Here is a 57,671-nt window from a genome sequence, read left to right on the forward strand (position 1 = left end):
AAGTTGCGTGATGAAGGAAAAACTATAATTTTAGCTAGTCATAGCACAGAGGATATTGATACACTTTGTGACACAGTATGTGAAATGGACCAAGGCAAACTTGAAGTTCTCAGGTGAATTATGAATTTAGAAAATGGATATGTAACTTTTCGGTGGAGAGATTATAAAAACCATAATAAGGAAAAAAATAAGAACTTTATCATTTAGATATAAAACCCTAGATGTATCAACACATTACACTGATTTTTTGAAGTTTTATGAGTTAGAACTTTTTAGTATTAGTTCTAAGTCAGAATGTTTTGATAAATTATATTTTGGTAAATTGTCTTAACGTATGTTTTCCGCGTTTTGCGAGCACTACCCCTATTAACAGTTTTTTCATTTCCTATTTATTTTTTAATACTCTTATAAACCACTCTTAACTATTAATTATAAGAAAATTATTTATGGTGTTATTTTTAAGCTCAAATATGGTAGAAATTTCTTTTGATTTTAAGTTATAATAATAAAGCTTTTTAGGTTTATAAACGCCTCCTTGTTCATCGAGAAGAGTCCCATCATTTGATTTAGATCCTATAAAATAAAAGCCATAATCATTTAAAGAAAATTTTACTTGTTGTACAGAATAGTAACCTAGGTCCGTAAAAGATATGTTATAAAACGTATTCTTTTTAATGTCTTTTACACGTATTGTAGTTAGGTATTTGTGTTCTTTAATGTTAACCATTTCACTTGTAATAGCCAATGCCAAGTTATATTTTGCTGAAAAAGCTATGTCCTCTACTGGTTTATTTATTAAATCAATTTCCTTAACTTTTTTACCTTTAAAATCTAATTGAACTAAATTATAAGCAGTAGTATATTTAATAAAATTTTGTGTTTCATTAGACTTTCTCATATTCTGGAATTGTTGTTTTAACGAATATAATGCTACTAACAAGGTATTGTTGCTTGGAGAATAGTCAAATCTTTGAACTGAGATATCATTCTCATCTTTATTCCATGTTTGAACAATATTAGTTTTAATATTATATGTAGCAATTTGCACATTACTATGACCGTTTTGTATAACTCTCATGTATATAGTAGATTCTTTTGTATTAATATCTATAAAATCTACATTAACTATATTATTATGTAATTTATTGGTTATTTGTTTTTCTTCCATTGTTCTTAAATCTAATTTGTATAATTGCGTATATCCTTTGTCGTCTTTTTTAGTGTAATACAATGAATTATCACTTGACGAAAATAATCCTGTTGGATATGAAGTCTTTTTATATTTATATAATTCATTAAATTTCTTTGTACTTAAATCATATTTTCCATATGTAACTTCATATTTAGTATCTGTTAATACTAGTAAAAAATTGTCCCTATATTTAGTAACTGGTATTTTATTATGTAACATTAAAAAAGCTACAATTACTATATGAACTATACCCACTTAAGTAGATACGAAACTAAAAAGTAGTGTAGACTAACTTAAGGAGGTTTTGTTATGGGCAAAAGAATTATTTATTTACCTAAAGTAGTTGAGAAACTTAAAGAAAAAGAAGACGTTAATGAAGACTTTCTGAAACATGTTTCTCCACTTGGATGGGAACATATCAATTTTATTGGTCAATAAAATTTTGATGATAATTCTGATTATGATTTAGTAGATAACATGAGACCTTTGAAAGTAATTTTAACATTACTCCGATAATGGGTATAATATTCCTAAAAGTTACGTCAAATTGATAAATTAATGCGTCATATAAAGTATTAATAAACACATGTAAGTGGTAATTTAGTAATTTTAAAAAATGTCTTGTTTTCTATTTTAAAGCATTATATGATGTTTATAGACATCGATGTACTTTATAAAGAAAGGAAGAATTATGAATATAGAAATTGAAAAAACTTCATTTTATAGAATTGCTTATATAAGGCAGGTTGGATCTTATGGGCAGAATAATATTAAAGTAATGGAAAATTTAAAGAAATGGGCTAAGTCTAATGGACTGCTTAATGAGCAATCTATCATACTAGGAATTGCCCATGATAACCCTAAAATAGTAGAACCTGAAAATTGTCGTTATGACACAGGTCTCGTTATTTCAAATGATTATTGCATTAGTGATGATTATATTAGTGATGGTAACATTCTTGGCGGAAAATATGCAGTTTTTAAAATAAGACATACAGCTGAAGAAGTTCAAAAAGCGTGGCTTGCAATTTTTCCGGAATTATTAAAGAAAGGGTATCAACTGGATGAGGCAAGACCTATTCTTGAAAGGTATAAAACTGAAATGGTTAAAAATCATTTTTGTGAAATTTGTGTACCAATTAACTAAAGTTTAGTTTTAATAAATTATAGTTTATAGAATTTAATAAAATACGTAAGTCTTACGCATTAGTTGCGTCCCATTCTTCATACTTTACATCATAACAGCCACAAAATAGTAGTTCCGTTTTTGATTTATAGTTCATCAAAAATGGAGAATACTGTCTTATGGCTGTTTTTTTCAAGAATTGTTTCAATACCCCATATATTAAAATGTACCATATAGAGTAGACAATTTAAAAAAGTCACTCTATGGGGCATTTTTATGGATTATAATGAAAGAAATATGATAAACCGTTCTCCTAATTTGTTAAATAGAGAATTCAAGCAATATATACCTGGTAAGGTGCTTCTTACAGACATAACTTACTTATTCTACGGAAATAGCAAGAAGGCATATTTATCAACAATTAAGGATAGCTCTACTAATGAAATATTAGCATATAATGTATCTGATAGTTTGAAGTTAGCTATAGTTACAGATACTATACTTAAGTTGAAAAAGAGTAGAAGAATTAAATTAACTGACGATGCATTTATTCATTCAGACCAGGGAGTACATTATACAAGTCCAATCTTTCAAAAGTTAGTAAAGGAGTGTGGTCTAGGACAGTCTATGTCAAGACGTGGAAACTGTTGGGATAATGCCCCACAGGAATCATTCTTTGGACATTTTAAAGATGAAGCATACATAAAGTCATGTGAAACTTTAGAAGAATTAAAACACGAAATTAAGCAATATATGCTCTACTATAATAACTACCGATATCAGTGGAATTTAAAAAGGATGACTCCTGTTCAATACAGAAATCATCTCCTTAATGTTGTATAGTCTTTTTTAAATTGTCCTTGACAAAGGGTACACTTTATATTTAATAACTGTTTTATTATATCAGGGTCTTGGAAATAAATGTCTTAACGTGGTAAATTTACGCTTTGCGGTTACTACCCCAGTTTATCAAAATAAACTAATCTGATCATTTGAATTTTTATCTTCGTATGAATTCAAGTAGGAAAAAACATTATCTACTCCCACTAAAATACTATGTTTTTTACATTCGTAATACAAAATTTTCATAAGTTTACTGTGGTTATCGCTGTGACACTCATAAGAATTACCAAACGTTTTAATATACTTTTGCTTCATATAGGGGAAACACTCATCTAATTTTTCATAAAAATATTCTCTATTTCCCTCACGCAACGTTAAACCAATTCCAAAACACATAATCCCATAAACCTTTGCTTCAATACAGTAATCTAATAGTCTTTGGAAATTTTCTTCGCTGTCATTTATGAATGGCAAAAATGGTGATAACCAAACCACCGTAGGAATTCCATTTTCACTCATTATTTTCAAAGTTTCAAAACGCTCTTTTGTAGTTGAAACGTTAGGTTCTATGGCGCTACACAAATTTTCATCAGATGTAGTTAAAGTCATCTGCACAACACATTTTGATTTTTTATTTATACTTTTAAGCAAATCTAAGTCACGTAAAATTCTATTTGATTTAGTTAATATAGAAAGTCCAAAGCCGTACTTATCTATGATTTCAAGGCATTTGCGAGTATACAAAAGTTCTTCTTCTACGTGAATATATGGGTCACTCATAGCACCTGTACCAACCATACATTTTTTTCGTTTGCGTTTTAATGTCTCTTCAAGCATTTGGGGTGCATTTCTCTTAATCTCAATATCACAAAAATCATGTTTCATATTGTAACAGCTACTTCTACTATCACAATAAATGCACCCATGACTGCAACCTCTATATATATTCATTCCGTTTTTAGGCGAAAGAATAGATTTGTATTCTTGGTAGTGCATTAAACCACTCCTAAATCTCTTAATCAAATAATTCCTTACAAACCCTTTTCAGTTAATATCTTTTCAAACTTTTTCTCTGACAGTATTTCGTTTGTCAGAAATTCGCCATTGTAAAACAGACTATATGTGTTAAACGGAGCAGGAGCATTTTGTGCTTGCTCCGTTGTTTCTAAGAGGATACTCTTGAACGGAATTCCTTTTTGCTTTGCCACATTTTCAATAAGTGGAACATACTTAACTGTAAAAGGACATTGATTTGAGTAATACAAAACAAATCCTTGCTCTATAATTTGTGGTGTTTTCACATGAGGTTTGAACTGGGGCTTTGATATATTTTCTTTAAAAGGTAAATATAAAAGTTCATAAAATGGTTGTGATGTATCAGCAAGAAGAAATCCTTTGTATCTCAAATACTTAGGATCGGAAAGGAAAGGCATTTTCTTTTTTGAGGAAAGAACAACAAGTCCTAATTTCCCTTTTTCTTTGCTATCTTTGATGCATTCCTCCAAAAGCAGATTAGAATTACCCAGACCTTTGAGTTGTCCTGATACCCAAAAGCAGTTGATAAACATGTAACCATCAGCATCAATAGGTGACCACGCTTTTTCAGATGGAATATACTCAACAAAGCATTTCCCCCGCACATCGCATTTTTTAAAAACAAGACCGTCATCAAAACGCTCTGAAATCCACTGCTTCTTAGAAGATACTTGACAATCCTTGTTGTTTGAAATAGCACAGCAAATATGTTCCTTTTCCAGATTATCCTTTGTTAATGTTATAATCTCCATATTATCACACTCCTTTCACACCCACTAAATTGGATTTTATTTTAATGCAATGTAAATATCAATGTCTGCATTCTCCCAATCACTGTTATGATATTCCTCGAAATCTCCAGTAAAACTTCTGAAATATTATCAATTGTCAGGTGTCTAAAAGCTATATCTTAAACTTAAGAACTATTTCATTAAGCTTCTGAGCAAGTTCTGCTTGGCTTTGCGCCGTTAATGCCACTTGTTCTATTGCGTTTGTAGTTTCAATCATACTCACTTTTATTGTTTCTGCTTCTTCACTTGAGTTTTGTGATGTCTGTGCCATACTTTGAACAGCTTCACTTACTTGACCAATCGTAGCTGTGATTTCCTCAGACATAGCCGCAATTTCATCCGACACCTTACTTACAAAATCTGAATCATTATAATACTGATTACCTGTTTCCCCATAAGCATCAAATTCTGCTTGTACATCTGTATTAACAAACTTTAGTATGTCACTCCCTGTATCAATACTGCTTTTAAATGCCTGCTGAACTTTGACAATAGTATCTTGAATACCTGTTACTGCCTGGGCTGATTGTTCAGCAAGCTTTCTTACTTCGTCTGCTACTACAGCAAACCCCTTGCCTTGTTCTCCCGCTCTGGCTGCTTCTATTGCAGCATTCAATGCAAGCAAATTGGTTTGCTCGGCTATACTTCCTATGGTATCTGCCATAACTTTTATACTATCTACTACTTTTCCATCTTCAATTGCTTTTAACATCTTATTTTGTTTATCAACATATATTTTTTTAGTTTGCTCTAAAGCTTTTTGACTATTATTCTTAACTCCTGTAGCCCTTTCTTTAGACTGATTTGCATTATTACTCCCGTCCATAGCTTTTGAAGATAATATATTAATACTTGAATCTACCTCTTCAACAGATGCACTTATTTCCTCAGAGGCTGCACTGGACTCTTGAATATCCAAAGCGATAGTCCCTACTGCTTTATCAATAATTACAACTTTAGAAGATAGTTCTTCAACAGTTGCTGAGAGTTCCTCTGAAGATGCACTTAAATCCTGTGAATTTTCCATAATTACTTTTACCAAATTACTTATATTTTTCTGTGCAGTATTTAAGGCTACCCCAGTTTGTCCAAATTCATCCTTTCTTGTAATACCAATAAGATCAGAAAAATCATAAGATGATATTCTGTTTGCTAAGTCTTTTATTTTATTTAACGGACCAATCATATTCTTAGTTAATATGTAAGCCATAACAATTATAAACAAAAATGCTATAGTTGTATAAGTTATGGTCGTATTCCTAACTTCCTTAAATTGAGATATGTTATTTAAATTAGCCTGCTGTGCTGATTTTATGTTCATAGCAATTAATTCATCTAATTTTTCAAAAACAGAAATTCTTATTCCCTCATCCTCTGTGTTGTAGATTTTAAGTGCTTCATCATATTTGCCGGCTTTTGCACCTTCAATCATCTTAGTATTTAATTCATTATATTTTGCTAATTCATTTTTAAAATCATCAGAAGTTTTTGTCATTTCTTTTGCTACGTCATCATCTAATTCCTCTGGTAGACTATTATATTCCTGCATTGTTTTTCTAATTCCATTTGTTAAATCATTATTAATTTTTATGTGGTCATCTAATTTCGACTTATCTTTTTCTAAAATAATTCTAAGCATTTCAGCGCTACCATACTCTAAACTATTTTTTATTTCTCCCAAATTCTTAATAGACATTAGATTAGCACTATATATAGACTCAGAACCATTATTTATCTTTGATGCGCCTACTATCCCATTTGCTCCTATTAAAATAATTAAAATACAAATCACTGAAAATACTGATATAAGTTTTTTTCTTACGCTTAAGTTTATAAAAAATTTCATTTTAGCATTTACCTTCTTTCGTTATAATATGTTCCTTACGACACAAAATTTTTATTTAACTTTCTGTAATCTATCAGTATCTATAACAATTTCTGAGCCATCAGTAACTAGTTCAATAAGTAATGGTTGTGTTCTATTGTGTAGCAAGTCCTTTATGTTATCAACTTCCTCATTTGAGGTTATCTGTATAGCTTCTACTCCCATGGCTTCTGCAATAGAAGCTATACTTTTTTTAGCAAATTTAACTTTGCCTTTGCAACTTCTACCATATAGTACATTTAATCCATTATTAACAAGCCCTAACATTGAATTATTTACAACAAAGTAGATAATAGGTATATTATATTCTTTAGCTGTTAGTATTTCCATTCCATTCATGTAAAACCCACCATCACCTACCATTACAGCATATGTTCTATCAGGACTCGCTAAGTACGAACCTACAACTCCCCCTACACCGGTTCCCATACATGCGTAATTTATACTTGTTTGAAAATCCATTGTCTCTTTTATTGGCATATACTTAAATAAATAATTAAAAAAGTCCCCCATATCACTTACGAAACAAGTATCCGCAGGTAGTAAGTCTGATATTTTTTCAGCAAATAGTCTTAAAGACATACCTGTATGGTTCTTTACATAAGGCTTATTCATCAAAGGTTTAATGAATGGATTTTCCTTTACTGATACATTGTTACTAATTAAAGTTACCGCTTGTTTTAGGTCGTAACAAACAGAAATATCTTCTTTATATACTTTATTAAACTCCGTTACATCCCAGTCTATTCTTATAACTTTTCTATCTTTAACGAGAATATCCTTGTAATCCCTTGTTGCGGCTTGTCCTAAAGATGAACCAAGGATTAATAGACAGCCAAATTGTTCTTTCTCTACATACTCCACAGCTCCATCTGCTGAGCAAAATCCATAATTTCCAATATAATAAGGGAAGTTTGTGTGCACAACTCCTTTACCATTGGGTGTAGACATTACAGGCCATTTAAGTTTTTCGCTTAATGCTTTTATTTCTTTACTAATACCTCTTGAACCTCTACCAACTAAGATTAATCCCTTTTGAGTATTATTAATTTCATTAATAGCTTCTTTTAAACTTTTTTCATCAAACTGCATTGGTTCAATAACTATTTTATTAGTAGGAAGAATTCCTTTAAATTCATTATTTTGAATATCAAAAGGAATTGATAATGCAACGGGGCCATATGGTGGTGTCATGGCTATTGTAATTGCTTTTTCAATCTCTTCAATAACTTCATCCTCATTTAGAATATTTTTCGAGTATTTTGTTAAGCTACTAAGCAATTTTATATTATCAAATTCTTGCAAAGCACCTTTGCCCATGAAAGACCTTTTTATATCCCCATTTATAACAAGCATAGGAAGTTTATTTCTTTGTGCGTCTGCAATTCCATTGATGGCATTGTTTACACCTACACCACCTGCCAACATACATACCCCTAATTTATTTGATAAATCAGAATATTTTGTAGCGCAGTAAGCAGCTCCTGCTTCATTCTTTGTTATTATAAATTCTATATCACTGTCATTTAAAGCATCCAGTATACCAGCAAATGTTGCAGATGGTATTCCAAATACGCACTTCACTTCATTAAGTGTAAGTGTCTTTATTATTGCGTCAGCTATTCTCATATGCTATATCCTCCATCACTTTCAATTAGTTTCTTTTATAAATTAGGCTATGTTAGACAATATTGAGCTTTAATTCTATGTTCCATTCATTACATAAAATTAAACTCATATTTCCAATCTATTCTATCATATGAATAATTTATACATTTTCATACTAATTGTAACATAATTTTCAAATATTATGCATTAGATTTTTTGAAAATAATTAGGTTTATCAATGGTTACGTTATCATAGGAACTATATGCATTCCTATGGCAATCAACAAAATAAGAATATCAAATTAGGTACTCTAATTATTTTGAATTTAATATTATAATTTGAGCTTCTAAAAAAATAGGATGTTGATTAAAATTACTTATACAGAATATTTATGTTAAATATGTAGAAAATAATAACATGAATATGTTTTAGGACTTGGTTAATGAAAAGTATGAAACGAAATAACTTTTTTTTAAAAAATACTTGAAATGCAATTTCAATTATGCTAATATAAGCTCATAAGATGAAACCGTACACAAAAGAAAAATGATCAGTAATAAAGGAGGAAATATGGATATATTAAACTTAAAAAAACTAACAACAGAAAGTAGAAATGAAAATACCATGGACATAGATAAGATTTCAACCTTAGAAATGGTAAAAAAAATAAATAACGAAGATAAAAAGGTAGCAGAAGCCGTGGAAAAGGAACTTCCTAAAATAGTAGAAGCCATAGATTGTATAGTTGAAAGAATGTATAAAGGAGGGAGATTAATTTATATAGGTGCAGGAACTTCTGGAAGACTTGGAATTTTAGATGCATCGGAATGTCCACCTACATATGGAATTTCTGAAGAACTAGTACAAGGGATTATAGCAGGTGGTAAACAAGCTATGTTTAGTGCAATGGAAGGAGCTGAGGATTCTAAGGAACTCGCAGTAAAAGATTTGAAAAATAAAAATATAACAGAGAATGATACAATAGTAGGACTTGCAGCATCAGGTAGAACTCCATATGTTATAGGAGGACTAGAGTATGCAAATGAAATAGGAGCATTATCCATTTCAGTTACTTGTAATGCTAATTCACAAGTTTCGAAGGCATCGAAAATATCAATAGAACCAGTAGTTGGAGCAGAAGTTGTGACAGGATCAACAAGATTAAAATCAGGAACAGCTCAAAAACTAGTATTAAATATGTTATCAACAGGAGTTATGATAAAGCTAGGTAAAGTATATGGCAACCTTATGGTAGATGTAAAATCAACAAATGAAAAACTAATTGAGAGAGCTAAGTTAATAATTTGCGAAGCAACAGGAATAGCTATTGAAGAAGCATCAGAAATATTAAATAAAACAGATTTTGATGTTAAGCTATCAATATTCATGATATTATCAAATCTTAGTAAAGAGGAAGCAAAAATCATATTAGACGAAAATAAAGGATATATAGCAAAAGCACTAAATAATATCTAAAATAGGGAGGAAATATTATGGTAAATAAAGATATAGCTAAAAATTTAGTGGAGCTAGTTGGAGGGAAAAATAATATAAAATCTGTTACAAACTGTATGACTCGATGCAGATTAGAACTTAAAGATTTTTCAAAAGCTAAAATAGATGAAATAAAAAAATCCGAAGGAGCCCTTGGAGTGGTTGAGTCCGAGGGACAATTACAAGTTATTTATGGACCAGGCAAGGTAAATAAGATAACTGAAGAAGTCACAAAAATACTTGGGGGAAATGTAGTTTTAGGGGAAGATGCAGTAGCAGAAACTAAAAGTAAATTAAAAGAAAAGAATGATACTAAGTTTAAAAACATACTAAAAAAACTAGGGAATATATTTATTCCCTTAATACCACTATTCGTAGCTTCTGGGCTTGTACTTGCGGTTAATAATATAGCAGGAGTATATTTTGGAGATGTATATAAAACCACAACTGCAGCTCAAATAATAGCTCTTATAGGCAATGGAGTATTCTCTATATTATCAATTTTAGTTGGTGTAAATGCAGCTAAAGAATTCGGTTCACAAATGCCAATGATGGGTGGAGTATTAGGTGGTATCCTTTCATCGCCAGCACTTGCAACGATAACTCTTTTTGGAACAGCATTAACTCCAGGACGTGGGGGAATTATTTCAGTAATATTAGTAGTAAGTTTAGCATGTTACATTGAAAAGGTTTGTAGGAAGTTTGTACCCGATGTATTGGATTTATTCGTTACACCACTCGTTACACTTACAATTTCAGTTTTAGTAGCATTATTTATACTCCAACCAATAGGGGGATTTATTTCAGATAGTATAGGCTTAGTCGTAGCTCAAACCATAGCATCAGATAATATGATAATATCAGTTATATCAGGAGCAATATCAGGAGGGTTATTCTTACCACTCGTTATGACAGGAATGCACCAAGCATTAACTCCAATACATGCAGATTTAATAGCTAATGTTGGATTTACAGTATTACTTCCTATATTAGCAACAGCTGGAATGGCACAAGTAGGAGCTACTATAGCAGTACTCCGAAAAACAAAAAATGAAAGATTAAGGAAAGTAGCTAAAAATGGATTAATACCAGGATTTTTAGGAATAGGAGAGCCATTAATATATGGAGTAACATTACCACTTGGAAAGCCATTTGTTGGGGCTTGTTTTGGAGCAGCACTAGGTGGAGCGGTTATGGCAATATTTAAGGTAGGAGCAGTTGCATTAGGTGTATCAGGATTACCACTCGCATTATTAATTGCAAATGGAAAAATGCCAGTATTCTTATTAGGTGTATTGGTATCCTATATAGGTGGATATTTCTTTACTAACATGTTAGGTTTTGAAGATCCAGTAGAATAGCAATTTATGATTTGAAGGAGGGATTTTTATGAGTTATGCTTTTTCTATTTATTTTGGACTAGACAATACAAAGGAAGAAAATATAAAATTATTAAATGATGCTCATAAACTTGGATTTACTAGAATATTTACCTCATTTCATATACCAGAGGCAAATTATAGCATTTTAAAGACTGAGGCACAAGAATTTTTCAAGTTGGCTAAAAACTATAATATGGATATAATAAGTGATATTTCTCCTAACACATTTAAGTTTTTAGACTTAAATGATATGGATTTGAAGGGACTATGTGATATGGGGGTTAAGACTATAAGAATAGATTTTGGATATACAGAAGAAGAAATATCTAAAATGAGCAAAAACACTTATGGAATTAAAATTCAACTAAATGCATCAACAATAACTAAAGATTTTTTTGAAAACCTAGATAGATATTCCCCTAACTATAAAAATGTTGATGCATTACATAATTTTTATCCAAGAGTGGGTACAGGTATTTCAGAAGAATGTATGAAAGAGAAAAATACTATTTTAAGTAAAAGAGGAATAGAAGCTTCTGCTTTTGTACAATCAAATAATAGAAAAAGAGGCCCATTATATGATGGCTTACCAAGTTTAGAAGATCATAGAGGTGTAGAGGTAAGAGAGGCTGCGAATCATTTGTTTGCATTAGGAAATAAATCTGTATTTATAGGTGATTCACTACCAAGCAAAAAAGAACTAGAAGATTTATCTGGATTAAATCCAGATGCAGTAGAGCTTTTTATAGAATTAAAAGAATATGATAATGTAACCCTAAAATTACTTACTGAAACTTACACCCAAAGAGAAGATGAGGCTAGAGATGCTATAAGAGCTAGTGAAAGTAGATTAGTTCTTAATGAAAACAAAATAAAGGCATTAAATACAGTGGATAAAAATTATGGAGATATTATTATAGATAACGAAAATTACATGAGGTATATGGGAGAATTACAAATATTAAAAACAAGTCAAAAGAGTGATTATAGGACAAATGTTGTAGCTTCTGTTTTACAAAAGCATATTTATCTATTAAAATATATAAAGGGTGGTAGAAAATTTTACTTTAATATAGTAAATAATTAGAGCTACCATCAAATGTAAATAGGGCGTGATATTATGAACGTATTACAATATATAAGGCAAAATTACGATAGTTTTACAGATAGTGAAAAATTAATAGCAGATTATTTATTAGAAACTAAGGAAAGTATCATATCAATGTCAGCTAAGGATATAGCCTATACTACTAAAACATCAGCTCCAACAGTTGTTAGGTTTGCTAAAAAAATAGGTTTTAATAGCTTAAATGAAATGAAGCTTAAGTTATCTATAAATTTAGATAAAATGGATCAGGATATAGAGTTTCAATACTTAGATAAAGATTTAGGAACAAAAAATATAATTCATGTAATAAAAAATTCAGTAGATTCTATCATGGAACAGACAGTTAGATTGTTAAAGGAAGAAGAACTAGATAATGCAATAGAATTACTTATAAATGCTAAAAATATATATATATTTAGTGTAGGAGTATCAGCTTTAGTAGGTCAAGATCTTTATTATAAGTTAAGCAGGATAAATAAGAGATGTATATCACATACAGATACACATTTGCAAATAACCTCATCTATATTAATGGAGCCAGGTGATGTAGCAATAGCAATATCCTACTCAGGGGAAACAAGGGAAGTTATTAAATGTGTAGAAAATGCAAAAAAAAGGAATGTTCCAGTAATAGCAATAACAAAGGCTAGTGTAAATAATAAGATAGCTGACATCTCAGATGTAGTATTACGTGTGCCAGCAGTAGAAAAATCTTTAAGGGAAGGTGCAATTAGCTCGAGAATATCACAGCTAGCACTAATAGACATGTTATTTATAGGAATGGTTAGAAATAATATAAAAGAAGTAGAAGAAATTTTAATTGAAACAAGAAAAGCAGTTAAAGAATTGTATAAATAGGGGAAGTTAAGTATATTGGTGTGAAAAACCTAGATGTTATCTAGTATGATTTAATATTATTTTTAATAGGTAGTTTTTTATTTTATTGCTTTGGGTATAAAAAAGTGTATTAAAATATATCATTTGATGACAACTTACTAACTAGAGTTTTTCTGTTTTTAACCATCATTACTTTTTCCCATTTCTTTATTCCACTTAAACCTTTAAGCTTTCTTACATGATGTACTTCAATAAATGCTTATGATATGTATATACCTATATATTTTACAATAAAGTTTTAAATAGTATAATACTATTGGTGCTAGACCTGTTTATTCTGGTGTAACGGGTAAATAATATAAAATTTTCAAAGGATATCATTTCTTGCCATTGAACTTTTAAAATAGGATGTGATATAAATTATTTCTTTTAAATCTATTATTACAGGTATTATAAATTTATTTAAATATTTCTTTTCATTTTTTATATCTCTAATGTTTATATTCTTTTTGCAAGATATTATGGGATTTAATGATGATATTGGATTTTCTTTTGCATTATTTACCCGTACATTACATATGCCATGACCGCCTGCTGGAATATGGCAATTATGAGGGCAAAGTTTGCAATAAACTACCTCTCCTTGTTTTTCATAAAACAAAGCTTCTTTTTCCATAATTACCACTCCTATTTATGCCTTATAACCTCAAACTTTTCTATAGAATATTTTTCATTTGGGGAAATTGATGCTTTATTTAATACTATACTTATCTGCTCCCCTATGGTCTTAACACCAGCAAGATCTGGTAATAGTAGTCCACTCTTTCTACCGCTTCTCACAATAACTCCATATTTTTTTGGATCTAGTTGTTCTTTTAAAGCTGCTATAGGCTCCGTTAAAACATCTACGGAAAACACAATATCCTCAAGTTCTCCCTCCGATACATGACTAAACCTTGGGTCCTCTTCTCCTGCTTCAATGGCATTTCGCATTATTTCACTTGCTACACTTTCTGTTACGGGAAAAATTGTACCTATGCAGCCCCTTAACTGTCCAAATTTTTTAAGAGACACAAATACCCCTCTTTTATTATTTATCATTTCCTCTGTTACATAGCTTGGTTGATCCATGAAATTACCCTCTATTAGATAATGAGTAAGACTTTCTCTGGCAAGCCTAACATAAACATCTTCGTTATTTACTCTTTCCTCATATTTTTTTCTTTTTTCATTAGTAATTTCTGATAATATATCTCTATCACTGTTTTTAAGGTCAAATTTCATTACTGCATAGCCCACCCCGAAGGTGCCTTCATAGGAAAGGAGTTCTCCCTTTATTTCATTACCTTCCATTGCTCCAAGCATTATATAATAAGACCTTAAGCCACATTCTCCAGCATTTTCAACCATTTCTGGATTTATATTAAATACCCCTGCTACATCACCTTTTGTTAATAGACTTATTATTTCGGCATCAAACACTTTTCCATAGGGATTATAATCATAAGGCCCTTCATCTTTAATATGATGTGAAAGATCACCACTTCCAATAAATACGGCATTTTCATTGCTCTCCTCTATTGCCTCTTTAATGAGTTTACCAAATTTATATAACTGTATAGGACTAAGCTGTTAATTTATTTACATCCTCTTTTTGTGCTACATACAAACTTGATATTGTTTGACCTAGAAATGGAAAAGTTGCATAGCCGGTTTGCTTAATATAAATTTTCCCATTTATCTCTTTTACGAATTATGGATAGAAATTTACGCTATCCCAGCCTAATCCGTAGCCCAATGTATTATCAGTATCTTCTGACCAAATACCTTTTAGATATTCCTTATTCTCCATTGCCTTTAGGGATTCCATTTGAATTTTTAGTGAAAGTTGTTGCAAAAGTACATAAATCTTCTGCACTTGAATAAATCCCACCAGCACCAAAGGCATTTACGTTTTCTACTGGTAAAGCACTAGAAATTCCATTATTATATGTCTTAGCTAATCTATCTCTATCAAAGGTTTCAGCAATCTTTGTAGTTCTTTTACTTTTCGCTTTATTCCGTGTTGTACACCAGTTAGAAGTCGGCACCCTTTCGGGTATGTCATTTGACATTATCTACACAGTTATTTCTTATTTCTGTTGGTTTACACCATAGTAGCTTTTGCTTTTTCTAACGTTCCTTTACCCTCTAAAGAGTTGTATCTTCCTTACGGTCGACCTACCATTTCCATGGACTCCATAGGGCTTATCAAGTTTGACTTCCATTAGTTGCGAATGGGTTAGGTCTAATCAATACACCGACAGATATTTGGGTAGTTGCATATGCACGTCCAAAGTTGCATTTTCCTATCTGTAATGCAATATCTAATCATATCCTATCTATTGCTGCCGTTAACGACGCTTAATCATAGACCTTACCATTCTTTCCCTTGCCCATGACCATCTTGGATATTAGATAATCAATTAGGCTTTTCCTCATGCAACCCACCCCAGAGTTACTTCTGACGCAGTTTCAGATGGGAATGTCTTTACTACTAAGACAGCAGATTACTCTGCACTAATATTATTACAAGAAGAAGCCACTTCTTGTCGCACTTAGGCATCCGGCTCCCCATATGAACCAACTATCACATAAAACATAACATTTATTCGCTGGTTGTGGTAAGGATTTTATAAACTCAATTGCCATTTGGATTTTACTCATGTTTTCTTTATCGTAGATTGCAATTTTGGAATCTTTTCAAAGTCTTTAACTATTTTTATTACTATCAAGAAATTTCAACATTAGGATATAATTCTTATTACAAATACATTTTTTAATATTAATTGTTTCTATAAGGGTAAATCTTTTTTTTGAAATGAAATCGAACCGACTGTATAAGTAATTACTGCTATACAAAGAAGAAGACATATCTTCCATATCCATGCATTCCCCCCCGAAGTGATACCCTCTACATCAAATAAAGATACTATTGTAAAATATTTAAAGCTATCAAATCCTTTAACACCAGACTCTGAGAACATTTTCAGCATATTAAACATCATAAATATTATACAAATTAATCCGCCTGAACTTGTAGCATTTTTGGAAAGATTAAATATTCCTGAAAACATAAAACAGATTCCGCCCAATGCAGCTACACATACAAATGCACCAAGATTTAGTTCAATAACTGTTTTTAATGCAATACTGTCTTGAATAACTACACTAGTAATGGTATGAACAAGTGTTGTAGATAAAAACATTACCGACAGCGAAAGAAGCATAAATATTATTTGTGTAGATGCTACAGTTGAACGTTTTGTCGGTGTTGAAAGTATATATGCCATTGAACCCTTGTCAACCTGTGCTGCAAGAAGTTTATTCGCTGTAACCATTACATAAATAGTAGGAAGTACTATACCAAGCATGCCGTAAAACATTGTATCAACCAATCCTGAACTAGCAATTCCTTTCATGGACGTAAGCTGTAAAAGAATTAAATCCATAATAACTGTCATAACAAGCCAAATTCCCCAATTTGATTTTATTGACTGCTTAAATAATGGTAAACTAAACATTTTTATTTCCCTCCTGTATCTTTATTTCCTTTTCAATAATTTGTGTATAATAGAATTCCAATGTATATGGAATATATTTGATATATCGTATGTTGTATTTTGCAAGTTCGGCAAACAGTTCATTTATGTTGCCATCATCTACAAACAGCATTAGATGTTTATAGTTATCATTCTTACGATGTATCTTAAATTTTTTGCTGTTTGCAAATTTCTCATATTCATTTGTATCCTCAAATCCAACCTTGTAGATCTTAGCCATGTCTGGATCACGCATTGACCTTTCTACAAAATTTATAAAATGGCCATTATGTATGAATGCAACAGCATCACATGTGGCTTCCAGTTCCTTAAAAATATGACTGCTCATGAATACTGTCTTACCTAAACGCTTATGTTCAAGTATAAGCTCAATGAGCATATCCCTCATAAGAGGATCAAGCCCAGTAGATGGTTCATCCAACAAAAGAATATCTGGTTTTGACATAAATGCTGCAACTAATGCAGTTTTTTGCTTCATCCCCTTACTCATTCTTCTAAGTTCTGCATCTGTATCAAGTTTAAACATATCTATAAGTTCATTAGTATATGTCATATCTTTTATACCAAGAAATTCTGCCTGGAGTTTTAAAAATGTAGTCCCAGTACCAACGTCAGGAAAATCAATTTCACCAGGAACATAACCTATAAACTTCTTAATCTCAAAAGCGTCTTTCCATGCATCCATGCCAAGTATGGAAACATTGCCCTTATCAGGCTTTACGAATCCCATCATACTACGAAGTGTAGTTGTTTTTCCACTACCGTTTGTTCCTACAAGCCCATATATCTGGCCTCTCTTAACGCTAAAATTAAAATCGAAGATTCCTCTTCCATTACCGTAATCCTTGGTAATGTGTTCAACTTTTATGATTTCTTCCACTTTTAACACCTCCAAACGTTTTATCATTCTTATAGAAATGCATAAAAAAATCTTCAAGACTTATAGAAGCCTCTGAAAACCCAGTAACATTGTATTTTGCAATCGTTTCTAGGAATTTATTTGTCATTGCATCTTCCATAACTATTACAACTTTATTAGATTTATCATTTTTATAAGTTATTTCAAATCCTTCATTTAAAAAATGATTATATTCATCCTTTGTTTTGAGAATGACATTAAATTCTTTCCTTAATCCATGTTTTACATCTATTGCATTAAGAATTGTTAATATCTTTCCTTCCTTTATAATGGCTATCCTGTCGCATAATTCTTCAATCTCACTAAATATATGACTAGAGAGAAGGATTGTTTTTCCTCTTTCCTTTTCATCATGAATAAAATTAATAAACTCTTCTTGCATAACTGGATCCAGACCACTTGTGGGTTCATCCAAAAGTAATACATCAGGATCACCCATAAAGGCTGCAATAACAGCCAGTTTCCTTTTTTCCCCTATACTCATAAGTTTCACATTTGGTGAAGGATCCATATGAAATCTGTCTATAAGATACTTAATTCTTTCATCATTATTTCCGTTTTTACGTAATCCCTGCATCATTTTTATGAACTGCCATCCTGTTTGTCCATCAGGAAGTGCAACTTCACCTGGAAGATAACCTACATGCTTCAATATTTCACTATACTTTTCACTGCAGTTCATTCCTAATATTTCTGCGGTTCCACTTTGCGGTTTTGAAAATCCCATAAGCTGTCTCATCGTTGTAGATTTTCCTGCACCATTTGGTCCAAGAAAACCTAAGGTCTCACCCTTTGAGACTTTAAAACTAACATCATATATTCCTCTTCCATGACCATAATCCTTAGTCAAATGACTTACTTCTATATATTCCAAATTTATTTTCTCCTTTCCTGAAGGGTCATGCCGTTCATGCCCGCTAATTTTTATTATTCCAACAGCTTGCTTTTTTTTACATTCTTTATAGATCACATCATAATAAAGCAATCTCAACATTCCACAATGAGGTTTGATGCCCAATTCATGATATGGATTTGGAAAACAAATCCTCGTGACAATTCTTTCAAAATGGCAACATTTTCTCCGTTCCTATAGTTTCTTTGTACATTATTTAGTTTGAGTCCAACATAGAATTCACTTCCTTTTGCGTTATATGCATTAGTTTACTAGATAAATATCAACTGAATATCAACAAAAATCACAATTTCTGTTGATATTCAGTTGATATTTTAGAGTCATTATTTTATGCTATACTTATATAAATGGAGGTGTTCATAATGGTCAGAATATTAGTTGTTGAAGATGATACAAACACAAGAAAACTGATGTGCGCAGTTTTAAAACAAAATGGATTTGAAACATTGCAAGCGAATGATGGTGTAGCCGCACTTGAAATTATGGATAAACAGCACGTTGATCTTGTTATTCTGGATTTAATGATGCCAAACATGGGCGGATACGAGCTGACAAGACAGCTTCGACTATCGTGGAAAAACCTGCCGATTTTAATGGTGACAGCAAGACAGTCTCCGAAGGACAAACGACAGGGTTTTATTGCTGGCACAGATGATTATATGATCAAACCCGTTGATGAGCGGGAAATGGTGCTGCGCATCAAAGCGCTACTCCGCAGGTCACAAATATCAAGTGATCATAAGCTCACTATCGGCGAAGCAGTGCTTGATTATGATACGCTTACCGTATCCCGTGAGCATGAAGTGTTTACACTGCCGCAAAAGGAATTTTACCTTTTATTCAAGCTGCTCTCATACCCAAACATGATATTTACCCGTTTACAGCTCATGGATGAGATATGGGGAATGGAATCCGAAACCGATGACCACACACTTAATGTGCATATTAACCGCTTAAGGGACAGGTTCAGGGATTGGACGGAGTTTGAAATTATAACGGTGCGCGGGATCGGATATAAAGCGGTTAAAAAGGTATGAAACACCAAAATGTAATCAAAAAAAAGTTGAACCTTACCACCTCACTAGTATTGTTTGTTTTTGCAGTCATGATATCAGCACTCATGTTGACTATATTCATTATGATGGTATTTCACCATATAGGTTTGCTTTCATTATCAAACACCGACAGTACGAACATACGCGGAGACAAGCTTTACGGATTTTTATTTGCACTAATCGGGTTCTGTATTTTTCTTGGAATAACAATCACCATTTTTTTTAGTAAAAAAGCGCTGGGTCCCATCCGCAAAGTGATTGACGCCACACACAAGATCGCCGAGGGTGATTTTAGCCCTCACCTGGATATCAAAGGCGTTGGCGAGTTGGAAGAATTATCACAGAGCTTCAATAAAATGATACATGATCTGTCATCCCTCGAAATGCTCCGCAGCGATTTTGTCAATAACTTTTCCCACGAATTCAAAACACCCATTGTATCCATCCGAGGTTTTGCCAAGTTGCTTAAAAACAGTAATCTCAGTGAGGAAGAAAAACAAGAATACCTTGATATTATTATTGCTGAATCTGAACGTCTGGCGGAACTTTCCACCAATGTTCTTAATCTGTCTAAATATGAATACGTTGAAATCATTTCAGATAAATCCCTATTTAGACTGGATGAGCAGATCAGAAGGTCAATTATTATGACAGAACCGAAGTGGTCTGTAAAAGAGATTTTTGTAAATGTAGAACTGGATAAAGTGATTTTTAACGGAAACGACGACTTAACACAGCAAATCTGGATTAATCTGTTGGATAATGCAGTCAAATTCTCTTATCAGGGAGGACTTATCAGTGTAAGTCTTTTAAATTCAACCGGTGGCATCCGGTTTTCCATTCAGGACAATGGAGCCGGTATGGATGAACAGACTAAAGCTCACATTTTCGATAAATTTTATCAGGGCGATACTTCTCACTCCAAAGCGGGAAATGGCCTGGGTCTTGCCATTGTAAAACGAATTGTAGAGCTGTTCGGCGGTACCATAGAAGTGCAGAGCGAACTTGGAAAAGGTAGCATATTTACCATTTTACTGCCGAATGAAAGAGTATAATATAGCTGATCATCTTGGAAATTATTTTCTCTTGTCATTGAGACCATTGGTTATATAGATAATGTTACAATAAATATTTTACTATACATTAAAAATAAAATAATTTTAAAGTAAATAATGTTCTATCATAGTAAGTTACTTTTACCTGATGTGCAATATTCTTAACTGTAAATTTTCTTCTTCATTATAGTATCCATATGATACTATAATGGGGTAGTGCTCGCAATTTGTGCAAAAGTCCCATTAAGAAAAAACAGTTACCATAAATTCAATAATTGAAATAGGTAACTGTTTTTTTATTAGATTGCTTTTAATGGTCTCATATTATTTACTAAATCATAATCATAATTATCATCAAAACTATACTGTCCAATAAAATTTATATGTTCCCATCCTAAAGGAGAAATATGCTTCATATATAATTCATTAACTTCTTCTGTTTCTTTTAGTTTCTCAATAACTTTAGATAAATATAATGTATTCCAAAGAGTTATTGAATTTATAATCATGCTGAGAGCAGTAGCTCTTTGTACTTGTCCTTGAATATCTTTATCATAAAGCATTCCGTGTTTTCCAAAAAATAAAGCTCTAGCCAAAGCATTTATTGCTTCACCTTTATTTAATCCCGTATTGATTTTTCTTCTGAAATTCTCATCCGAAAGATAATCTAATATGAAAATTGTTTTTTCTATCTTTCCAATTTCACTTAATGCCTTCGCTAAACCATTTTGTCTTGAATAGGAGCCTAATTTACTCATTATTAATGATGCTGATACTTTACCTTGTTTTATTGAATGGGCAAGTTTCAATATATCATCAAAATTCTCTTTTATAATATTAATATTTATCTTACCTTTTATAACTGATTGGATATTTTTAAACTCTTCTTTTTTTCAACATAATATAATTTGCAATCTGATATATCTCTAAGTCTTGGTGCAAATCTAAACCCAAGCAAATGAGTTAATCCTATAACTTTCTTTAGTTTCCTTATCTATACCCGCAGAGGCCGAGCCATTCAGTCTATTGAATGATTCTGTTAAAGTATTCTTGTTCATTAAATAAGCCAATGAACAGAATTTTGCTTCTTTATTTCTGCGAGCTACTTGTGCTATGCTTACAAGTTTTGTTCTCACTGTTATTCCAGTTCTAAACCTGGGCAGTGTTTCTCTTTTAAGCGATTTCATATGTTACTCTCCTTCCTTCCTCCGGAATTACCCGTTATCTTTAGTACTATGAGAGTATCCGACTTCCTACTAGCATTTGCGTTCCTTACTTCTTCAGTTTGTACTGCATACTTTTCATTTGAAAAGACCAAGTAGGATCTCCCCGAGTTTCCGTATATTCTCAATGTTTAGCTAGGTAGGGCCTCTGACTACGGATGCGTTTATTTGCACTCGCTTTAACGCACAAATAAATGTTGCTTTCCACGTACGTGAACGTTTCTGCCACATCATTGACCAACTTTTCGAAGCTCAATACCATTCACTGCTGGGTTACCATGAGAATAGGTAAAGCTCCGATATTTTTACCTCGGCTTTTTCCCCTCTCCCAAACTGTACGGGTAAACGTATCTTTGCCGTTTTTACCACGTGGTGTTTTATGGTGACAATGATATTCTTCAACAGACACAAAATCGCCCGACAAATAGCTTTTACCTTTGCAACTACTATATTTGCTAATTCTAAACTCACAATACTTACTGCTCTCATTTGACCACTTCGCATTTTCTACTAGATATTTTATATCTTCCAGTGAAACTCCAGGTTTATGATTTTTCTTTTCTCCATAATCATATGGGTTAGGCCTAGTTACTTTACCTCTAATAGCATGTGTTAGATTACTATCCCAATTAGCCCAACCTATCTGCACTATAGGAATTTTACTACTTCCATACAAATAGTATCCAGTTTTACCCCAACTATTATATTTTCCATTCATAAAGTTATCCTTAGATTCTTGATTAGTTGTAAATGTAGTTTTATCCTCCATTGTGTTATAAAATTTCTTGTAAATCCGCCATCCTAGCTTTCCAAAGCTTTCGTTAAATTCATTCATCCCTATAAAATAGTTATGTAACCCTATTATATAGATATTCCAAGCCATTATGTTTTCATATTTAGGTTCTTTCTTAATCCTACTCAACTTTTTTCTACATTCATTAACAATTATATCTGCTTTATCTTCTGGTAAGTCATTGACACAATGCATATTTCTAGTCTTATTATATTTATTATTCACTTTCCTTAAACTAAAGTTATATACTAGATATTTCATTTTATCATTATTCAAATCATATATTTTCGTCTTATTTTGATTGATTTTCAATTTCAAGTTCTTTGTTAAGTACCTATTTACGCTATATTTAAATTTTTCAGCGTGATATTTACTTTCACAAAGTATAAGTAAGTAAGTAAACCAAGGGAACTTCACCCTTAGTTTCTCTCAGAACCGTACGTGAACCTCTCAGCTCATACGGCTCCCATCATTCAGTCGTTGGTAATATTCCCATTTTCCAGTGTGCAAACAAATTTCTATCTCTTTTCGCAATACTTCCCAACCAATATTCTGCTCTTCGTTTATGTTTTCGTTTCTTATACTTTCTTCGAACCCATTTTACTAAAGCATTATTGATATATCTTAATACTGAATACATTTCCGTTTTATAGAAATGTGTATAATAGTTAATCCACCCCTGTATCTTTTTATTAAACATACTTGATATATCCCACAAGTCTTTATCTACCTTCAACTGTACTCTCCAACTTCTTACTTCTTTCCTAATTCTTTTCTTTGCATTATCTGCTATCGCTGGTAAGAAACTTGTAAAATACTTTCCATATTTACTTTTTGCGCCTCTAGGCTTAAATGTATACCCTAGGAAGTCAAATGATATATTTGGATAATCTCCCTTTCTATCATCATCTTTACAGTATACAATCTTTGTTTTATCAAGGTTCAGTTGCAATCCGTATTCTTCGAACCTTTCTTGCAACCGTCTTTGTAGATATTTAGCCTGTTTTAGGGATACACAGTGTGCTATTCCATCATCTGCGTATCTTGCCCACGGAATTGTTTTGAATTCTTTTGTTATAAAATCATCAAACACATAATGTAAAAACAGATTCGCAAGTACTGGACTTATGACACCCCCTTGCGGAGTTCCAGAGATTCTTGGCACTAGTTTTCCCGTTTCCATTTGAAATGGTGCAGTTAACCACCTTTGAATATATAGAATAATCCATTCTTCATTTGTATGTTTTTTTACCATTTTAATTAAAATGTCATGTTTGATATTATCAAATAGTCCCTTTATATCAAATTCAAGGACCCAATCTTTCCTCCAACACCTTTTTCTTGTAACATCAAGTGCCTGTATTGCAGATTTATTAGGTCTATATCCGTAGGAATCCTCATAAAACATAGTCTCTACTTCTGGTTCAAAGTATAGTTTAACTAGCATTTGTGCAATTCTATCCTCAACAGTCGGTATCCCTAGTAATCTAGTTCCTCCACTTTTCTTTGGAATTGCAACTGCTTTTACAGGTTGGGGAAAGTAACTTCCTGATGACATCCTATTCCAGATTTTATATAGATTATTTTTCAAGTTCTTTTCAAAATCTTCAATTGACTGTCCATCAACTCCATATGTTCCCTTGTTTGCTTTCACCTTTTCGTAAGCTGTAACTACAGCTCTTTTAGAAATATTAAACGGCTTTGTTTCCATCATAAGCTCCTCCTCCTTTTCAAAGTTGACTTATTTCTGAAACTGAATAACTTGAAGTCCTTTGCTCCACTTCCATTACAGAAGTTTCTTCACTACTACGACCCAATCTGCCCCTATGCTTGCATCGATACTCTTTTCTCACAGTTCTTCTGCTTGAAATACTCTCTTAACATCAAGCCGTAGGTTCCCACGTTCCATACAAATGCCCATACTAAAGTCATGCCACCTTTATGCCGCCCACCGCCTAGCCAGTAAACAGGTTTCCTCTAGGCTTATCCCAAGTTAACGACTACCCCCTGGTTTTGATGGAGTCTCTACGCTTTCGACATTTTCGTAAGTGATTCACATGCTCGTTCATCTCTTTAGTACATACTTGACAGATTTACCTCTGCCTTTTCCTTAACGCTAAGCACCATAACTTTTGATTACAGCACCTTAAGGTAGTTTGAAATCTCCACCTGCATGGCGATTTCGGAGGACCTTCCTCCATCATCTGTATAGCACAGCTATATTAATCAACTCTTGCGAGTTGATTACCACGCTTTCGTGGCGCACTATCGTCAGCATATCTTACATGAATACCAATTTTCAAATTAGTATATCTCATATTTCTTCTACAGTTACCATTACTATTAACAAACTTTTTCGTACTCTTATCATGCCAATCATCACCTTGGTCTCTTAACCAAACGTCAAATCTATGCAAATAAATATTAGATAGTAAAGGTCCTAATATACTTCCTTGTGCACTTCCTTTAGGGTCATATATCTTACACCCTTTTTCAAAGTATCCTTTTTTAATGAAACGATATATATAATTCAAAATCACTTTATCTTTAATACCGATACTCCATAACTCTCTATACATTACATCAGCATCTAATGTTCCAAAATAGTCTTCCATATCAACTGATAATACATAAGGCATAGTTGTGCATTGATTTTTAACTTTAGCTATTGCATTATGTGTAGATACTTGCTCCCTAAATCCAAATGAACTAGGAACAAATTTAGTTTCGCAGTACGGTTCTAGAACTAATTGTATACATTTCTCAACTAGTTTGTCCCACACACTGCAAATACCTATTGGTCTTCTCTTTCCATTCCCCTTAGGAATATACACACGTTTTACATAATCCATTTTCTTGTTATATAGTCTCTCTCTAACTATTACTGCTAGTTCACAAAAACATCGTTCCGTTAAAGTATCATAGTTTGAGCCATCAGGGCCTTTTGTCATACGACCTTTACTTTTCCCTAATTGTCTTACTGCTAACATAACATTCTCTTCCGAGCAAACTAATTCGTGCAGTTTACGCATATCTATTCTATTATTCTGGAAATTTTCAAATCTTTTTTTCATATCTACATAATAAATATTGTTTGTACTCATAGGAGTCTCCACCTCCTTTCTGTACGAATAGTCTCTTTCATCTAATTTGGCGAATTAGAATTTACAAAAATAATTTTATACACTAAAACGTCTAAGGCCCTTTCCTTTACCACATTTCTTAATATGATATCCAAGCGGTACTACGGCCCCTCTGTTAACCTATTAATATTCTTTCTTAGCTTACCCTTTCGGTGCAACTAGTCCTCAAACATTGCAGAATCGACTTATTAATCCTTATCCGTTAGGTCAATCACCTTTACCGATATATTCTCCTTAAATATTGCACTTAGAACTCCTCTTTACTCCGTTTTTCTCAGTTCTTACCTGGTTAGGTTTTACACCTAATCTATAACCACCATAAGGTTATCCTCCATCTGTACCCAGGTATATACATTGAAGTAGAAAAATTAATTCAACCTCCCATCTGAACTAGGGATAGGCATCATTGATTACGAAATTTAACAACAAGGAAATTATATTCATATGCAACAGTACCCGAAGTGTGACTTTACAGCCAGTGTCTCCGTCTTCACCTATGCTTCGCAACATTACATTACTGCAACGCTGGCAGGAGTATTAGTAAGCCTCAGTATCCATAAGATTATTGGCTCCTATGCCGGACTCGAAAATATCAGTTAACTAACAGAAACCATTTCTTAAGTAACTATTCTATCAGCCTAGAAAGCTTATCGTCACTACTACACAACGTTTTCGCTAACTAAAAAGGTCGCACACCCAGTCAATTCTACCTCGCTAACTTTCTGTCTACGCTTAAAATGTTACGTTACCGCAACATCTCTAAGACTCGATACAAAGCGATTTGCTAAATCTTAACTTGACAGGATTCCCACCTGCTATAATATACGCCCTGTCGCGACGCACCACGTATGTCAGCTGTACCCGAATATAAGGTAGTCCAATATCGGACTACCTTATTGTCACAATTAAAGAATATTATGGCTAACTAAAATCTAACTTACAATTTATACAGGCAAAACTTATTTTATTTTTGTCAAAATTAAAAGGATATAATACTAACAATAATAATAATATAATAAAAAGCGATATCAATATATTGTAAAACGATATCAATATATTGTAAAACGATAAATTATGTGTTAAAATCATTTTAGAATAAAGTTAGTGAGGTGCTTTAAATGAATGTTAAACATGGTTCAACCACTTTCTTAAAGGTAATTATTTTTCTGATTGGAATTGCGGTGCTTGCTTTGTGTCTCTTTTGGTTACCTAGGCTAGCCATTAGAGAACCAAAAGCACATCCAAGGGACTACTCGCTATATCCATTATTAGGATATGCTTATGGATGCTGTATTGCGTTTTCTGTTGCATTGTATCAAGATTTTAAACTATTAACCTATATTGAAAGGAACAATGCTTTCTCCGAGTTATCACTTAAATCTTTGAAGGTCATAAAGAAATGTGGTTTAACAACCATCTTCTTCATCGTGTTAGGGATAGTAACCTTAAAGGTAATTGCTAAAATCTCAGGAGATGACCCAGCAGGTCCTATATCATTAAGTCTAATGGCTATTTTAGTAACAAGTATCATCACCGCTATTGTGGACGTGCTTCAAAAACTATTAAAAAATCTTCTAAATACAAAACCAGAAAATGATTAACGTTTTGATAAAATTCAATTAGTGATGTTCTTTTTATGAAACAAGTTACGACACACTTTTTAAAGCTAGCTGCTATTTTTATAGGAATCCTAGTTCTTGCATTGTGCATATTTTTGGTGCCTGAGCTGGCTTTTTCGGTGATTTGACGGTCTGAGGTAGCACATTTTTAGGTGAATATACTCATATCAACATTATTGTCTAACAGAGCCTAAATTTTATATACAAATATATTATATAAAATTGAATATATTTCCTTAAAAAAATTATAACGTATGTATTTTTTTGTTAATACATGCGTTATTTCCATTAAATATTGTGCTATTTTAAGTGCTAAAGATCAGTAGAAAGTGAAGATAAACGAAGAAAAGTGTATGTGCTTACTGATGAGGGGAAAGAGGTATTAAACCTGGAGATTGCTAGAATGAGGCATTTAATAAATATCTCTCAAAATGTAGTTTAATAGTAGAAGGGAGCAAAAATCATGAGAAAATTTAAGACGTTCGTAGACATGGATAAAGAGGAAGAATACTTAGATGAAATGGCTAAATGTGGATTTGTGCTTAAAAAATATAGTTTTTTTGGAGTTTATACCTTTGTTAAAGAAGATTCTGTAGATTTGCATTATAGAGTTGATTATCGTGTATTCAAAAGTAAAAGACAATTTGAGGAGTATAAAATTTTATTTGAAGATGCTGGTTGGGAGCATGTTTCAGGAACACAATTATCATTATCAGGAGGACAATATTTTATTCCTAAGTTATCAAATATAGGTTTGTCGGATATTTTTTCAGATACAGAATCAAAATTTGCAAGGTACAAAAGATTTATTGATCAGTGTATTTGTAGTTGTGTGTGTATGTTAGTTTATATGTTTAGTTTAAAAACCAATAATTTGAGATACTTAACACCTGGACTATGGGAGAAAAATGGAGATGACTTTTGGAGAGCTTTTATTTTTGAAACCCCAGTTGTAATTTTACGATTTCTGCCTTTTATAATTCTTCTTATATTATCAATAATATACGGTAATCGGGCCTTTAGAGCAAAAAAAATGTACAATAAAAGTCTAACTGAAAATAAAAACAATTGTTTATAATGTTAATAATTAAAGGAAAAAGACATGAAATTTAATTTTCACGTCTTTTGTTTTTCCCATTCCTAATATGTAAAATATTTTTTATTTTAAACAAACGAGCACATCCCAAATATCTAAACTATATTTTTCCTAATTAAGATATTTTAAAAATACAGGCTTTATTTAAATCAAAGAAATAAGTTGTAGTTTACTTACTTGAATAAACTGCTAACATTTCAGTTGTATTAGTCTTAATATCCCCAATCGTCAACTCGCCAATTACCTGTTTTACTATCCCTTATTAATGTCCAATTCCAATTAGAATAAGTTGAATTTGGATTAAAACTCCCATCACCTCCTGAAAAATCCACATTAAAAGTAGAAAGCAAAACAATTACATTCTCAGACTTGACACCATTCGCTGAACCTTTTCCATATTTCAAGTAATCTCCAATAAAATAATTTGATTTCTTTTCGTCATACCATAATTTTGTAAGACTACATCCCCTAAAATCCTTGAATTTTTTCTTTACACAATTTGTTGCATCATTCATTTCCCCTTGGCTAAACTTATCTGATTTTCCAATACTTACTACATCATTGTCGGTTTTACCAACTTGTTTATAAACCAATAAAAATAATACTACTAAAATTAGACAAAGAAAAGATATTATTTTTTTCATATAAAAACCCTCTTCATTTTAAAGTCATTTAATGAACAATAAATTACCATTATGAACCAACTTATAAGTAAAGTATACCATTATGTACCATATATCACTATTATTCAGAGTAAATTCAAATATATTATGTATAAAAATGGGAAGTGGCCCGTTTTTACATGAATGGTTCCCGTACACCAAAAAGGCAAGCCATATTTACCTTCGGAAATATCATAGTTAAAGAAATAATTCCATGGGTCAGAGATAATTATAATATTTCTACTAAAAGTTCTGAGTCCATAATCGGTGAATTTAGTTTAGGTGGGTTAGCTGCGGCTTACTTAGGATTAAAACATTCTGAAGTTTTCGGTAACGTGCTTTCTCAGTCTGGTTCCTATAGTTATTGCCCAAAAGGTTATGAAATCCAGTGTTGGCTAGCTACCCAATACGAAGCAATAGATAAATTACCTTTAAAGTTTTATTTGAATGTAGGCGTTATTGAACTTAAAGAACAGATAATTTATACAAATGTAAAATTAAGAAATGTACTACTAAAAAAAGGCTATACGGTTGACTTTGAAAAGTTTAAAAGTGGTCATGATTATTTATGTTGGGGAGAAACTTTAGCAAATGGTTTAATTTCACTCATTGGAATTAAATAGGATTTTATAATAAATATCGGAAATTTATTTTGCCTAATTAATATGAAATTTATGATTTCGTGCAAAAAAATTAAAAGGTCAAAGAAGTTAAATTGGGTAGTTTTGCCTATCCCGCCAAAAAGGTATATTAGCATATTATAAATAACCTACAACAAGGTCCAGCGTACCTGTAAGCCCTAGTTATCATAGATGACAAAACCATAAAAGGCGTATCACTTTGTTAGGCGCCTTTTAAGAATGATGTGCATCAGTAAATTTATATAATAACAGTTAAATTACCATAAATAAGCAATAATCTTAGGTACCGATGATACAAGAATTACACCTATAATACTCACTAAAACAACTTTAATTAAGTCTCTTTTTACATCCTTTTTATTTTTATCCATTAGTACACCTATGACTATCCCAAGAAGCATACCCAATCCAGCTCCAATAGCTATATTATTAAATAGTACTCCAAATGCTGCCCCAAATGCTAATCCAATTCCAATTCCAGCACCAAGATAATAATTCTGTTTATCTTGTTTTTCATTATTATTGGGATTCTCATTATTAATATTATTTTTATCAGACATATTTAATCAACTCCTTCTAACCTCAACTTTTGTTACTGCACATTATCTAACAACTGCGTCGTAACTCTTATACATAATATTATCATTATTTATCACACTTTGTAATAAATTTTTACAATCAATATGATTTTAGTAGATTAATAGTGCTAAAAGTAGTAAAAGCATGTACCCGAAATGGATATAATGCATGTTTAGCGCCACAAAATGGACAAACCAAAGTCTCTGTATTAATTGAGCTTACATATTCATCAAAGACAGTTATATCATTTTTAAAAGAAATTTTCTTAAAATACTTGCATAATATCGAAAATAATCTTATCATAATAATAGTTTCATAAAGCTATATTTTGACTCACTACACCGTTTGGTCGTCAATTTATGATTTAACAAACAATAGAGTTTACAGGGTTGATGGCAACCCCTCAAGAAAGATATTTAAAAACGATAAACGAATGAGTTTTAATTAATATATTTCAGATCTACACATTTTTAACATGTGATGGATCTGTTTTCTTTCCTTACATGCCCAAAATAGTCCAGAGTATCCTTTCATAAAGTCGCTATTTACTAATATACAAAACTGGACGAGCTAATTTAGTCCGCCCAGTTTATCAAAATAAACTAATCTGATCATTTGAATTTTTATCTTCGTATGAATTCAAGTAGGAAAAAACATTATCTACTCCCACTAAAATACTATGTTTTTTACATTCGTAATACAAAATTTTCATAAGTTTACTGTGGTTATCGCTGTGACACTCATAAGAATTACCAAACGTTTTAATATACTTTTGCTTCATATAGGGGAAACACTCATCTAATTTTTCATAAAAATATTCTCTATTTCCCTCACGCAACGTTAAACCAATTCCAAAACACATAATCCCATAAACCTTTGCTTCAATACAGTAATCTAATAGTCTTTGGAAATTTTCTTCGCTGTCATTTATGAATGGCAAAAATGGTGATAACCAAACCACCGTAGGAATTCCATTTTCACTCATTATTTTCAAAGTTTCAAAACGCTCTTTTGTAGTTGAAACGTTAGGTTCTATGGCGCTACACAAATTTTCATCAGATGTAGTTAAAGTCATCTGCACAACACATTTTGATTTTTTATTTATACTTTTAAGCAAATCTAAGTCACGTAAAATTCTATTTGATTTAGTTAATATAGAAAGTCCAAAGCCGTACTTATCTATGATTTCAAGGCATTTGCGAGTATACAAAAGTTCTTCTTCTACGTGAATATATGGGTCACTCATAGCACCTGTACCAACCATACATTTTTTTCGTTTGCGTTTTAATGTCTCTTCAAGCATTTGGGGTGCATTTCTCTTAATCTCAATATCACAAAAATCATGTTTCATATTGTAACAGCTACTTCTACTATCACAATAAATGCACCCATGACTGCAACCTCTATATATATTCATTCCGTTTTTAGGCGAAAGAATAGATTTGTATTCTTGGTAATGCATTAAACCACCCCTAAATCTCTTAATCAAATAATTCCTTACAAACCCTTTTCAGTTAATATCTTTTCAAACTTTTTCTCCGACAGTATTTCGTTTGTAGAAATTCGCCATTGTAAAACAGACTATATGTGGTAAACGGAGCAGGAGCATTTTGTGTTTGCTCCGTTGTTTCAAAGAGTATACTCTTGAACGGAATTCCTTTTTGCTTTGCCACATTTTCAATAAGTGGAACATACTTAACTGTAAAAGGACATTGATTTGAGTAATACAAAACAAATCCTTGCTCTATAATTTGTGGTGTTTTCACATGAGGTTTGAACTGGGGCTTTGATATATTTTCTTTAAAAGGTAAATATAAAAGTTCATAAAATGGTTGTGATGTATCAGCAAGAAGAAATCCTTTGTTAATGTTATAATCTCCATATTATCACACTCCTTTCACACCCACTAAATTGGATTTTATTTTAATGCAATGTAAATATCAATGTCCGCATTCTCCCAATCACTGTTATGATATTCCTCGAAATCTCCAGTAAAACTTCTGTTCAAGTCCATTTTCCAGATTTCGCCCCAAGCCTCGGCAACTACTTTTTCCATATGTCCGTGTACTGAAAACTTTGCATATTTTCCTGCAGGAATAATTTTTACAGCCAGTTCATCATTCTCTGGTTTTGAAACCTCATTGCCTGCAGTCACACAATATTGGTCATTTGAGTAGTCAGAATAAAGTCCAATAGCGTACTCATTAATCTTATTTTTGATTGCAGGATTCACTCCACCTTGATATAACTTTTCCCAAAGTCCACCAATAACTGCACTCATTTTAGGATCACTGTTACTAGTAATTGCACTAACACCGACAACTGTTTTTTGCTCTAAATTTACCATTTCATAATTCATTTTTAATAACCTCCATTTATTTTATAAGGCTATTATACGACACTTACTCTGACAACTGTATGTCATATTATAAATAGTTTTTAAGAGTATTTTGAAGCTTTGTTTTCACATCAAGTCTAACTTCTTCAGGAGATAGCACTTCACAATCCTCGCCAAAAGAAGTGATATAGTTAAAAATCAAATCTCCCTTTGGAAAAATAATTTCTGCAATAAAACTACCATCTTCAAGCTGTTCAAAAGTGTTAAATTCATCATATATACGATAAGTGTATATGTTAATCTAAAACTACCCCACAATTCTAATTGAAATATCCCCCACCTTACAGTAAACTTTCTTATGAGAGGCATCATAAGAGGGGGAAATGGAGATGATTAAATTGAGTGAAAAACAACACATCATAATATCGGCACATCTAAACGGAAAGTCTCAAAGGTCCATAGCTAGAGAGACTGGAATTGATAGAAAAACTATTAGTAAATATGTTAAAGAATACGAAGTGGCAAGACAAGAAATTTTGAATTTTAATGGAGGAATTGATGATATAAGAGAACTTCAGGACAGTATTGTTGAGAAACCTAAATACTATTGCATAAATAGAAAAAAGAAAAAATTAACCGAAGAAATTATAAATAAGATAAAGGGGTATATTGAAGAAAACCAGCAAAAACGGCATGCCGGGAGGCATAAGCAGCAAAAAAAGAAAATTGATATATATGAAGCGTTAAAAGAAGACGATTACGATATAAGTTATCCAACTGTGAGTAACTATATAAATAAATTACTTGAGAATGGAGCCGAGGCATTTATAAAATCAGAATATGAGCTTGGGGATATTTGTGAATTTGATTGGGGGGAAGTAAAGTTAACTATTAATGCTCTGGATAGAACATTTCAAATGGCTGTATTTACATCTGCAAAAGGGAATTATAGATATGCACAGTTATTTGCTAAACAAAATTCAGAGTGTTTTCAAGAAGCTCATGCTTTGTTTTTTGAACATATAGGACAAGTATATAGAACAATCGTTTATGATAACATGAGAGTTGCAGTTAAAAAATTTGTAGGACCTACTGAGAAAGAACCTACGGATGCATTGCTTAAAATGTCCATGTATTATGGCTTTGACTTTAGGTTTTGCAATACTCGAGCTGGAAATGAAAAAGGTCATGTCGAGCGAAGTGTAGAGGTAGTACGACGTAAGTCTTTTTGTAAAAATGATAGTTTTAAATCATTAGAAGAAGCTAATAAATATCTGATGGAAACATGCGATAAATTGAATAGCCAACCACAAAAAATAAAAAATATGAAAACTGCAAAAGAAATTCTTAATGAGGAAAGACAACATATGGGGCCTTATATTGCAAAACTTGACACTGCTAGGATAGAAGAACCTAGAGTGGATAAATATTCGACATTCTCAGTGAATACCTGTCGGTATTCTGTACCTGATATGTATGTTGGAAAAAGAATATTCATAAAAATATATTCCAATGACATTGTTTGCTTTAGTGAGGGTAAAAAAATAGCTTCCCATGAAAAGAAGTTAGGATTTCATGAATGGTCTATTAAGCTTGAACATTATCTTAATACCTTTAAAAGAAAGCCAGGATCATTAGCTTCAAGCACTGCAATGCTACAAGCAGACCCTAGGATTCAAAACATCTATGATACCTATTATAACAAAAAAGAGAAAGATTTTATAGAATTACTTTTATTTATAGGTAAAAGTAATATCTCTAAGGTCCTAAATGCAATAAATTTATTAAATAAAATAAATCCTACGGATATAACAACCGAAAAAATAAAGTCTATTTGTAATAGAGATTATACTAATTTTATCGAAAATAATGTTATCCAACTAAATTCAACTGTTGAATTTGAACCTAACGGTTTACTAGATGTGTATAAAGCTTTAATCCCAATATCAACGGAAGATTTTAATAATGAGGTGGCTATAATATGATAAATAAGAAGAAATTATATAAAGATATTGAAGAATTAGCAATAGATCTTAAACTTGCAGGTATAAAAAATAACTTTGAGGTGGGTGCGAAAGATGCTTGCATTAATGACATAAGCTATGAAGAATTTCTTTACAAATTATTGGAAAAAGAATCTGTTTTAAGAAGTGAAAGTAGTAAACAAAATAGAATTAGAATAGCAAAGTTTCCTTATAAAAAATATATCGAAGATCTTGTAGTTGAAGATTTACCAGTTGATGCTAAAAAGAAATTAAAGACGTTAAGTTCACTTGAATTTATTAGTACAGGACAAAATGTAATTTTAGCTGGAAATCCTGGGACAGGCAAGACCCACATGAGTATTGGCCTTGGAATAAAAGCTTGTTTAGCTGGCTATAAAGTTCTTTTTATTACGGTATCATCGCTTATCACCCAATTAAAAGAAAGTCGTTCTCAGAAAGTATTAAGAGCATTTGAAAATAAATTTGATAAGTATGATTTAATTATTGCTGATGAATTGGGATATATTTCTTATGATAAAGAAGGTTCAGAACTTTTATTTAGTCACTTATCATTAAGAGCAGGTAGAAAATCAACTATAGTAACCACAAATTTATCCTTTGAAAGGTGGAATGAGATATTTAAAGACCCTATTATGACCGCTGCAATGATCGATAGACTTACGCATAAGGCATATATAGTAAATATGAATGGTACCTCCTACAGATTAAAGGAAACTAAAGAATGGCTCGCAAAACAATAATAAAATTTCTCTTCACTATATAATTAATTTGGAGGGAATATTATTTTTTACAATTTTTGGTAGAGGAGTTTTGGGTTAGAATATGGGGGAGTTTTCACTTGACAAATACAATAAGCCATCTTTTTTGATAGTTTGAGCGTTAGTGTAATAAAATCTTCTTTTAACATATCTTTTTTACTAAACACTTGTGTGGGTGGTCGTTTATGAAAAGTTTCATCAAGAACAGATAACGATTTCATTCGTCTTAACTTGAAAAATCTATTATCGCACCTTGTTTTGCAGTATCCGTACAAATACCAACTTTGTCCTTTAAAACACAGTTTTAGAGGATAAACTTGACGTTTTGTATTTTCACCCTTGCCACTAGAATAAGAAAATGAAATGGTATTTTTACTCAGTATCGCAGATTTCAAGTTGCAAAACAGCTCTTTTTCTTCTTCTGCATTATGCCAAGATGTAAAATCCACCTCAATCCAGTCTGTATTAGTTTCCCCAAATAAACTGCTTAGTTTTTCAAGTGCGGTATCTGTTTCACTAAGATTGACTGAACTTACAGCCTTTAAAGAAGATATAATATTCGCTTTCTCTTTCTCAGTTAAAACAGCTTTGTTAAGCACAAAATCAGATAAAAGAGAAATTCCTCCTCCTTTACCTTTGCTCATATATACAGGAATTCCCGCAGAGGACAGCGTTTCAATGTCACGATAAATTGTCCTTGTTGATACTTCAAATCGCTCTGCAAGCTCCTTAGACGTTACTGTTTTTTTATCAAGCAGGATATATACGATTTCGAATAATCGGTTAATTTGCATTTTATCACCCTACTTTAGTATACACTTATAATATGACACCATCAAGTCATATTATAAGTGATATATAACTCAGCATGGTTAAAAGTTACCACATCCCCTCTGTTAACCTATTAATATTTTTTCTTAGCTTACCTTTCGGTGCAACTAGTCCTCAAACATTTTAATACTAGATAATTAATCACAATATATCTTTATCTGAATAACATAGAGTAGCAGTTAGAAAAACTGATACTGCTAGGAGGTAAAACTATGTATAGTTATTGGCACGCTGATATGAGCGAATATGATAAACAACAACGTAAAAAGTCCCTCATACACGATTGTAATGAATGTAAAAGACTCGAATGGAATGAGTGTAAAAGACATGATTGCGATGAATGTAAAAGACACGAATGCAATGAATGTAAAAGACATGAATGCGATGAATGTAATAGACGCGAATGCAATGAATGTAAAAGACACGATTGTAATGAATGTAAAAGACACGAATGCAATGAATGTAAAAGACACGATTGCAATGAATGTAAAAGACATGAATGCGATGAATGTAAAAGACACGATTGTAATGAATGTAAAAGACATGAATGCGATGAATGTAAAAGGCACGAATGCAATGAATGTAAAAGACACGATTGCAATGAATGTAAAAGACACGAATGCAATGAGTGTGATTGACCATCTTAAAAAATTTGGCAAGTTATAAATGTATTCATAAATAAGACCTATTATTCTATTTATGAATGATTGATATAGATAAGGCCTGTAAATAATTTTGTGTAAACAGAATAAAAAGTACTCTTTCTTGGCAATAATTGAGATAAGCTAATTATCAAAAATTGCAAGGAGGAGTATTTTTATGTCAAACATTTCGAAAGATATTTATCAATTGCTATCTAGCCGGTGTTATTTGTAAATACCTATTTTATAGGGGTATTCTATTTATTAAATTTTAAAGTTTTAAAGTAGTATTTCTTATCTTCCTCTGTAACTTCTCTTATTATTTTACAAGGATTACCTACAGCTATAGAATTAGATGCAATATTTTTAGTTACAACGCTACCAGAGCCAATCACTACATTATCACCAATAGTAATTCCTGGATTCACTATAACACCGCCTCCTATCCAAACATTATCGCCTATATTAATTGGAAATGCATATTCAAGTGCTGCATTTCGAGGTTCAAAATGAATAGGATGACCTGCAGTAAAAAGGCTTACGTTTGGTGCAAACATAACATTATCACCAATTGTAACCTTAGCGCAATCTAAAATAGTACAATTGTAGTTACTATAAAAATTTTCTCCAATAAAAATATTATATCCATAGTCACATCGAAATGGTGATTCTATATGGAACCCATTTCCAACTACACCTAATAATTTTTTTACAATTTCCTTTTGCTTCTCACATTGACTTGGGCGTAGAGTGTTATAGTCAAATATCATTTCTTTTGCATATTGGCGTTCAGATGATAGTTCTTCTTCGAATGCTTTATATGGTTTCCCACTTAACATTTTTTCCTTTTCTGTCATAAACTCTTCCCTCCATATTCTATAACGTCTAAAAATCGCATTTTCTTTTATTATTTTACCATATTTGCTAATGCCTTACAACCGCTCTGGAGATATCTTTGTTGAGATAAAAAATGGGCAACTTGCTAGTTATAGTCCAGAGCTTACGCATGTACTCCATGTAGATCTGAATAAAAATCAAAACTAGTCAGGAAGCTGCTGAAAAAAACTTCAATTTACAAAAAAAGATATGGGCTTCATTTTAAACTATGAAGCCCACATCTTTTTTTATATTATTATTTTATATAACTAACTTTGTAACTGCTTGTTTTAGAAACATTGACTCTCATCATTGTTATAATATTTTAAATTGCAATAATCAAGCCTACAATTAATGCACTTAATACACTTACACAGAAACCACCTATCATCCCTCTAAAAGCAAGTTTTGATAGTTGTCCTCTCTTATCTGGACAGAATACTGATATTCCTGATACACAGATTCCCATACTTGATATATTTGCAAAACCTGTTAATGATACTGCAAGCATAAGTCCTGTTCTATAATCTAATGTGCTTATTACTTTACCAAGTTGTCCAAATGCTACAAACTCATTTAACGCCATCTTACTTCCAAGTAATTGCCCTGCAAGTAATACTTGGTCATTCGGAACACCCATTAAATAACCTATTGGTGCAAATGCATATCCGAGTATTCCTTCGAGTGATACTCCAAAGATTCCAAGGAACCCATTAAGCATTGCAACTAGTGCTACTATTGCTATAAGCACTGCACCAATTCCAAGAGCCATATTAAGTCCTGCAGATGCGCCTTCTGAAATAGCTGATATTAAGTTTTCATTATCACCCTTATTATCTATTTTTAAATTATCTATTTCACTCGCCACTTCTACCTCAGGAATTAATATTTTAGAAATAATTATACTTCCGAGTGGCACTAATGTACTACCAATTAAAAGATATTCCATAGGTATTCCAAGACCAACATATCCCATTATTACACTAACCGACATACTACCCATACCTGATACAAGCACTAGCATTATTTCACTTTCAGTCATTTTAGGTATATACTTGCTTACAAGTAATGGTGAATCTGTTTGCCCTAAAAACATATTTGCTACTGCCACAAAACTTTCTACCTTGCTTGTTCCAATAACTTTTCCTATCGCCCCACCTATTATCTTAATAATAAACCCTAAAACTCCTAGATAAAATAAAGCTGAAACCAATGCTGATACGAATATTATGTTACCTAATACTTGTATGCCAAATACCATTCCTGTTGGTGCTTTGCCGTCTGCTAATGATCCAAATACAAAATTTAGTCCCTCACTACCATAGTTTAAGACATTACTAACCCCATCCGATACATTTTGTATAATTACTCTTCCCAATGGAACTTTAACTAATAAGATTGCCACTACAAATTGTATAGCAAATGCCTTAATAATTAATTTTTTATTAAGATTAGCCTTATTATTTGATACTAGATATAAAACACCAAATAACATTACAATCCCTAATAAGTTTCTTATTATTATCATAAATTATTACCCCACTCTCTCCTTACTCTTATATGATTTTATTAATTATTGATAATTTAACCCTTTAGAAATCTTCAAAAAAATAACAAGTTAATGCGCTAGTCTATTTTCAAGATGCTTTATTAGTTTATTTTATACAACCATTTTTAAAATCTTACACTTTATTATACCGTAGGATAGTAGCTAGTAGTATCTTTATTTAAATAATTTGTCGAATTTAATAAAATAGATTAAGTTTCTTAAAAAATAGGATATTGCTTTAGAATTCCTAAAAACAAAAGCACTAAAAACTAATCAACAGAAAAGTTTTTAGTGCTTTTTTTTTAATTAAACTAACATCTATTATGTCCACCACATAACTGCCATTGCTACAACCTTAATTATTTAACCTTTTATCACCGTTAAAAGCATTTGGAATCTTGCGCGAGCTTCAAGTCCATGAGGAACATTAGAAGGCATGATTATTGTTTCGCCTGCCTTAACATTGAAAATATCATTATCGATGGTAATTTCCGCTTCACCATCTAATACTTGAACCATAGCGTCTCCAGGAGTTACGTGGGTGCTGATACCTTCTCCTTTATCCAATGAGAATAATGTAATACTCACAGATGGTGTCTGCGCAATCGTTCTACTTATAACCTGGGCCTCTTGATAAGATATTAAGTTCTTTAAATCAATTACTTTCGAGAATTCTATATTTTTAATTAAGCTTTTCATGCTGTTACCCCCTTAAATTTCTTGATTACAGTATATTACTATTAGTGATAAAAGTCCGTAACTTACGTTACCTTTTATAATAATTATCCGCAGTTGCAGTCTCCTTCAGAAAATTTCCCGGGGTATATTAACAAATTGCGGGCACAATTTATTTTGCTAACTTTCTTCTACATGATCAATATAGTCAGCATTTTTCAATTCAGATAAAGCATCTTCTACTGATATATCATCTATGATTCTGGCAGTAAGAATCAAACCTCTCTCCATATCTTCATCCCACTGAAAATCAGTCATCACGGCATCAATGCCTAAATTTTCAGCCATGTCTTTTGCACTAATCGTATCACGGTTATAATTTTCAAGCCCCTCTTCTGTTATTGTAACTTCATAAATTGTACTTTTCGTTGACATTTTATACACCTCCATAGCACATAATATTTTTTAACCTACTATATATATAATGTTCTACAGAAGTTTTAAAATATACCTGTATTTTTGGTTTAAATATATAGTTGACGAGTCAACAAAATCGTTCTATAATAAGGTTGACTTGTCAATTAAAACAAGAAGTTTTTTAAGATACTTGAGTATAAGGAGGTTAAATTTTGAAAGAAGATATAATGCATTTAATTAAACTCAATAATAAAATTTTTAGAACCACCCAGGTTTATTTGGATAAGGTGTTAAAGAAATATGAATTAAGCAGTGGTTCTTACCCATATTTACTTGCATTAAATGAAAATGAAGGTATAAGCCAGAATAAAATAAGTAAAGAATTAGGTTTTGATAAGGCAATGTCAGCTAGGACTGTCACAAAACTTATAAACCTTGGATACTTAGATAGAAAAGAGGATGAAGCCGATTCTAGAGCATATAAATTATATTTAACACGGAAGGCTAAGATTATAATTCCAAAAGTGCTCAATGAAATTCATAAGTTGGAAGGTCTAATAACAAATGATTTAAGTGAAAAGGAGAAAGTTATTACCCTAGATTCATTGAATAAAATTTTAAATAATATGAAAAATTTTAAATTATAAGGATAAAAGGAGAATATAAATGAAAGTAACAAATAATATCAGTAATAAAAACAGATGGGTAATTCTAGTTATAATTGTAATGGTAGTTTTTATGTCTACCCTAGATAGTAGCATTGTAAATGTAGCTTTACCTGTAATGGCTAAATCTTTAAATGTAACATCAGCAGGTATTCAACTGGTAGTAACCAGTTATTTAATTATAATTTCAGCAACTATATTAGTTTTTGGAAGATTGGGGGATATAACTTCTAAAACAAAGATATTCAAGTTTGGAATAGCTTTGTTTACACTTGGTTCTTTATTTTGTGGAGTAACAAGCTCACTGTTTGTTTTAGTTCTCGCTAGAGTAATACAGGCAATAGGAGCCGCAGCCACTATGGCAAACAGCCAAGGGATTATCACTGCAGTATTTCCATCAAATGAAAGAGGGAAAGCACTAGGAATCTCAGGAACCTTCGTGGCACTTGGAGCTTTAGTTGGACCACCACTGGGAGGATTTATAGTACAAGCCACTAGTTGGGAATATATTTTTTTAATAAATGTACCAATAGGTATAATAATTTTATTTTATAGTTTTAAGGTACTTCCTAAAGAACACAAAAAAGCAAATGGAAAATTGGATGTACTAGGAGCGTTATTGTTTATGTTTGCTATAGTTTCTCTATTTGTAGCTTTAGGTAAAGGTCAAGAGGTTGGATTTACTCAGCCCATAATTTTATTAGGGTTTTTAATTGCAATTATTTCTTTTATTGTATTTGTTATGGTGGAAAAGAAATGTGAAGACCCTTTATTACAGCTAGAAATTTTCGAAAATAAATTGTTTTCACTCAGTATATTTTGTGGATTCATATCCTTTGTAGCCATCTTTTGCTCAACTATTATTCAACCTTTTTATCTTCAGGATGTGATGAATTTTTCACCTTCATCTACTGGTTTATTACTTATGATCTATCCATTAGTTTTGTCTGTAGTGGCACCTCTTAGTGGACATTTATCAGATAAAATAGGCTCAGAAATTTTAACTTTTATTGGGTTAGTAGTTTTAAGTTTAGGTTTAATATTAATGTCAACTCTAAATGAGAACTCTTCAACTATAAGCATGGTAATTTTCATAGGGGTTATGTCACTGGGTAATGGGTTATTCCAATCACCTAATACTTCTTTAATAATGTCAACAGTATCAAAGGATAAGCTGGGTATTGCAGGAAGTGTAAATGGACTTGTAAGAAATTTGGGAATGGTATGCGGCATAGCTTTATCCACAACTCTTTTGTATAGCATGATGAGCTATAAAATTGGATACAATGTAACAGATTACGTAGTAGGAAGAAATGATGCATTTATTTACGGCATGAAAGCTGTATATATAGCTGCAGCAGTTATTTGTATGATTGGAGCAATTTTAACCTCTTTAAGATTATTTAGTAGTAAATATAAATTAGAAAACTAAAAACACCTGATCTACACAGCTTCTTATAAATCTTCTTAACATGTATTTAAAATAGTTAAAAGAAAAAGTGACTTAACAGATTCTTCAAATTTTCTATTAAGTCACTGTATATTTATTTACTTACTTTTCACTTAAATAGCTAAGGTTTTAATTAATTTTTTTATATTAGGTGATCCCAATCCAGTTATAAAATCCCATCCTATTGTGCAAGAAAAAGCACCCCTGGGATATTTGAGAGGACGAAACCACTGTGCTTATGCTTTCAATGCATATTCCTCCATATTTTCTGTAAGTTTTATTATTTCATCAATTATATTTCCTATATGCTCTATAGTATCTAATAGCGGTTTTTCTGTTGTTATATCTACTCCTGCCATTTTAGCAAGTTCTATTGGCGACTTAGTTCCTCCTGCTTTTAGTACTTTCCTCCAGTCATCAACTGCTGGTTGTCCTTCTTTTAAAATTCTGTTACTTACTTCTGTAGCTATTGTAAGTCCAGCACTATATGTATATGGATAAAGTCCCATATAATAATGTGGCTGTCTCATCCAAGTAAGTTCTGCACCATCAACTATTTTCACAGAATCTCCCCAGAACTTTTCTAGCACACCTTTTTTTATTTCATTAAGATTTGAAGCTTGCACGCTTCCACCTTCATCTATTACTTTATAAACTTCTCTTTGATATGCAGCCTCTAATAAATGAGTTACAAAATTATGATAATAAGTACGGCTAATAACAGAAGATAATACCCATCTCTTAAATCTAGGTTCATCATTTGTTTTCATAAGATAATTTGCCATAAGTAATTCATTCATAGTAGATGGTGATTCTACAAAATATAAAGATGGTTCTGCATCAAAAATATTTTGATTTTCATTAACTAGCTTAAAGTGACCTGCATGACCTAATTCATGAGCAAGTACAAATACTTCTCTCATTTTCTCAGACCAAGATATCAAAATAAAAGAATGACTTCCATAAGGAGTAGTACAAAAAGCTCCTGTTGATTTTCCTTTGTTTACAGCAAAATCAATCCACCTTTCATCATAACTCTTTTTAACCATTTCTAAGTAATCTTCACCTAATACTGATAATGCCCCTTGAATGTATTTCTTAGACTCTTCTACGGATACATTTGGCTCAAAATCAGGGTCTACTTCAAGCTTTAAATCTGCAAAGGTCATTTCATCAATTTTATGAATTTTCTGAAGCAGTTTTGCATATTTTCTCATATGTGGTGCTAGCTTTTCCATGATTATATCTATTTGTCTATCATATAATTCCCTACTTATCTGTTGGGGAAATAATAAACTATCTATAACAGAATCAAAGCCTCTAAGAGTTGCTAATGTCTTTTCTTTTTGAACATGAGTCTGATAAAGTGCAGCTACTGTATGTTGATATTCTCCGAGTTTTGAAGAAAAAGCTTCAAACGCTGCTCTTCTAATTTTAGTATTAGTTTCGAACTCCCATTCATTTTCAAAATTCACAAAATTAAGAGGATATTCAGTACCGTCTACATTGAACTTTTTAAAATCCATATCACTGGATATAGTTGTACCATATATGGAATAAGGAGCATCTAAAGTTCCTGATAAAGATGATAATACCTTTTCTACTTCTGGATGTAGTGAATGTTTTTTAATCCTTTTTAATTCACTTAAATAATGGCTATTTTCTTTTGATTTTTCTATTGCTTCATCTATTATTTTTTCGTCTGCTTCATTAATTTCACTTGTTACAAAGCTTAATTTACTTTGTAAATTTGATGCTATGTTAATAAACTTCATATATCTAGCTTGATTTTCTATATTAGTTTGATCTGTAGAAACTGCAAGACTTGCATAAGTTTCTAAAATATTTTCATTTTCCATTACCATTCTCATTTTATCCAAACACTCATTTATCATCTTAGCTGAATTTAGTTTTTCTTTATAGTTTTTTTCTATTTCCAACGTAAGCTCTTCTAAACCTATTATAGCTTCATTATACTGTCTATCTGTTTGGTACAATGAGGATAAATCCCAAGTAAGCGAGTTATCTACATCTTTTCTTTCTTTTATAATTGTTTTCATTGTCAATCCCCCTTTTTTAGTTATACGCTTGCTTTGAAGTGCCTGAATATTATAAAATGTATCTTAATTATACATTCTATAATTAAAGGAAGAAAAAACGATATGCTCATTCACCTAATACAAATACGTGCTAAACTAGCAAATAACAAACGTGACCTATGAGAAAAGCTCCTAAGCCAATAACAATCTAAAAAATTTTATCTTTATTTAATTTTATAAGCTTCATCTATTCCCTACCTTTTTAATATAATTGTTTTAAATATTATATTAAATAAAGTTTTATAATAGACCTTAGTTAACTATATTAGATAAGATGCAAATTCTTCAGTACATCTTATCTAATATAATTTCAGAAAAAAAATAACACTATGTACAAAAATGCTTATACCTCGTGTTATTTCTTAATCTTTTGTGAGTCATTTAAAGGGAATCATAAGAAAAGCACTACTTTTATAATGCCACGAGAACCACATATGCGTGGGGTTAAGGGTAGTAGAAGTAGTAAAGATGAAAAGAGAAAAAGAGGTATATCAAAGGAACAGATTTGCGTACTATGTGCTATTGATAGGGTAGGAAACATTTATTAGTTCAGTCACATACATCTCTTTCAGATACAAAGTTAAAGGATTTTAAAGTTAGGGAAGCAATTTATATATAATTATGTTAAATGTTTGAATAATTATATTGATATACTGTATAATTGAATAAGGACACAATTATAAAATAGTTTGGTGGAGGGTGAATTAATTATGATGATTATTTTTGGGATAGATGTACTTTTTTTTTCAATTGTGGGTATTTGTCTTATCTGCGGAAAAGGTAGTTGGATGATTTCAGGTTACAACGCTATGAGTAAAGAAGAAAAAGCGAATCGTGATATAAAGAAAATTTCTCGTGCTATAGGGATTTTCTTATTGATTATTGCGGTTCTTACAGGCATTATGTCCTTTGTTACCCAATATGCTATTAAAAATGATGTTAAAAATATCATTGGTTATGTAGGAGGTTTTTTTGCTTTCGTTGTTGCTGTAGGAATCATTATATTAATTGTTATCATCCAGAAGTATGATAACAATAAAAAGTAGAAATACATTTTTATTGTTATATTAAGCATAATCCATAGTAGTTATTTAATTATGTTTCTACCTTCTTTTCCTTCTTGATTTTTCTAAGTTAATGAGCATTATATCCTTATCAAAATCTCCCAAATACTTTCTTAGATAATCAAACTCTTCAATAAATTCGGGTGTTTCAAATAAATCCTTTTCTAATAACACTAATACTTTTTCAATGCTTGCTGAAATATCATCATTTCCACATTTTCTAATTTCATTGTAGTTTTTAAGATATTTTCAATAATATGACCATAGGTCTCATCTATTTTATCATTATCAAATAAAGATACTCCATTTTTATCTTTAATCAATATTCTTAGCTGCTCTGCTTTAATATCTCCCACTATATGTGGGGAATGAGTTGCAATTATTAATATAATTTCATAAAAAAAATAACACAATGTATAAAAATGCTTATACCTCGTGTTATTTCTTAATCTTTTAAATTAAATCATCTCCCGCCGAGCTGGAATGTCTGTTAAACTTAGCAAAAGCATCAGTCATAGCAAAGCATATAGGTTTATCTTTATTACTTTGCTTAGCTAATACTCATTGCTCATATTATTACTAACTCCATATATCAGCTTCTTTACTTTTTGAGCGATTAATTCTTGAAAAATCCACCCTTGAGAAAACATAAGTTGATAATAGTAAAAATATGAGCCCGAAAATGATTACAATCGCCATGCTGATAAGAGGCGTAATCACAAAATTTCCTATTTTAAAAGCAAGCTGTTCCGCCACCATTTGATCGGTTGTTAAAGACGTCTTTTCCAGTATGATAGTTCTAAAAAACGCTGTTGTATATGTCATTGGATTGAGATAAGCAATATATTGCATTGTTTTTGGTAACATTGAAAGCGGAATATATGCGCCACAAAGGAATGTCATCGGCATTGTTATCGCCGTTATTACAATTTGAAAAGTTTGTGAATTTTTAACCAGAGCTGCTAAAAACAATCCTAACCCCGAAAACACAAGTCCAACAACAATCATCACGCAGGTTACCGCAAATGGTGTTATCCAGGATGTGAATTTAAGCCCTATAAAATAACCAATGATTAGAATAATAATACCCTGCATGGTTGCTATTGTTGCTGCTGATAATAGCTGACCAGCGGCAATCTGGATTCGTTTAACGGGACTTACTAGCACCTCCTTCATAAATCCCGAAACAATATCTTCAATTGTACTGGTCGCAATAGTAAGGGACGTTTGAAAGACGGTCGTTATTACAATACCTGCGAGCATATAGTTTACTGGATTTTGAATATTGTCATTTTTAAATATCGAACTAAACACATATAAAAAGAAGAATGGCATGATAATCGTGAAAACAAGCTGAACACGATTGCGAGCAAAAATTTTAATGTTTCTAAACCATAAAGCTACTATAATATCCATAAATTCCTCACTTTCTTATATCTTTCCCCGTAATTTCTAAGAATACATCATTCAATGTGCCTTTATTAATTTCCAAATCTGTTATCGAAGCTTTATGCTCACTTATTATCTCCATTAATTTTGGTATACTATTAACTTCAATCGAATAATAGCCGGTTTTTTTCTTGTAAATGAACCCTAACCTGTCTAGCAGTACCTCCAGCCCTTTCCCATCTAGGGTTGTTATATTTGCTTTATCCTTTGTATATTGCTGTTTCAAATGATAAGGAGTGTCTATTGCAACGATTTTACCACCATCCATAATTGCAACTTTACTGCAAATCTCGGCCTCTTCCATGTAATGTGTTGTTAAAAAAATGGTAATATTCTTCTCCTTTTGCAGTTTTACAATATATTCCCACATATGAGCCCTTGTTTGGGGGTCAAGACCTGTGGTTGGCTCATCTAAAAACAATACTTTTGGGTAGTGCAGCAGTGCTCTTGCTATTTCCACACGCCGTTTCATCCCACCGGATAGACTGCTTACCATTGCTTTTTTCCAATCCAATAAATCCACTAAATTTAAAACAAATCGTATACGCTCTGTTACTTCACTTTTGGGTATAGCATAAAAATGACAATGCATAATTAAATTTTCTAGGACAGTCATTTTATTATCCAATGTCGTTTCCTGAAAAACAACCCCAATAACACTTCTAACATCATCCTTTTCATGCGTTACATCTTTTCCGTCAATAGTCAGAGTTCCTGATGTCTTATCAAATATGGTACACAGTGTATTGATGGTTGTGCTTTTACCTGCTCCATTTGGACCTAGAAATGCAAAAATGCTTCCTTCTTCTACCTCAAATGAAACATTATCTACTGCTGTAAATTTATCATATTTCTTTACAAAATCCTTAACTTCTATTATGTTTCTCATGGTATCACTCCTATCAACTGAATAATTACAAAGCTAACATAACGAGCAGATGCATAATGCTCAAAGCGAAATTTGCTTCACTTACATGATTGGCTTTCCTATGTAAATTATACCGCTAATTCGCCTAAATACAATTTATTTTATAAGAAGTATAACCCTTCCCAATAGACTAGACACTCTAAACTTGTATTATCTTTTGTTTTCATAAATAGTTCAAACTTATCCCAGTTAAAACTTTTTCGCTGAATCACACCAACAGGAATTAAAAAACAGCCTAAATCCAATTAATATCAATACATAGACTAATCCAATTTATCTATTAAAAATGGGTTTATCATCAATCCAAGAAAAAGAAAAAAGGCATTGCTGCCTTTTGGGTTGATGTACAATATAAAAGAAATATGCTCATAATAGGAATCTTCTATAAATTAAATTCTAGTATCTAAACGCCCATTTGATACTATCTTGTTTTCATGCTTTGCAGCATTATATGTACTATCAAATATTTTATTAAATTCATTTTTCTTTTCCATTTCTGCCGGTGTCATAGTAAAAGTCCAACCTCCAAGGCCTTGATTAGACGATAATACAGTATTTCCGCCTACACTAACATCATAATCATAACCGCCTCTTGAATTACAAATTGGTGTAATAGAACCACCTGAAGATAGAGGATATGGCTTACCATTTTTAAGACTGACAACACCATCTTCTTCATTTAAATAATCAATTAAAATCTTTTGACTTTCAATGTTTTCTTTATTATGCTTTTGACCTCTTATCGTTTGTACGCCCTCTTTATATAAAGTTTTTCTATCCGGTGAAACAGAAGAAAGATATTGTGCAGATAACTTTGCTTCTTGATGATTTACATATGCAAAATCTTTATCTGTTACCGCTTCGGCACGCTTTGTGGCGAGCTCTTTGATTTGTTTGATTAATTCATCTTTTGATGGCGTTTGCATACCTTTATAGGGAACTAGTTCCCAATTAGGGGCTTTAATTGCATCATTATTATTAAAGCTAACAGACTGTATTTTATTTGAACCCGATATTGAAATACTCATATTAACCTCTTTCTAAATGTAATGGCTAACAAAACTCATTAGGAATAGTTATAGCAACAGTTATTCTAAATAATTATTTATATTCAATAATCATTTACTTTTAGATAACACTTTTTACAGGTATTTCAGCGGATGCCATATATCTGTATATGTTAATCTAAAACTACCCCACAATTCTAATTGAAATATCCCCCACCTTACAGTAAACTTTCTTATGAGAGGCATCATAAGAGGGGGAAATGGAGATGATTAAATTGAGTGAAAAACAACACATCATAATATCGGCACATCTAAACGGAAAGTCTCAAAGGTCCATAGCTAGAGAGACTGGAATTGATAGAAAAACTATTAGTAAATATGTTAAAGAATACGAAGTGGCAAGACAAGAAATTTTGAATTTTAATGGAGGAATTGATGATATAAGAGAACTTCAGGACAGTATTGTTGAGAAACCTAAATACTATTGCATAAATAGAAAAAAGAAAAAATTAACCGAAGAAATTATAAATAAGATAAAGGGGTATATTGAAGAAAACCAGCAAAAACGGCATGCCGGGAGGCATAAGCAGCAAAAAAAGAAAATTGATATATATGAAGCGTTAAAAGAAGACGATTACGATATAAGTTATCCAACTGTGAGTAACTATATAAATAAATTACTTGAGAATGGAGCCGAGGCATTTATAAAATCAGAATATGAGCTTGGGGATATTTGTGAATTTGATTGGGGGGAAGTAAAGTTAACTATTAATGCTCTGGATAGAACATTTCAAATGGCTGTATTTACATCTGCAAAAGGGAATTATAGATATGCACAGTTATTTGCTAAACAAAATTCAGAGTGTTTTCAAGAAGCTCATGCTTTGTTTTTTGAACATATAGGACAAGTATATAGAACAATCGTTTATGATAACATGAGAGTTGCAGTTAAAAAATTTGTAGGACCTACTGAGAAAGAACCTACGGATGCATTGCTTAAAATGTCCATGTATTATGGCTTTGACTTTAGGTTTTGCAATACTCGAGCTGGAAATGAAAAAGGTCATGTCGAGCGAAGTGTAGAGGTAGTACGACGTAAGTCTTTTTGTAAAAATGATAGTTTTAAATCATTAGAAGAAGCTAATAAATATCTGATGGAAACATGCGATAAATTGAATAGCCAACCACAAAAAATAAAAAATATGAAAACTGCAAAAGAAATTCTTAATGAGGAAAGACAACATATGGGGCCTTATATTGCAAAACTTGACACTGCTAGGATAGAAGAACCTAGAGTGGATAAATATTCGACATTCTCAGTGAATACCTGTCGGTATTCTGTACCTGATATGTATGTTGGAAAAAGAATATTCATAAAAATATATTCCAATGACATTGTTTGCTTTAGTGAGGGTAAAAAAATAGCTTCCCATGAAAAGAAGTTAGGATTTCATGAATGGTCTATTAAGCTTGAACATTATCTTAATACCTTTAAAAGAAAGCCAGGATCATTAGCTTCAAGCACTGCAATGCTACAAGCAGACCCTAGGATTCAAAACATCTATGATACCTATTATAACAAAAAAGAGAAAGATTTTATAGAATTACTTTTATTTATAGGTAAAAGTAATATCTCTAAGGTCCTAAATGCAATAAATTTATTAAATAAAATAAATCCTACGGATATAACAACCGAAAAAATAAAGTCTATTTGTAATAGAGATTATACTAATTTTATCGAAAATAATGTTATCCAACTAAATTCAACTGTTGAATTTGAACCTAACGGTTTACTAGATGTGTATAAAGCTTTAATCCCAATATCAACGGAAGATTTTAATAATGAGGTGGCTATAATATGATAAATAAGAAGAAATTATATAAAGATATTGAAGAATTAGCAATAGATCTTAAACTTGCAGGTATAAAAAATAACTTTGAGGTGGGTGCGAAAGATGCTTGCATTAATGACATAAGCTATGAAGAATTTCTTTACAAATTATTGGAAAAAGAATCTGTTTTAAGAAGTGAAAGTAGTAAACAAAATAGAATTAGAATAGCAAAGTTTCCTTATAAAAAATATATCGAAGATCTTGTAGTTGAAGATTTACCAGTTGATGCTAAAAAGAAATTAAAGACGTTAAGTTCACTTGAATTTATTAGTACAGGACAAAATGTAATTTTAGCTGGAAATCCTGGGACAGGCAAGACCCACATGAGTATTGGCCTTGGAATAAAAGCTTGTTTAGCTGGCTATAAAGTTCTTTTTATTACGGTATCATCGCTTATCACCCAATTAAAAGAAAGTCGTTCTCAGAAAGTATTAAGAGCATTTGAAAATAAATTTGATAAGTATGATTTAATTATTGCTGATGAATTGGGATATATTTCTTATGATAAAGAAGGTTCAGAACTTTTATTTAGTCACTTATCATTAAGAGCAGGTAGAAAATCAACTATAGTAACCACAAATTTATCCTTTGAAAGGTGGAATGAGATATTTAAAGACCCTATTATGACCGCTGCAATGATCGATAGACTTACGCATAAGGCATATATAGTAAATATGAATGGTACCTCCTACAGATTAAAGGAAACTAAAGAATGGCTCGCAAAACAATAATAAAATTTCTCTTCACTATATAATTAATTTGGAGGGAATATTATTTTTTACAATTTTTGGTGGAGGAGTTTTGGGTTAGAATATGGGGGAGTTTTCACTTGACAAATACAATATCAATACTTATATAAAAACCAAATAATTATAAAATTAATAACTGAGATTAATAAAATAAAAATTGACCCTACAATATTTTTATTTTTATTTGTAAGCTTATTTTTATTAAATTCTAAAATTGCGATAACAACAATAAATATGTTACCAATTGTTCTTAGAATTTTTATATATATAATTTCAAACCCATTAGTATCTAAATACATTGCTATAACATTAAATAATCCCATTAAAAATAAGGATACAAAAAATATAATATAATATATGTTTTTTTTATTAATCAAATTAAAACCTCCTTATTATTAATTATTTAAACAGGGAAGTGCTCGCAAAGCGTAAATTTATGCTTTGCGGTTACTATCCCAAAACTATCTGGAAGTTTCTTTTGTAAATGTTTTGAGATAATCACTCCAGTTTATATCAACATATACATCTGATACATATCTAATTCCAGTTTTCCAAATTCCGTTATACCTCGAGCAATAATAACTTCTTTTAGTAGCACTTATCCAAATACTTGAAGCATAAGCAATTGATACTACTGCAAGAACAGCAGCAACTGGCGCTGCAGCAAAAACAGCAATTGAACTTGAAAAAAGAACAACTAAACACACTAGACCTGAAACTACTTTTTTAAATTTCATAATTAATACAACCCCTCTTCGTTGAGAAATTATATTTTTCATCGTTTCTTAATTTTAACATATAAGTTAAATAATTTCAATGAGATTTGTCTTATATGGCGTCCTAAGTTAGGAGAAGAAGGTAGTTAATTGCCGAAAGTTTTGGTATTTCTAAAGAAGACTTTGAGAAAAGATTTCCTTCACATGAATTACAGGAAGAAGCTTTTGAATACTTTAGTAAAGGCCAAAAATTGGGGGCACGGAGTTTTCCAACAATTATTCTTGAAAAAGAAAATAAAAGAACGATCATAGCACAAGGCTATAGCAATTTTGAGGAACTTGATAAAATTCTATTGAATGGATAAGTGTCTATGTGATAGGATCCAAAAGCAGTATATAGATAAAAAGGGGGGCTGGTCATGAAAATAAGTAGTCGATTCTCGGTAGCAGTCCACATACTATCTATTCTATTCATTTATTCAAATCCATTGCCCACCTCAGATATGATTGCAGGATGTGTGAATACCAACGCAGTGGTAATTAGAATAATACTTGGAATGCTTAAAAATGCAGGGCTTGTTGATATGAAACGTGGAACTGGCGGTTCGTATCTTACTAAGCATATTGAAGAGATAACTTTATTAGAAGTATACAAAGCGGTAGAGGTAGTGGACGATGGTGGTTTGTTTCAAATTCATCCAACTCCAAATCCCAATTGTCCCATAGGTGCAAACATTCAATCCGTTATTGAAGTCACTTTGTTCAGTGCACAAGAAGCATGGAAAATGTTCTAAGAAAGGTTACTATGCTTGATATCGTTGGCGATATCAATAAGAAAATTAAATAATGCAGAATGATTTTACTGTAATTAAAATGCCGTATAGATTGCATATTTTTATGCTATCCATACGGCATTTAACGCTCTACTTAACTATGGTCGCTTTTTTCCCTTCTTCATCTGCAAATTGCTAATTTCTATTATGTTGAATGGCTTTCATCGTTTAAATGTAAATAATAACTACTTTATATTCTGTACTGATAAATTCAATTTATAATTTCCATATTTTAAAATTTCATCTAAGAAGTCTACAATTTCAGCTTGAGTAGAAGCAGTTAATTTTAATATATAGCATCCATCTCCACTTATTCTATGAGCTTCCGTTATTAGTGGATTATTATATATATATTTTTTAAATGATAAATGGTCCGTTGTTTTCATAAAAACGGTTATAAAAGCAGTTAATTCTTTACCAAGTATTGCAGAATTAATCTTTACAGTATAACCTTCAATGACACCTGCCTTTTCCATTTTGCTTATTCTGTTTTTAACTGCCTGTCCAGTTAAATGAACCTCTTCACCAATTTCTTGCCACTGCATTCGTGAATTTTTTATAAGCAGATTTAAAATTTGTATGTCTGTTTGATCAAGCATAATTACACAAATCCTTTCATGACGAAATCATTTTCACTCTTATGATTTCTCTAATCAAGTAATATCTATTATATAATAACTATATCATAAAAAACTGGAGGGATACACATTGAAAATCCAATTGATTCGTCATGCTACCTTAATAATATCAGTAAATAATAAAAGGATACTTGTAGATCCCGTATTAAGTGAGGCTGGCTCTATGACCCCTATTAAAAATGTGCCAAATCAAAACTATAATCCGTTAGTTGAATTGCCTATAGATATTGATACCATTACTAATTGTGATGCTATACTTGTTACTCATACTCATAGAGATCACTTTGACGACGCCGCGGTAAAATTACTTTCTAAAAACATTCCTGTATTTTGTCAACCTGAGGATGAAATAAAATTGCAATCCTATGGATTCACTGATGTACATCCTATTAATACCACTTTTATTTGGAATGATATTATTTTTAATCGTACCAATGGAAGGCATGGACATGATGAACTCGCTATAAAAATGGCACCAGTATCAGGTTTTGTTATTTCGTGTTCTGAAGAACCCACTGCCTACATAGCCGGAGATACGGTCTGGTGTGAAGAGATTGAATCATCAATAGAAAAATTTAAACCTGAAATAGTTGTTTGTAATTGCGGATGCGCACAATTTGACTACGGAAAACCTATAACCATGTCAACTAAAGATATATATGAATTATGTATTAGGTATTCAAGTCTAAAGTTAGTCAATGTACACATGGAAGCATGGAACCATTGCAGACTATCAAGAAAAGATTTAATTAATTTTATTAATATCAATAATATTAATACTAATGTGTTTACACCCAAAGATGGAGAAGAATTAAGCTTTGAAGTTTAATTTAATTTATTCCACACCCTAGTTTGGAGCAAAAAAAGAAAGCCATTCAAGCTGATCATATTTTTCTATGGAATGTACATTATTAATAGTATAATTAAGGAAATATTGGTCTTATATAGATTAAATTAAAAAGGAGATATAGCTATGAGAAATACAGCACTTTTAGTTGTAGACGTTCAAAATGCACTAGTCTTAGCCAAGCCTTTCGCAGTAGAAGAGGTTATAAGTAATATAAAAAAATTAATTAAGACATGTAGAGAAAAAAATGTAGAAGTAATTTATATTCAACATACTGATAAAATTGGGGGTGAATTAGAACCTAATTCGGAAGGCTGGAAAATCTATGGAGAAATAAGTCCTGCTATAAATGAAAAGGTAATACGTAAAACCTATAATTCTGCTTTTAAGGAAACAATTTTAAAAAATTATTTAGATAATAAAGGTATAAACAAATTAATTATGACAGGTATGCAAACAGAGTATTGCTTTGATACTACTTGTAAAGTTGCATTTGAGTATGGTTTTAAGTTAATTATACCTGAGAAAACAAATACAACATTTAATAATGGAAATATATTAGCTAAAGATCTATATGAACATTATAACTTTAATATATTTAATGGTAGATTCGGTATTGTAGAATGCCTAGATAATACAATAGAAAGATTAATAGGTTAACTAATAAAAAAACCATACAGTATAATGAAATTTATATTGTATGGCTTTTTTATTTTATTTATAGCTAATATTTGATATTATAGCCAATTTGCCTCTAACCCCAATATCGGAATTAGTGATGGATAAGAAGTTGTACCTATTATGGCATTCTATTAGTAACTATTCCCAAGGGTCAGGTACCTATATTTTAATAGTATAATAAAAAATTCCACAAAATTTAAAAAAATCCGTGGGTTTTTTCATAGTATATACGTCTAAACCTATGAGAACTAAATTAAAGGGGGATTTTTATGAGAAAAATAGGTACGATTACTTCTTCAATAGGGCTAATTTTTCTTGGTATCTGGATGATTATATATATGAATAATCCAGAACTTGGTAAGCAAATTTTTATATGGTGGCCTGGAATTTTCATTCTACTGGGAGTAGAGATATTAATACAGTCTAATAGAAAGCATGAGAGCTGTAGAAATCAATTTAATTACTTGACGATTTTAATTATTTTTTTGTATTTAGGAATAAATGTATTCCTTAATTTATCCGGAAAATTTGGAAGCATAATAGATAAAGTTGGGTCTGGCATTGAATTTAACGACGGAAACTTTAAAATAGGCTCTTTAAATAACACAAAAAAAATAAGTGCATCTAAAACCTTATCTATTAATGGAAATAGACTTGTATTTAAAGTTCCAAATGCGGATATTAAGATTTGTAGATCACAAGACCAAAATATAAAAATCCAAGCAGATATCTATGTGAAAGAAAATAGTTCTGTTAATGATTATAAAATAGCTGAGCAAAAAACTATGGAGGGGTATGAGGTTAATATTAAAGAAAGTTATATTAAACAAGTTAAGGCATATATATATGTACCTTATGGATACAATTTAAAAATCGATGCTGCTAATTGTCAAATAAAAACTATTGATTCAAATATAAAATCTAATATAGATATCGATGCAAGTAATGCAAATATTTCCTTAGAAGGAGATATTGAAAAAAGCAATATAAATGTTTCTAATGCTAATATATATTTTAGAAATAAACTTTGTAAAGATATAAATATGAATGCAAGTAATGGTAAGATTACTGTATACACAGAGAATAAGAACTTAAATGTAGACGCAAATATAAATAGTGGAGCATGTATAGTAAATGGAGAGAAAAGAGTAAATAAAGGAATATCAACAAAAATTGGGAATGGGGAAGGGAAATTAAAAGTTGATATTGCTAATGGGGTAGTGAGTGTTAATAGTCAGGAGTGATTTTTTTGGAAGAACATCAAATGGTAGAGAGACTTAGAAATAAGGATAATGAGAGCTTTATTGAAATAGTAAATGAGTACAAAAGAAAGGTTATATCTTTATGCTATGCATATACTCAAGATTACTTTGAAGCTGAAGATTTGTCACAAGAAGTATTTATTGCCTTGTATAATAATATAGTAAAATTTAGAGAGGAATGTTCGTTATCCACATATATTTATAAAATATCAATATCAAAAGCTTTAGATTATAAGAGAAAGAGAAATCTAAAGGGATTTTTAACCGGACTTTTTACTAATAATATCCAACCGACGGAATGTGACATAGATGAGAAAAATCATGTCAGGAAATGCATATGTAGCCTTCCACGAGATTTAAAAGAAGCTGTAGTATTATACTATTATGTAGGGTTAAAAGAAAAGGAAATATCTAGAGTTTTAAATGTATCTCAAAAAACTGTAGAGGGAAGAGTTTATAGGGCAAAACAAAAACTGAGGATAGAAATTCAAAGGGGGGATATCGAAATATGCACGAAAAGTGGGATGATTTAGATAGGCTTATACTAAATTCCTTTGAAGAACATGAGCTAAGTAGCAATTATAATGAGAAGCTAATAAACAGAATTGAAAAGAATAAAAAAAGTTCAATAGATATTCCTGCTATGTCACTGATTGTTGCAGGGCTGACTATGATGCTGATAATTAGTACTAACTTAC

General features: G+C 31.4%; 61 protein-coding genes and 5 pseudogenes (2 of these 66 running past the window's edge). 29 read left to right on the forward strand and 37 right to left on the reverse strand.

Features of this window, described 5'->3' with window-relative positions; all coding sequences use genetic code 11:
* A pseudogene (locus tag ACWJJ7_RS05950) lies at positions 1-117 on the forward strand (ATP-binding cassette domain-containing protein); its annotated part reaches 309 nt to the left of the window's first position; the annotation flags it as partial.
* 301 nt (positions 118-418) lie between these two features.
* On the opposite strand, the gene ACWJJ7_RS05955 reads toward ACWJJ7_RS05950, so the two are convergent.
* Positions 419-1,411, reverse strand: coding sequence for a hypothetical protein (locus ACWJJ7_RS05955; RefSeq protein WP_462964381.1), 993 nt, complete (start codon positions 1,409-1,411; stop codon positions 419-421).
* A gap of 90 nt (positions 1,412-1,501) precedes the next feature.
* Here ACWJJ7_RS05955 and ACWJJ7_RS05960 point away from each other — a divergent pair, with 90 nt between their 5' ends.
* The 3 genes and pseudogenes from ACWJJ7_RS05960 to ACWJJ7_RS05970 all read left to right on the forward strand — a co-directional run.
* Entirely contained in the window at positions 1,502-1,630 is a 129-nt protein-coding gene (locus tag ACWJJ7_RS05960; protein ID WP_462964382.1) for a Tn3 family transposase, read from the forward strand.
* Between the two features lie 253 nt (positions 1,631-1,883).
* Positions 1,884-2,339 (forward strand): AraC family transcriptional regulator, encoded by a 456-nt coding sequence (locus ACWJJ7_RS05965; RefSeq protein ID WP_462964383.1) that lies wholly within the window; start codon positions 1,884-1,886, stop codon positions 2,337-2,339.
* A gap of 291 nt (positions 2,340-2,630) precedes the next feature.
* A pseudogene (locus ACWJJ7_RS05970) lies at positions 2,631-3,161 on the forward strand (IS3 family transposase); the annotation flags it as partial.
* Between the two features lie 126 nt (positions 3,162-3,287).
* Here the strand turns inward: ACWJJ7_RS05970 and ACWJJ7_RS05975 are convergent.
* The 4 genes from ACWJJ7_RS05975 to ACWJJ7_RS05990 form a co-directional block, all read right to left on the reverse strand.
* Positions 3,288-4,157: a radical SAM protein gene (locus ACWJJ7_RS05975; RefSeq protein WP_462964384.1), complete on the reverse strand. Its 870-nt coding sequence runs from the start codon at positions 4,155-4,157 to the stop codon at positions 3,288-3,290.
* A 35-nt stretch (positions 4,158-4,192) separates the two neighbouring features.
* The gene (locus tag ACWJJ7_RS05980; RefSeq protein ID WP_462964385.1) at positions 4,193-4,948 is read right to left on the reverse strand and encodes a YoaP domain-containing protein; all 756 of its coding nucleotides are present in this window, start codon (positions 4,946-4,948) and stop codon (positions 4,193-4,195) included.
* A 151-nt stretch (positions 4,949-5,099) separates the two neighbouring features.
* Positions 5,100-6,833, reverse strand: a complete 1,734-nt coding sequence (locus tag ACWJJ7_RS05985; protein WP_462964386.1) for a methyl-accepting chemotaxis protein — start codon at positions 6,831-6,833, stop codon at positions 5,100-5,102.
* A 51-nt stretch (positions 6,834-6,884) separates the two neighbouring features.
* On the reverse strand, positions 6,885-8,501 hold the full coding sequence (locus ACWJJ7_RS05990; protein WP_462964387.1) for a thiamine pyrophosphate-binding protein: 1,617 nt from the start codon (positions 8,499-8,501) through the stop codon (positions 6,885-6,887).
* Positions 8,502-9,051: 550 nt separating this feature from the next.
* Between ACWJJ7_RS05990 and murQ the strand changes: the two genes are divergently transcribed.
* The 4 genes from murQ to ACWJJ7_RS06010 are packed head-to-tail and all read left to right on the forward strand — an operon-like array spanning position 9,052 to position 13,323.
* Positions 9,052-9,957: an N-acetylmuramic acid 6-phosphate etherase gene (gene murQ / locus ACWJJ7_RS05995; RefSeq protein WP_462964388.1), complete on the forward strand. Its 906-nt coding sequence runs from the start codon at positions 9,052-9,054 to the stop codon at positions 9,955-9,957.
* A gap of 17 nt (positions 9,958-9,974) precedes the next feature.
* Entirely contained in the window at positions 9,975-11,336 is a 1,362-nt protein-coding gene (locus ACWJJ7_RS06000) for a PTS transporter subunit EIIC (RefSeq protein WP_462964389.1), read from the forward strand.
* 28 nt (positions 11,337-11,364) lie between these two features.
* The gene (locus tag ACWJJ7_RS06005; RefSeq protein WP_462964390.1) at positions 11,365-12,444 is read left to right on the forward strand and encodes a DUF871 domain-containing protein; all 1,080 of its coding nucleotides are present in this window, start codon (positions 11,365-11,367) and stop codon (positions 12,442-12,444) included.
* Between the two features lie 33 nt (positions 12,445-12,477).
* Positions 12,478-13,323 (forward strand): MurR/RpiR family transcriptional regulator, encoded by an 846-nt coding sequence (locus tag ACWJJ7_RS06010; protein WP_462964391.1) that lies wholly within the window; start codon positions 12,478-12,480, stop codon positions 13,321-13,323.
* Positions 13,324-13,432: 109 nt separating this feature from the next.
* Here the strand turns inward: ACWJJ7_RS06010 and ACWJJ7_RS06015 are convergent, their stop codons facing one another.
* The 7 genes from ACWJJ7_RS06015 to ACWJJ7_RS06045 all read right to left on the reverse strand — a co-directional run bounded on the left by ACWJJ7_RS06015 (position 13,433) and on the right by ACWJJ7_RS06045 (position 18,697).
* Positions 13,433-13,555 (reverse strand): HNH endonuclease, encoded by a 123-nt coding sequence (locus ACWJJ7_RS06015; protein ID WP_462964947.1) that lies wholly within the window; start codon positions 13,553-13,555, stop codon positions 13,433-13,435.
* 114 nt (positions 13,556-13,669) lie between these two features.
* On the reverse strand, positions 13,670-13,978 hold the full coding sequence (locus ACWJJ7_RS06020) for a hypothetical protein (protein ID WP_462964392.1): 309 nt from the start codon (positions 13,976-13,978) through the stop codon (positions 13,670-13,672).
* Positions 13,979-13,989: 11 nt separating this feature from the next.
* On the reverse strand, positions 13,990-14,922 hold the full coding sequence (amrA, locus tag ACWJJ7_RS06025) for an AmmeMemoRadiSam system protein A (protein WP_462964948.1): 933 nt from the start codon (positions 14,920-14,922) through the stop codon (positions 13,990-13,992).
* A 221-nt stretch (positions 14,923-15,143) separates the two neighbouring features.
* Positions 15,144-15,416, reverse strand: coding sequence for a hypothetical protein (locus ACWJJ7_RS06030; RefSeq protein WP_462960734.1), 273 nt, complete (start codon positions 15,414-15,416; stop codon positions 15,144-15,146).
* A 720-nt stretch (positions 15,417-16,136) separates the two neighbouring features.
* Positions 16,137-16,865, reverse strand: a complete 729-nt coding sequence (locus ACWJJ7_RS06035; protein ID WP_462960733.1) for a hypothetical protein — start codon at positions 16,863-16,865, stop codon at positions 16,137-16,139.
* The gene (locus ACWJJ7_RS06040; protein WP_224578860.1) at positions 16,858-17,784 is read right to left on the reverse strand and encodes an ABC transporter ATP-binding protein; all 927 of its coding nucleotides are present in this window, start codon (positions 17,782-17,784) and stop codon (positions 16,858-16,860) included. Before ACWJJ7_RS06040 ends, ACWJJ7_RS06035 begins: the two co-directional genes overlap by 8 nt.
* On the reverse strand, positions 17,762-18,697 hold the full coding sequence (locus ACWJJ7_RS06045) for an ABC transporter ATP-binding protein (RefSeq protein ID WP_462964393.1): 936 nt from the start codon (positions 18,695-18,697) through the stop codon (positions 17,762-17,764). Before ACWJJ7_RS06045 ends, ACWJJ7_RS06040 begins: the two co-directional genes overlap by 23 nt.
* A 401-nt stretch (positions 18,698-19,098) precedes the next feature.
* On the opposite strand from ACWJJ7_RS06045, the gene ACWJJ7_RS06050 reads away from it, so the two are divergent.
* Together ACWJJ7_RS06050 and ACWJJ7_RS06055 are read left to right on the forward strand one after the other, a co-directional pair.
* Entirely contained in the window at positions 19,099-19,773 is a 675-nt protein-coding gene (locus ACWJJ7_RS06050; RefSeq protein WP_462960731.1) for a response regulator transcription factor, read from the forward strand.
* Positions 19,770-20,846, forward strand: coding sequence for a HAMP domain-containing sensor histidine kinase (locus ACWJJ7_RS06055; protein ID WP_224578854.1), 1,077 nt, complete (start codon positions 19,770-19,772; stop codon positions 20,844-20,846). The genes ACWJJ7_RS06050 and ACWJJ7_RS06055 overlap by 4 nt, the downstream gene beginning before the upstream one ends.
* Positions 20,847-21,145: 299 nt before the next feature.
* Here the strand turns inward: ACWJJ7_RS06055 and ACWJJ7_RS06060 are convergent.
* From ACWJJ7_RS06060 to ACWJJ7_RS06080, 5 genes and pseudogenes are all read right to left on the reverse strand, one after another.
* A pseudogene (locus ACWJJ7_RS06060) lies at positions 21,146-21,804 on the reverse strand (Tn3 family transposase).
* A complete protein-coding gene (locus ACWJJ7_RS06065; protein ID WP_462964394.1) occupies positions 21,791-22,033 on the reverse strand; it encodes a hypothetical protein in 243 nt (80 codons plus the stop codon). The pseudogene ACWJJ7_RS06060 and the gene ACWJJ7_RS06065 overlap by 14 nt, the downstream one beginning before the upstream one ends.
* Positions 22,034-22,331: 298 nt before the next feature.
* Positions 22,332-23,123: a hypothetical protein gene (locus tag ACWJJ7_RS06070; RefSeq protein ID WP_462964395.1), complete on the reverse strand. Its 792-nt coding sequence runs from the start codon at positions 23,121-23,123 to the stop codon at positions 22,332-22,334.
* A gap of 208 nt (positions 23,124-23,331) precedes the next feature.
* Complete coding sequence (gene ltrA / locus ACWJJ7_RS06075; RefSeq protein ID WP_224578743.1) at positions 23,332-24,576, reverse strand: group II intron reverse transcriptase/maturase; 1,245 nt, start codon at positions 24,574-24,576, stop codon at positions 23,332-23,334.
* Between the two features lie 508 nt (positions 24,577-25,084).
* A complete protein-coding gene (locus ACWJJ7_RS06080; RefSeq protein WP_462964396.1) occupies positions 25,085-25,966 on the reverse strand; it encodes a reverse transcriptase/maturase family protein in 882 nt (293 codons plus the stop codon).
* Between the two features lie 1,157 nt (positions 25,967-27,123).
* On the opposite strand from ACWJJ7_RS06080, the gene ACWJJ7_RS06085 reads away from it, so the two are divergent.
* Positions 27,124-27,606, forward strand: coding sequence for a DUF2975 domain-containing protein (locus ACWJJ7_RS06085; RefSeq protein WP_462964397.1), 483 nt, complete (start codon positions 27,124-27,126; stop codon positions 27,604-27,606).
* A 481-nt stretch (positions 27,607-28,087) separates the two neighbouring features.
* Complete coding sequence (locus ACWJJ7_RS06090; protein ID WP_462964398.1) at positions 28,088-28,702, forward strand: DUF2812 domain-containing protein; 615 nt, start codon at positions 28,088-28,090, stop codon at positions 28,700-28,702.
* Between the two features lie 230 nt (positions 28,703-28,932).
* Here the strand turns inward: ACWJJ7_RS06090 and ACWJJ7_RS06095 are convergent, their stop codons facing one another.
* Positions 28,933-29,364, reverse strand: coding sequence for a DUF4829 domain-containing protein (locus ACWJJ7_RS06095; RefSeq protein ID WP_462964399.1), 432 nt, complete (start codon positions 29,362-29,364; stop codon positions 28,933-28,935).
* A gap of 158 nt (positions 29,365-29,522) precedes the next feature.
* On the opposite strand from ACWJJ7_RS06095, the gene ACWJJ7_RS06100 reads away from it, so the two are divergent.
* On the forward strand, positions 29,523-30,005 hold the full coding sequence (locus tag ACWJJ7_RS06100) for an alpha/beta hydrolase (RefSeq protein WP_462964400.1): 483 nt from the start codon (positions 29,523-29,525) through the stop codon (positions 30,003-30,005).
* Positions 30,006-30,280: 275 nt separating this feature from the next.
* On the opposite strand, the gene ACWJJ7_RS06105 is transcribed toward ACWJJ7_RS06100, so the two are convergent.
* The 5 genes from ACWJJ7_RS06105 to ACWJJ7_RS06125 form a co-directional block, all read right to left on the reverse strand.
* Positions 30,281-30,583 (reverse strand): hypothetical protein, encoded by a 303-nt coding sequence (locus ACWJJ7_RS06105; RefSeq protein ID WP_462964401.1) that lies wholly within the window; start codon positions 30,581-30,583, stop codon positions 30,281-30,283.
* 611 nt (positions 30,584-31,194) lie between these two features.
* Positions 31,195-32,064: a radical SAM protein gene (locus ACWJJ7_RS06110; RefSeq protein WP_462964384.1), complete on the reverse strand. Its 870-nt coding sequence runs from the start codon at positions 32,062-32,064 to the stop codon at positions 31,195-31,197.
* Between the two features lie 52 nt (positions 32,065-32,116).
* The gene (locus ACWJJ7_RS06115) at positions 32,117-32,368 is read right to left on the reverse strand and encodes a YoaP domain-containing protein (protein WP_462964402.1); all 252 of its coding nucleotides are present in this window, start codon (positions 32,366-32,368) and stop codon (positions 32,117-32,119) included.
* A 152-nt stretch (positions 32,369-32,520) separates the two neighbouring features.
* The gene (locus ACWJJ7_RS06120; protein ID WP_165413972.1) at positions 32,521-32,961 is read right to left on the reverse strand and encodes a GyrI-like domain-containing protein; all 441 of its coding nucleotides are present in this window, start codon (positions 32,959-32,961) and stop codon (positions 32,521-32,523) included.
* Positions 32,962-33,028: 67 nt separating this feature from the next.
* A complete protein-coding gene (locus tag ACWJJ7_RS06125; protein ID WP_462964949.1) occupies positions 33,029-33,241 on the reverse strand; it encodes a WCX domain-containing protein in 213 nt (70 codons plus the stop codon).
* 88 nt (positions 33,242-33,329) lie between these two features.
* Between ACWJJ7_RS06125 and istA (ACWJJ7_RS06130) the strand changes: the two genes are divergently transcribed.
* Together istA (ACWJJ7_RS06130) and istB (ACWJJ7_RS06135) are read left to right on the forward strand one after the other, a co-directional pair.
* Positions 33,330-34,925 (forward strand): IS21 family transposase, encoded by a 1,596-nt coding sequence (istA, locus tag ACWJJ7_RS06130; RefSeq protein ID WP_462962970.1) that lies wholly within the window; start codon positions 33,330-33,332, stop codon positions 34,923-34,925.
* Positions 34,922-35,686, forward strand: a complete 765-nt coding sequence (gene istB / locus ACWJJ7_RS06135; protein ID WP_462962969.1) for an IS21-like element helper ATPase IstB — start codon at positions 34,922-34,924, stop codon at positions 35,684-35,686. The genes istA (ACWJJ7_RS06130) and istB (ACWJJ7_RS06135) overlap by 4 nt, the downstream gene beginning before the upstream one ends.
* 47 nt (positions 35,687-35,733) lie before the next feature.
* Here the strand turns inward: istB (ACWJJ7_RS06135) and ACWJJ7_RS06140 are convergent, their stop codons facing one another.
* Positions 35,734-36,498: a helix-turn-helix transcriptional regulator gene (locus ACWJJ7_RS06140; RefSeq protein WP_462964403.1), complete on the reverse strand. Its 765-nt coding sequence runs from the start codon at positions 36,496-36,498 to the stop codon at positions 35,734-35,736.
* Between the two features lie 283 nt (positions 36,499-36,781).
* Here ACWJJ7_RS06140 and ACWJJ7_RS06145 point away from each other — a divergent pair, with 283 nt between their 5' ends.
* Positions 36,782-37,201, forward strand: a complete 420-nt coding sequence (locus ACWJJ7_RS06145; protein WP_462964404.1) for a hypothetical protein — start codon at positions 36,782-36,784, stop codon at positions 37,199-37,201.
* 232 nt (positions 37,202-37,433) lie between these two features.
* Here ACWJJ7_RS06145 and ACWJJ7_RS06150 read toward each other — a convergent pair whose 3' ends face one another.
* Entirely contained in the window at positions 37,434-38,033 is a 600-nt protein-coding gene (locus tag ACWJJ7_RS06150; protein WP_165413975.1) for a sugar O-acetyltransferase, read from the reverse strand.
* 91 nt (positions 38,034-38,124) lie between these two features.
* Here ACWJJ7_RS06150 and ACWJJ7_RS06155 point away from each other — a divergent pair.
* A pseudogene (locus ACWJJ7_RS06155) lies at positions 38,125-38,217 on the forward strand (MerB-like organometallic lyase SaoL); the annotation flags it as partial.
* A 160-nt stretch (positions 38,218-38,377) separates the two neighbouring features.
* On the opposite strand, the gene ACWJJ7_RS06160 reads toward ACWJJ7_RS06155, so the two are convergent.
* The 3 genes from ACWJJ7_RS06160 to ACWJJ7_RS06170 all read right to left on the reverse strand — a co-directional run bounded on the left by ACWJJ7_RS06160 (position 38,378) and on the right by ACWJJ7_RS06170 (position 40,711).
* Positions 38,378-39,580, reverse strand: coding sequence for a NupC/NupG family nucleoside CNT transporter (locus ACWJJ7_RS06160; RefSeq protein WP_462964405.1), 1,203 nt, complete (start codon positions 39,578-39,580; stop codon positions 38,378-38,380).
* Positions 39,581-39,964: 384 nt separating this feature from the next.
* Positions 39,965-40,300 carry a cupin domain-containing protein gene (locus ACWJJ7_RS06165; RefSeq protein ID WP_165413977.1) on the reverse strand — a complete coding sequence of 112 codons (336 nt, stop codon included), beginning with the start codon at positions 40,298-40,300 and terminating at the stop codon, positions 39,965-39,967.
* A 156-nt stretch (positions 40,301-40,456) separates the two neighbouring features.
* Positions 40,457-40,711: a hypothetical protein gene (locus tag ACWJJ7_RS06170; protein ID WP_165413978.1), complete on the reverse strand. Its 255-nt coding sequence runs from the start codon at positions 40,709-40,711 to the stop codon at positions 40,457-40,459.
* Between the two features lie 194 nt (positions 40,712-40,905).
* On the opposite strand from ACWJJ7_RS06170, the gene ACWJJ7_RS06175 reads away from it, so the two are divergent.
* Positions 40,906-41,340 carry a MarR family winged helix-turn-helix transcriptional regulator gene (locus ACWJJ7_RS06175; RefSeq protein WP_165413979.1) on the forward strand — a complete coding sequence of 145 codons (435 nt, stop codon included), beginning with the start codon at positions 40,906-40,908 and terminating at the stop codon, positions 41,338-41,340.
* Positions 41,341-41,359: 19 nt separating this feature from the next.
* Positions 41,360-42,790 carry an MFS transporter gene (locus ACWJJ7_RS06180; RefSeq protein ID WP_165413980.1) on the forward strand — a complete coding sequence of 477 codons (1,431 nt, stop codon included), beginning with the start codon at positions 41,360-41,362 and terminating at the stop codon, positions 42,788-42,790.
* Positions 42,791-43,044: 254 nt separating this feature from the next.
* Here ACWJJ7_RS06180 and pepF read toward each other — a convergent pair whose 3' ends face one another.
* Positions 43,045-44,868 carry an oligoendopeptidase F gene (gene pepF / locus ACWJJ7_RS06185; protein WP_462964406.1) on the reverse strand — a complete coding sequence of 608 codons (1,824 nt, stop codon included), beginning with the start codon at positions 44,866-44,868 and terminating at the stop codon, positions 43,045-43,047.
* Between the two features lie 413 nt (positions 44,869-45,281).
* Here pepF and ACWJJ7_RS06190 point away from each other — a divergent pair.
* Positions 45,282-45,449: pseudogene (locus tag ACWJJ7_RS06190) on the forward strand (IS1595 family transposase); the annotation flags it as partial.
* 168 nt (positions 45,450-45,617) lie between these two features.
* The gene (locus tag ACWJJ7_RS06195) at positions 45,618-45,953 is read left to right on the forward strand and encodes a DUF3784 domain-containing protein (RefSeq protein ID WP_462961235.1); all 336 of its coding nucleotides are present in this window, start codon (positions 45,618-45,620) and stop codon (positions 45,951-45,953) included.
* Positions 45,954-46,010: 57 nt separating this feature from the next.
* Here ACWJJ7_RS06195 and ACWJJ7_RS06200 read toward each other — a convergent pair whose 3' ends face one another.
* From ACWJJ7_RS06200 to ACWJJ7_RS06220, 5 genes are all read right to left on the reverse strand, one after another.
* Entirely contained in the window at positions 46,011-46,145 is a 135-nt protein-coding gene (locus ACWJJ7_RS06200; protein ID WP_462964407.1) for a hypothetical protein, read from the reverse strand.
* Positions 46,145-46,327: a hypothetical protein gene (locus tag ACWJJ7_RS06205; protein WP_462964408.1), complete on the reverse strand. Its 183-nt coding sequence runs from the start codon at positions 46,325-46,327 to the stop codon at positions 46,145-46,147. The genes ACWJJ7_RS06200 and ACWJJ7_RS06205 overlap by 1 nt, the downstream gene beginning before the upstream one ends.
* 223 nt (positions 46,328-46,550) lie before the next feature.
* A complete protein-coding gene (locus ACWJJ7_RS06210) occupies positions 46,551-47,387 on the reverse strand; it encodes an ABC transporter permease (protein WP_462960711.1) in 837 nt (278 codons plus the stop codon).
* 7 nt (positions 47,388-47,394) lie between these two features.
* On the reverse strand, positions 47,395-48,309 hold the full coding sequence (locus ACWJJ7_RS06215; protein ID WP_462964409.1) for an ABC transporter ATP-binding protein: 915 nt from the start codon (positions 48,307-48,309) through the stop codon (positions 47,395-47,397).
* A 428-nt stretch (positions 48,310-48,737) separates the two neighbouring features.
* Positions 48,738-49,376, reverse strand: a complete 639-nt coding sequence (locus ACWJJ7_RS06220; protein ID WP_462961237.1) for a hypothetical protein — start codon at positions 49,374-49,376, stop codon at positions 48,738-48,740.
* Positions 49,377-49,621: 245 nt separating this feature from the next.
* Here ACWJJ7_RS06220 and istA (ACWJJ7_RS06225) point away from each other — a divergent pair, with 245 nt between their 5' ends.
* The gene (gene istA / locus ACWJJ7_RS06225; RefSeq protein ID WP_462962970.1) at positions 49,622-51,217 is read left to right on the forward strand and encodes an IS21 family transposase; all 1,596 of its coding nucleotides are present in this window, start codon (positions 49,622-49,624) and stop codon (positions 51,215-51,217) included.
* A complete protein-coding gene (gene istB, locus ACWJJ7_RS06230; protein WP_462962969.1) occupies positions 51,214-51,978 on the forward strand; it encodes an IS21-like element helper ATPase IstB in 765 nt (254 codons plus the stop codon). The genes istA (ACWJJ7_RS06225) and istB (ACWJJ7_RS06230) overlap by 4 nt, the downstream gene beginning before the upstream one ends.
* 113 nt (positions 51,979-52,091) lie before the next feature.
* Here istB (ACWJJ7_RS06230) and ACWJJ7_RS06235 read toward each other — a convergent pair whose 3' ends face one another.
* Both ACWJJ7_RS06235 and ACWJJ7_RS06240 read right to left on the reverse strand, forming a co-directional pair.
* Positions 52,092-52,373: a hypothetical protein gene (locus ACWJJ7_RS06235; protein WP_462961238.1), complete on the reverse strand. Its 282-nt coding sequence runs from the start codon at positions 52,371-52,373 to the stop codon at positions 52,092-52,094.
* An 84-nt stretch (positions 52,374-52,457) separates the two neighbouring features.
* Entirely contained in the window at positions 52,458-52,733 is a 276-nt protein-coding gene (locus tag ACWJJ7_RS06240; RefSeq protein ID WP_462961239.1) for a hypothetical protein, read from the reverse strand.
* Positions 52,734-53,131: 398 nt separating this feature from the next.
* On the opposite strand from ACWJJ7_RS06240, the gene ACWJJ7_RS06245 reads away from it, so the two are divergent.
* A complete protein-coding gene (locus tag ACWJJ7_RS06245; RefSeq protein WP_462961240.1) occupies positions 53,132-53,506 on the forward strand; it encodes an Rrf2 family transcriptional regulator in 375 nt (124 codons plus the stop codon).
* A gap of 224 nt (positions 53,507-53,730) precedes the next feature.
* On the opposite strand, the gene ACWJJ7_RS06250 is transcribed toward ACWJJ7_RS06245, so the two are convergent.
* The gene (locus ACWJJ7_RS06250; protein WP_165413989.1) at positions 53,731-54,144 is read right to left on the reverse strand and encodes an Lrp/AsnC family transcriptional regulator; all 414 of its coding nucleotides are present in this window, start codon (positions 54,142-54,144) and stop codon (positions 53,731-53,733) included.
* A 109-nt stretch (positions 54,145-54,253) separates the two neighbouring features.
* Here ACWJJ7_RS06250 and ACWJJ7_RS06255 point away from each other — a divergent pair, with 109 nt between their 5' ends.
* The 5 genes from ACWJJ7_RS06255 to ACWJJ7_RS06275 form a co-directional block, all read left to right on the forward strand.
* A complete protein-coding gene (locus ACWJJ7_RS06255) occupies positions 54,254-55,012 on the forward strand; it encodes an MBL fold metallo-hydrolase (RefSeq protein WP_165413990.1) in 759 nt (252 codons plus the stop codon).
* A gap of 144 nt (positions 55,013-55,156) precedes the next feature.
* Entirely contained in the window at positions 55,157-55,690 is a 534-nt protein-coding gene (locus ACWJJ7_RS06260) for a cysteine hydrolase family protein (RefSeq protein ID WP_462960709.1), read from the forward strand.
* A gap of 290 nt (positions 55,691-55,980) precedes the next feature.
* Positions 55,981-56,955 carry a DUF4097 domain-containing protein gene (locus ACWJJ7_RS06265; protein ID WP_165413992.1) on the forward strand — a complete coding sequence of 325 codons (975 nt, stop codon included), beginning with the start codon at positions 55,981-55,983 and terminating at the stop codon, positions 56,953-56,955.
* A 5-nt stretch (positions 56,956-56,960) separates the two neighbouring features.
* Entirely contained in the window at positions 56,961-57,506 is a 546-nt protein-coding gene (locus ACWJJ7_RS06270; protein ID WP_165413993.1) for an RNA polymerase sigma factor, read from the forward strand.
* Positions 57,482-57,671, forward strand: the 5' portion of a protein-coding gene (locus tag ACWJJ7_RS06275) for a hypothetical protein (RefSeq protein ID WP_216303638.1). Its footprint extends 128 nt past the window's final position; only the first 190 of its 318 coding nucleotides appear in the window; its start codon is at positions 57,482-57,484; its stop codon lies off the right edge, out of view. Before ACWJJ7_RS06270 ends, ACWJJ7_RS06275 begins: the two co-directional genes overlap by 25 nt.

The organism is Clostridium sp. CM042, assembly GCF_055080995.1.

Coding starts and splice junctions, on each gene's coding strand:
- ACWJJ7_RS05955 (WP_462964381.1), bottom strand. CDS start 1,411: ATGTTACATAATAAAATACCAGTTACTAAATATAGGGACAATTTTTTA.
- ACWJJ7_RS05960 (WP_462964382.1), top strand. CDS start 1,502: ATGGGCAAAAGAATTATTTATTTACCTAAAGTAGTTGAGAAACTTAAA.
- ACWJJ7_RS05965 (WP_462964383.1), top strand. CDS start 1,884: ATGAATATAGAAATTGAAAAAACTTCATTTTATAGAATTGCTTATATA.
- ACWJJ7_RS05975 (WP_462964384.1), bottom strand. CDS start 4,157: ATGCACTACCAAGAATACAAATCTATTCTTTCGCCTAAAAACGGAATG.
- ACWJJ7_RS05980 (WP_462964385.1), bottom strand. CDS start 4,948: ATGGAGATTATAACATTAACAAAGGATAATCTGGAAAAGGAACATATT.
- ACWJJ7_RS05985 (WP_462964386.1), bottom strand. CDS start 6,833: ATGAAATTTTTTATAAACTTAAGCGTAAGAAAAAAACTTATATCAGTA.
- ACWJJ7_RS05990 (WP_462964387.1), bottom strand. CDS start 8,501: ATGAGAATAGCTGACGCAATAATAAAGACACTTACACTTAATGAAGTG.
- murQ (WP_462964388.1), top strand. CDS start 9,052: ATGGATATATTAAACTTAAAAAAACTAACAACAGAAAGTAGAAATGAA.
- ACWJJ7_RS06000 (WP_462964389.1), top strand. CDS start 9,975: ATGGTAAATAAAGATATAGCTAAAAATTTAGTGGAGCTAGTTGGAGGG.
- ACWJJ7_RS06005 (WP_462964390.1), top strand. CDS start 11,365: ATGAGTTATGCTTTTTCTATTTATTTTGGACTAGACAATACAAAGGAA.
- ACWJJ7_RS06010 (WP_462964391.1), top strand. CDS start 12,478: ATGAACGTATTACAATATATAAGGCAAAATTACGATAGTTTTACAGAT.
- ACWJJ7_RS06020 (WP_462964392.1), bottom strand. CDS start 13,978: ATGGAAAAAGAAGCTTTGTTTTATGAAAAACAAGGAGAGGTAGTTTAT.
- ACWJJ7_RS06030 (WP_462960734.1), bottom strand. CDS start 15,416: ATGTCAAATGACATACCCGAAAGGGTGCCGACTTCTAACTGGTGTACA.
- ACWJJ7_RS06035 (WP_462960733.1), bottom strand. CDS start 16,865: ATGTTTAGTTTACCATTATTTAAGCAGTCAATAAAATCAAATTGGGGA.
- ACWJJ7_RS06050 (WP_462960731.1), top strand. CDS start 19,099: ATGGTCAGAATATTAGTTGTTGAAGATGATACAAACACAAGAAAACTG.
- ACWJJ7_RS06055 (WP_224578854.1), top strand. CDS start 19,770: ATGAAACACCAAAATGTAATCAAAAAAAAGTTGAACCTTACCACCTCA.
- ACWJJ7_RS06065 (WP_462964394.1), bottom strand. CDS start 22,033: ATGAAATCGCTTAAAAGAGAAACACTGCCCAGGTTTAGAACTGGAATA.
- ACWJJ7_RS06070 (WP_462964395.1), bottom strand. CDS start 23,123: ATGAAATATCTAGTATATAACTTTAGTTTAAGGAAAGTGAATAATAAA.
- ltrA (WP_224578743.1), bottom strand. CDS start 24,576: ATGATGGAAACAAAGCCGTTTAATATTTCTAAAAGAGCTGTAGTTACA.
- ACWJJ7_RS06080 (WP_462964396.1), bottom strand. CDS start 25,966: ATGAGTACAAACAATATTTATTATGTAGATATGAAAAAAAGATTTGAA.
- ACWJJ7_RS06085 (WP_462964397.1), top strand. CDS start 27,124: ATGAATGTTAAACATGGTTCAACCACTTTCTTAAAGGTAATTATTTTT.
- ACWJJ7_RS06090 (WP_462964398.1), top strand. CDS start 28,088: ATGAGAAAATTTAAGACGTTCGTAGACATGGATAAAGAGGAAGAATAC.
- ACWJJ7_RS06095 (WP_462964399.1), bottom strand. CDS start 29,364: ATGAAAAAAATAATATCTTTTCTTTGTCTAATTTTAGTAGTATTATTT.
- ACWJJ7_RS06100 (WP_462964400.1), top strand. CDS start 29,523: ATGAATGGTTCCCGTACACCAAAAAGGCAAGCCATATTTACCTTCGGA.
- ACWJJ7_RS06105 (WP_462964401.1), bottom strand. CDS start 30,583: ATGTCTGATAAAAATAATATTAATAATGAGAATCCCAATAATAATGAA.
- ACWJJ7_RS06110 (WP_462964384.1), bottom strand. CDS start 32,064: ATGCATTACCAAGAATACAAATCTATTCTTTCGCCTAAAAACGGAATG.
- ACWJJ7_RS06120 (WP_165413972.1), bottom strand. CDS start 32,961: ATGAATTATGAAATGGTAAATTTAGAGCAAAAAACAGTTGTCGGTGTT.
- istA (WP_462962970.1), top strand. CDS start 33,330: ATGATTAAATTGAGTGAAAAACAACACATCATAATATCGGCACATCTA.
- istB (WP_462962969.1), top strand. CDS start 34,922: ATGATAAATAAGAAGAAATTATATAAAGATATTGAAGAATTAGCAATA.
- ACWJJ7_RS06140 (WP_462964403.1), bottom strand. CDS start 36,498: ATGCAAATTAACCGATTATTCGAAATCGTATATATCCTGCTTGATAAA.
- ACWJJ7_RS06145 (WP_462964404.1), top strand. CDS start 36,782: ATGATAAACAACAACGTAAAAAGTCCCTCATACACGATTGTAATGAAT.
- ACWJJ7_RS06150 (WP_165413975.1), bottom strand. CDS start 38,033: ATGACAGAAAAGGAAAAAATGTTAAGTGGGAAACCATATAAAGCATTC.
- ACWJJ7_RS06160 (WP_462964405.1), bottom strand. CDS start 39,580: ATGATAATAATAAGAAACTTATTAGGGATTGTAATGTTATTTGGTGTT.
- ACWJJ7_RS06165 (WP_165413977.1), bottom strand. CDS start 40,300: ATGAAAAGCTTAATTAAAAATATAGAATTCTCGAAAGTAATTGATTTA.
- ACWJJ7_RS06170 (WP_165413978.1), bottom strand. CDS start 40,711: ATGTCAACGAAAAGTACAATTTATGAAGTTACAATAACAGAAGAGGGG.
- ACWJJ7_RS06180 (WP_165413980.1), top strand. CDS start 41,360: ATGAAAGTAACAAATAATATCAGTAATAAAAACAGATGGGTAATTCTA.
- pepF (WP_462964406.1), bottom strand. CDS start 44,868: ATGAAAACAATTATAAAAGAAAGAAAAGATGTAGATAACTCGCTTACT.
- ACWJJ7_RS06195 (WP_462961235.1), top strand. CDS start 45,618: ATGATGATTATTTTTGGGATAGATGTACTTTTTTTTTCAATTGTGGGT.
- ACWJJ7_RS06210 (WP_462960711.1), bottom strand. CDS start 47,387: ATGGATATTATAGTAGCTTTATGGTTTAGAAACATTAAAATTTTTGCT.
- ACWJJ7_RS06215 (WP_462964409.1), bottom strand. CDS start 48,309: ATGAGAAACATAATAGAAGTTAAGGATTTTGTAAAGAAATATGATAAA.
- ACWJJ7_RS06220 (WP_462961237.1), bottom strand. CDS start 49,376: ATGAGTATTTCAATATCGGGTTCAAATAAAATACAGTCTGTTAGCTTT.
- istA (WP_462962970.1), top strand. CDS start 49,622: ATGATTAAATTGAGTGAAAAACAACACATCATAATATCGGCACATCTA.
- istB (WP_462962969.1), top strand. CDS start 51,214: ATGATAAATAAGAAGAAATTATATAAAGATATTGAAGAATTAGCAATA.
- ACWJJ7_RS06240 (WP_462961239.1), bottom strand. CDS start 52,733: ATGAAATTTAAAAAAGTAGTTTCAGGTCTAGTGTGTTTAGTTGTTCTT.
- ACWJJ7_RS06245 (WP_462961240.1), top strand. CDS start 53,132: ATGAAAATAAGTAGTCGATTCTCGGTAGCAGTCCACATACTATCTATT.
- ACWJJ7_RS06250 (WP_165413989.1), bottom strand. CDS start 54,144: ATGCTTGATCAAACAGACATACAAATTTTAAATCTGCTTATAAAAAAT.
- ACWJJ7_RS06260 (WP_462960709.1), top strand. CDS start 55,157: ATGAGAAATACAGCACTTTTAGTTGTAGACGTTCAAAATGCACTAGTC.
- ACWJJ7_RS06265 (WP_165413992.1), top strand. CDS start 55,981: ATGAGAAAAATAGGTACGATTACTTCTTCAATAGGGCTAATTTTTCTT.